Annotated in this window: 53 protein-coding genes (2 of these 53 cut by a window edge); 39 read left to right on the forward strand and 14 right to left on the reverse strand. The window is 59.9% G+C overall.

The features are described 5' to 3' along the window. From WM42_RS11045 to WM42_RS11120, 16 genes are all read left to right on the forward strand, one after another. Positions 1-905, forward strand: the 3' end of a protein-coding gene (locus WM42_RS11045) for a peptidoglycan D,D-transpeptidase FtsI family protein (RefSeq protein WP_062039437.1). The gene continues 928 nt to the left of window position 1, outside the view; only the last 905 of its 1833 coding nucleotides appear in the window; the start codon falls outside the window, past its left edge; its stop codon occupies positions 903-905. 63 nt (positions 906-968) lie between these two features. After that, complete coding sequence (locus WM42_RS11050) at positions 969-2549, forward strand: UDP-N-acetylmuramoyl-L-alanyl-D-glutamate--2,6-diaminopimelate ligase (protein WP_062038216.1); 1581 nt, start codon at positions 969-971, stop codon at positions 2547-2549. Then, positions 2546-4075 (forward strand): UDP-N-acetylmuramoyl-tripeptide--D-alanyl-D-alanine ligase, encoded by a 1530-nt coding sequence (locus WM42_RS11055; RefSeq protein ID WP_062038219.1) that lies wholly within the window; start codon positions 2546-2548, stop codon positions 4073-4075. The genes WM42_RS11050 and WM42_RS11055 overlap by 4 nt, the downstream gene beginning before the upstream one ends. Positions 4076-4104: 29 nt before the next feature. Further along, positions 4105-5217 carry a phospho-N-acetylmuramoyl-pentapeptide-transferase gene (mraY, locus tag WM42_RS11060; RefSeq protein WP_062038222.1) on the forward strand — a complete coding sequence of 371 codons (1113 nt, stop codon included), beginning with the start codon at positions 4105-4107 and terminating at the stop codon, positions 5215-5217. A gap of 2 nt (positions 5218-5219) precedes the next feature. Further along, positions 5220-6674: a UDP-N-acetylmuramoyl-L-alanine--D-glutamate ligase gene (gene murD / locus WM42_RS11065; RefSeq protein WP_062038225.1), complete on the forward strand. Its 1455-nt coding sequence runs from the start codon at positions 5220-5222 to the stop codon at positions 6672-6674. A 21-nt stretch (positions 6675-6695) separates the two neighbouring features. Beyond that, positions 6696-8117, forward strand: coding sequence for an FtsW/RodA/SpoVE family cell cycle protein (locus WM42_RS11070; protein WP_062038228.1), 1422 nt, complete (start codon positions 6696-6698; stop codon positions 8115-8117). 29 nt (positions 8118-8146) lie between these two features. Then, complete coding sequence (murG, locus tag WM42_RS11075; RefSeq protein ID WP_062038230.1) at positions 8147-9229, forward strand: undecaprenyldiphospho-muramoylpentapeptide beta-N-acetylglucosaminyltransferase; 1083 nt, start codon at positions 8147-8149, stop codon at positions 9227-9229. A gap of 42 nt (positions 9230-9271) precedes the next feature. Next, complete coding sequence (murC, locus tag WM42_RS11080; protein WP_062038234.1) at positions 9272-10726, forward strand: UDP-N-acetylmuramate--L-alanine ligase; 1455 nt, start codon at positions 9272-9274, stop codon at positions 10724-10726. Further along, the gene (locus tag WM42_RS11085; protein ID WP_062038236.1) at positions 10719-11369 is read left to right on the forward strand and encodes a cell division protein FtsQ/DivIB; all 651 of its coding nucleotides are present in this window, start codon (positions 10719-10721) and stop codon (positions 11367-11369) included. Before murC ends, WM42_RS11085 begins: the two co-directional genes overlap by 8 nt. 250 nt (positions 11370-11619) lie before the next feature. Continuing rightward, complete coding sequence (gene ftsZ, locus WM42_RS11090) at positions 11620-12987, forward strand: cell division protein FtsZ (protein WP_062038238.1); 1368 nt, start codon at positions 11620-11622, stop codon at positions 12985-12987. Positions 12988-13018: 31 nt separating this feature from the next. Then, the gene (gene pgeF / locus WM42_RS11095; protein WP_062038240.1) at positions 13019-13747 is read left to right on the forward strand and encodes a peptidoglycan editing factor PgeF; all 729 of its coding nucleotides are present in this window, start codon (positions 13019-13021) and stop codon (positions 13745-13747) included. Next, a complete protein-coding gene (locus tag WM42_RS11100; protein WP_062038241.1) occupies positions 13748-14443 on the forward strand; it encodes a YggS family pyridoxal phosphate-dependent enzyme in 696 nt (231 codons plus the stop codon). It abuts the gene before it with no gap. 106 nt (positions 14444-14549) lie between these two features. Further along, positions 14550-14987, forward strand: coding sequence for a cell division protein SepF (locus tag WM42_RS11105; RefSeq protein WP_062038244.1), 438 nt, complete (start codon positions 14550-14552; stop codon positions 14985-14987). 126 nt (positions 14988-15113) lie between these two features. Then, the gene (locus WM42_RS11110) at positions 15114-15404 is read left to right on the forward strand and encodes a YggT family protein (protein ID WP_062038246.1); all 291 of its coding nucleotides are present in this window, start codon (positions 15114-15116) and stop codon (positions 15402-15404) included. 235 nt (positions 15405-15639) lie between these two features. Next, positions 15640-16797, forward strand: a complete 1158-nt coding sequence (locus WM42_RS11115; protein ID WP_062038247.1) for a DivIVA domain-containing protein — start codon at positions 15640-15642, stop codon at positions 16795-16797. A 59-nt stretch (positions 16798-16856) separates the two neighbouring features. After that, positions 16857-17072: a hypothetical protein gene (locus WM42_RS11120; protein WP_062038249.1), complete on the forward strand. Its 216-nt coding sequence runs from the start codon at positions 16857-16859 to the stop codon at positions 17070-17072. Here WM42_RS11120 and WM42_RS11125 read toward each other — a convergent pair. Then, entirely contained in the window at positions 16995-18155 is a 1161-nt protein-coding gene (locus tag WM42_RS11125; protein ID WP_145915066.1) for an HNH endonuclease signature motif containing protein, read from the reverse strand. The two genes, WM42_RS11120 and WM42_RS11125, sit on opposite strands and share 78 nt — an antisense overlap. 345 nt (positions 18156-18500) lie before the next feature. On the opposite strand from WM42_RS11125, the gene ileS reads away from it, so the two are divergent. Next, the gene (ileS, locus tag WM42_RS11130; protein WP_062038251.1) at positions 18501-21677 is read left to right on the forward strand and encodes an isoleucine--tRNA ligase; all 3177 of its coding nucleotides are present in this window, start codon (positions 18501-18503) and stop codon (positions 21675-21677) included. Between the two features lie 356 nt (positions 21678-22033). Here ileS and WM42_RS11135 read toward each other — a convergent pair whose 3' ends face one another. After that, positions 22034-23218 (reverse strand): MFS transporter, encoded by a 1185-nt coding sequence (locus WM42_RS11135; protein WP_062038253.1) that lies wholly within the window; start codon positions 23216-23218, stop codon positions 22034-22036. A 131-nt stretch (positions 23219-23349) separates the two neighbouring features. Next, positions 23350-23991, reverse strand: coding sequence for a GntR family transcriptional regulator (locus tag WM42_RS11140; protein WP_062038255.1), 642 nt, complete (start codon positions 23989-23991; stop codon positions 23350-23352). A 168-nt stretch (positions 23992-24159) separates the two neighbouring features. Between WM42_RS11140 and WM42_RS11145 the strand changes: the two genes are divergently transcribed. Continuing rightward, positions 24160-25587, forward strand: coding sequence for a DNA polymerase IV (locus WM42_RS11145; RefSeq protein WP_062039441.1), 1428 nt, complete (start codon positions 24160-24162; stop codon positions 25585-25587). A gap of 2 nt (positions 25588-25589) precedes the next feature. Here WM42_RS11145 and WM42_RS11150 read toward each other — a convergent pair whose 3' ends face one another. Beyond that, positions 25590-26507 (reverse strand): asparaginase, encoded by a 918-nt coding sequence (locus WM42_RS11150; protein WP_062038257.1) that lies wholly within the window; start codon positions 26505-26507, stop codon positions 25590-25592. 168 nt (positions 26508-26675) lie between these two features. Here WM42_RS11150 and WM42_RS11155 point away from each other — a divergent pair, with 168 nt between their 5' ends. Continuing rightward, positions 26676-27320 (forward strand): WKL family lipoprotein, encoded by a 645-nt coding sequence (locus tag WM42_RS11155; RefSeq protein ID WP_062038259.1) that lies wholly within the window; start codon positions 26676-26678, stop codon positions 27318-27320. A 48-nt stretch (positions 27321-27368) separates the two neighbouring features. Here WM42_RS11155 and WM42_RS11160 read toward each other — a convergent pair whose 3' ends face one another. After that, positions 27369-28328, reverse strand: coding sequence for a hypothetical protein (locus WM42_RS11160; protein WP_062038261.1), 960 nt, complete (start codon positions 28326-28328; stop codon positions 27369-27371). Between the two features lie 33 nt (positions 28329-28361). Between WM42_RS11160 and lspA the strand changes: the two genes are divergently transcribed. The 4 genes from lspA to WM42_RS11180 all read left to right on the forward strand — a co-directional run bounded on the left by lspA (position 28362) and on the right by WM42_RS11180 (position 30706). Further along, complete coding sequence (gene lspA, locus WM42_RS11165; RefSeq protein ID WP_061923430.1) at positions 28362-28889, forward strand: signal peptidase II; 528 nt, start codon at positions 28362-28364, stop codon at positions 28887-28889. Next, entirely contained in the window at positions 28873-29796 is a 924-nt protein-coding gene (locus WM42_RS11170; RefSeq protein ID WP_062038263.1) for an RluA family pseudouridine synthase, read from the forward strand. The genes lspA and WM42_RS11170 overlap by 17 nt, the downstream gene beginning before the upstream one ends. A 56-nt stretch (positions 29797-29852) precedes the next feature. Continuing rightward, on the forward strand, positions 29853-30368 hold the full coding sequence (locus tag WM42_RS11175) for a hypothetical protein (protein ID WP_235591264.1): 516 nt from the start codon (positions 29853-29855) through the stop codon (positions 30366-30368). Positions 30369-30442: 74 nt separating this feature from the next. Beyond that, complete coding sequence (locus tag WM42_RS11180) at positions 30443-30706, forward strand: hypothetical protein (RefSeq protein WP_062038268.1); 264 nt, start codon at positions 30443-30445, stop codon at positions 30704-30706. On the opposite strand, the gene rarD is transcribed toward WM42_RS11180, so the two are convergent. Then, on the reverse strand, positions 30703-31569 hold the full coding sequence (gene rarD, locus WM42_RS11185) for an EamA family transporter RarD (RefSeq protein ID WP_062038271.1): 867 nt from the start codon (positions 31567-31569) through the stop codon (positions 30703-30705). The genes WM42_RS11180 and rarD overlap by 4 nt on opposite strands. Before the next feature lie 100 nt (positions 31570-31669). On the opposite strand from rarD, the gene dnaE reads away from it, so the two are divergent. Together dnaE and WM42_RS11195 are read left to right on the forward strand one after the other, a co-directional pair. Next, positions 31670-35242, forward strand: coding sequence for a DNA polymerase III subunit alpha (gene dnaE, locus WM42_RS11190; protein WP_062038274.1), 3573 nt, complete (start codon positions 31670-31672; stop codon positions 35240-35242). 130 nt (positions 35243-35372) lie between these two features. Beyond that, complete coding sequence (locus WM42_RS11195; protein ID WP_062038277.1) at positions 35373-36587, forward strand: cobalamin-independent methionine synthase II family protein; 1215 nt, start codon at positions 35373-35375, stop codon at positions 36585-36587. Between the two features lie 74 nt (positions 36588-36661). On the opposite strand, the gene WM42_RS11200 is transcribed toward WM42_RS11195, so the two are convergent. Together WM42_RS11200 and WM42_RS11205 are read right to left on the reverse strand one after the other, a co-directional pair. Beyond that, positions 36662-37162 carry a hypothetical protein gene (locus WM42_RS11200; RefSeq protein WP_062038280.1) on the reverse strand — a complete coding sequence of 167 codons (501 nt, stop codon included), beginning with the start codon at positions 37160-37162 and terminating at the stop codon, positions 36662-36664. Between the two features lie 101 nt (positions 37163-37263). After that, a complete protein-coding gene (locus WM42_RS11205) occupies positions 37264-39183 on the reverse strand; it encodes a choice-of-anchor I family protein (protein WP_062038283.1) in 1920 nt (639 codons plus the stop codon). A 219-nt stretch (positions 39184-39402) separates the two neighbouring features. Here WM42_RS11205 and ilvA point away from each other — a divergent pair, with 219 nt between their 5' ends. From ilvA to WM42_RS11225, 4 genes are read left to right on the forward strand one after another with little or no spacing between them, the layout of a single operon-like run. Next, positions 39403-40686: a threonine ammonia-lyase IlvA gene (gene ilvA / locus WM42_RS11210; protein ID WP_062038286.1), complete on the forward strand. Its 1284-nt coding sequence runs from the start codon at positions 39403-39405 to the stop codon at positions 40684-40686. A gap of 15 nt (positions 40687-40701) precedes the next feature. After that, on the forward strand, positions 40702-41343 hold the full coding sequence (locus tag WM42_RS11215; RefSeq protein WP_062038289.1) for a YigZ family protein: 642 nt from the start codon (positions 40702-40704) through the stop codon (positions 41341-41343). 38 nt (positions 41344-41381) lie between these two features. Then, positions 41382-41618 (forward strand): hypothetical protein, encoded by a 237-nt coding sequence (locus tag WM42_RS11220; protein ID WP_061923691.1) that lies wholly within the window; start codon positions 41382-41384, stop codon positions 41616-41618. A gap of 14 nt (positions 41619-41632) precedes the next feature. Beyond that, positions 41633-42019, forward strand: a complete 387-nt coding sequence (locus tag WM42_RS11225; protein WP_061923398.1) for an RNA-binding S4 domain-containing protein — start codon at positions 41633-41635, stop codon at positions 42017-42019. Here the strand turns inward: WM42_RS11225 and WM42_RS11230 are convergent. The 5 genes from WM42_RS11230 to WM42_RS11250 all read right to left on the reverse strand — a co-directional run bounded on the left by WM42_RS11230 (position 42016) and on the right by WM42_RS11250 (position 48008). After that, positions 42016-43041 (reverse strand): GTP pyrophosphokinase, encoded by a 1026-nt coding sequence (locus WM42_RS11230; protein WP_061923395.1) that lies wholly within the window; start codon positions 43039-43041, stop codon positions 42016-42018. The genes WM42_RS11225 and WM42_RS11230 overlap by 4 nt on opposite strands. A 46-nt stretch (positions 43042-43087) precedes the next feature. Next, positions 43088-43753 (reverse strand): hypothetical protein, encoded by a 666-nt coding sequence (locus WM42_RS11235; protein WP_061923393.1) that lies wholly within the window; start codon positions 43751-43753, stop codon positions 43088-43090. A gap of 93 nt (positions 43754-43846) precedes the next feature. Further along, positions 43847-45208 (reverse strand): 3'-5' exonuclease, encoded by a 1362-nt coding sequence (locus tag WM42_RS11240; protein ID WP_062038292.1) that lies wholly within the window; start codon positions 45206-45208, stop codon positions 43847-43849. Positions 45209-45243: 35 nt separating this feature from the next. Next, on the reverse strand, positions 45244-47415 hold the full coding sequence (gene glgX / locus WM42_RS11245) for a glycogen debranching protein GlgX (RefSeq protein WP_062038295.1): 2172 nt from the start codon (positions 47413-47415) through the stop codon (positions 45244-45246). A 14-nt stretch (positions 47416-47429) separates the two neighbouring features. Next, positions 47430-48008, reverse strand: coding sequence for a TetR family transcriptional regulator (locus tag WM42_RS11250; protein WP_061923383.1), 579 nt, complete (start codon positions 48006-48008; stop codon positions 47430-47432). A gap of 308 nt (positions 48009-48316) precedes the next feature. Between WM42_RS11250 and WM42_RS11255 the strand changes: the two genes are divergently transcribed. The 4 genes from WM42_RS11255 (at position 48317) to WM42_RS11270 (ending at position 51731) form a co-directional block, all read left to right on the forward strand. Next, positions 48317-49075 carry a hypothetical protein gene (locus WM42_RS11255; RefSeq protein ID WP_061923380.1) on the forward strand — a complete coding sequence of 253 codons (759 nt, stop codon included), beginning with the start codon at positions 48317-48319 and terminating at the stop codon, positions 49073-49075. Positions 49076-49187: 112 nt separating this feature from the next. Then, complete coding sequence (locus tag WM42_RS11260) at positions 49188-49679, forward strand: hypothetical protein (protein ID WP_061923377.1); 492 nt, start codon at positions 49188-49190, stop codon at positions 49677-49679. 228 nt (positions 49680-49907) lie between these two features. Then, complete coding sequence (locus WM42_RS11265; protein ID WP_061923374.1) at positions 49908-51449, forward strand: molybdopterin-dependent oxidoreductase; 1542 nt, start codon at positions 49908-49910, stop codon at positions 51447-51449. Between the two features lie 39 nt (positions 51450-51488). Continuing rightward, positions 51489-51731, forward strand: a complete 243-nt coding sequence (locus tag WM42_RS11270; protein WP_061923371.1) for a hypothetical protein — start codon at positions 51489-51491, stop codon at positions 51729-51731. Positions 51732-51750: 19 nt separating this feature from the next. Here the strand turns inward: WM42_RS11270 and WM42_RS11275 are convergent, their stop codons facing one another. Next, positions 51751-52686 carry a YbjN domain-containing protein gene (locus tag WM42_RS11275; protein WP_062038298.1) on the reverse strand — a complete coding sequence of 312 codons (936 nt, stop codon included), beginning with the start codon at positions 52684-52686 and terminating at the stop codon, positions 51751-51753. A 146-nt stretch (positions 52687-52832) separates the two neighbouring features. On the opposite strand from WM42_RS11275, the gene hisD reads away from it, so the two are divergent. The 6 genes in view from hisD to hisH are tightly spaced (at most 20 nt apart) and all read left to right on the forward strand, a layout consistent with a single transcriptional unit that may run on beyond the window. Continuing rightward, positions 52833-54158 carry a histidinol dehydrogenase gene (gene hisD, locus WM42_RS11280; protein ID WP_062038301.1) on the forward strand — a complete coding sequence of 442 codons (1326 nt, stop codon included), beginning with the start codon at positions 52833-52835 and terminating at the stop codon, positions 54156-54158. Between the two features lie 2 nt (positions 54159-54160). Further along, positions 54161-55270 carry a histidinol-phosphate transaminase gene (locus WM42_RS11285; RefSeq protein ID WP_062038304.1) on the forward strand — a complete coding sequence of 370 codons (1110 nt, stop codon included), beginning with the start codon at positions 54161-54163 and terminating at the stop codon, positions 55268-55270. Continuing rightward, positions 55270-55872: an imidazoleglycerol-phosphate dehydratase HisB gene (gene hisB / locus WM42_RS11290; protein WP_062038307.1), complete on the forward strand. Its 603-nt coding sequence runs from the start codon at positions 55270-55272 to the stop codon at positions 55870-55872. Before WM42_RS11285 ends, hisB begins: the two co-directional genes overlap by 1 nt. 20 nt (positions 55873-55892) lie before the next feature. Then, a complete protein-coding gene (locus WM42_RS13485; RefSeq protein WP_168161740.1) occupies positions 55893-56045 on the forward strand; it encodes a hypothetical protein in 153 nt (50 codons plus the stop codon). Then, the gene (locus WM42_RS11295) at positions 56042-57286 is read left to right on the forward strand and encodes an MFS transporter (RefSeq protein ID WP_062038310.1); all 1245 of its coding nucleotides are present in this window, start codon (positions 56042-56044) and stop codon (positions 57284-57286) included. The genes WM42_RS13485 and WM42_RS11295 overlap by 4 nt, the downstream gene beginning before the upstream one ends. Before the next feature lie 3 nt (positions 57287-57289). Further along, positions 57290-57671 carry the 5' portion of an imidazole glycerol phosphate synthase subunit HisH gene (hisH, locus tag WM42_RS11300; protein WP_062038313.1) on the forward strand. 254 nt of this gene lie beyond the right edge of the window, so the window shows 382 of its 636 coding nt (coding positions 1-382); it begins with the start codon at positions 57290-57292; the stop codon falls past the right edge of the window.

A 57671-nucleotide genomic window follows, 5' to 3' on the forward strand; every position in this document is an offset into this window, starting at 1 on the left:
ACCCTTATGAGCCAGGTTCCGTTGCCAAGGTGATCACCGCCGCTGCCGCATTGCAGGAAGGCGTCACCACTCCGGACGAGGTCCACCAAGTCCCGGGCTCCATCGACATGTCCGGTGTGACCGTCAACGACGCGTGGCAGCACGGCGTCGAGCCGTACACCACCACGGGTATCTTCGGTAAGTCTTCCAACGTCGGTACCCTGATGCTCGCCCAGAAGCTGGGCCAGGAGCGCTACGCCAAGTATCTCGAGACCTTCGGCCTTGGCGAGACCACCGGCATTGAACTGCCAAATGAATCCGCAGGCCTCGTACCGGCTCAGGAACAGTGGTCCGGCGGCACCTTCGCCAACCTGCCCATCGGCCAGGGCCAGTCCTGGACCACCCTGCAAATGGCCAGCGTCTACCAGGCGCTTGCCAACGGCGGCGAGCGCATCGAACCGCGCATTATTTCCTCCATCACCGGTCCAGGCGGCGAAAAGGAAAAACTCGACGAGCCGCGCAAGACCCGCGTGGTCAGCGAGGAAACCGCGAAGACCACCGTCGATATGTTCCGCGCCGTGTTCCAGAAGGATCCAAATGGCGTCCAGAACGGCACTGCGGGCGACAATAACATCGAGGGCTATCAGCTTTCCGGTAAGACGGGCACCGCCCAGAAGGTCGATGAGAAGACCGGCGCCTACTCCAACTCCGCGTACTGGATCACTTTCGCGGGCATCGCGCCTGCCGACGACCCTCGTTTCGTCGTCGCCATCATGCTCGACGAACCGCAGTCGGGCGTCAACGACAACGGTTCCGGCGGCCAGTCTGCCGCGCCGGTGTTCAAGGACATCGCCAGCTGGCTGCTCAACCGCGACAACATTCCACCGTCCAAGCCCGCGCCGGAGCTGACCCTGCGCGCTCAATAAAACTTCAACGAATACCACACCTTCGCACCACAAACCTTCGCACTACAAATAAGGGAGAAAGCAATGAGCGTAGACCTAGAAAGCCTCGCTACTATCGGCGGCGGGCGCGTTATCGGTGACGAGACCGTCACTGTTTCCTCCTGCAGTCTCGACTCCAAGGCGATTGCTGCGGGCGGCCTCTTTGCAGCGTTGCCCGGAACCCGCGTGCATGGCGCCCAGTTCGCCGGCGGCACCGAAGCAGCGGCGATCCTCACCGACGAAACCGGCCTGCAGCACTTGCAGGAAGCAGGGGAGCGCCGCCCCACCATCGTGGTCGAAGACATCCGCGCCGTGCTGGGGCTCATCGCCGCAGAAATCTATGAGCACCCGACGAAGTCGCTGACCGTCATTGCGGTCACCGGCACCTCCGGCAAGACGACCACCAGCTACCTGCTTGAGGCGGGCTTGCTCCACGCTGGCTACAAGGTCGGTCTCATCGGCACCACCGGCACTCGTATCAACCGCAAGCCGGTTCCCACCAAGTTGACTACCCCGGAAGCACCGACGCTGCAGGAGCTGTTCGCACGCATGCTCGCGGAGGGGGTTACCCACGTGGTCATGGAGGTTTCCTCCCACGCTCTCGAGCTGGGCCGCGTGCGGGGCACACACTTCAAGGTCGGCGGTTTCAGCAACCTCAGCCAAGATCACCTTGACTTCCACCCGACGATGGAGGATTACTTCGAGGCCAAGGCCGCGCTTTTCGACGGCCCGCAATCGGCCGCCTCCGCCGTTATCTGCGTCGACGATGAGTGGGGCAAGCGCATGCTGGAGCGCGCCGCCGGTAAGCCGCGCACCGTGGTTGCCACCACCGCAGCAGAGCAGGCACAGCAACTGGCCGACGCCGTTGATGCAACTCTGGTCACCGCGACCCAGACCGGCACCGAGGTCACTGGCGAGCAGCATGTGGATATGAACTTCGCTGGCCAGCAGCATTCCTTCGAGCTGCCGATGCCAGGAAAATTTAATATTGCCAACGCTGCGCTGGCCACGGGCATGGCGGCCGCCGTTGGCGTTGACGTCGAGCAGTTCCTGGCCGGCATCGAGCGCGTGGCCGTTCCAGGCCGCATGGAGCGTATCGACCGCGGCCAGGAATTCGTCGCCGTGGTTGACTATGCCCATAAGCCGGCCGCAGTCGCCGCCGTTCTCGATACTCTGCGTGGCCAGCTCGAGGGAACCGATGGGCGCCTCGCGGTGGTTGTCGGCGCCGGAGGCGACCGCGACTCCTCCAAGCGCCCACTGATGGGTGCTGCCGCCGCAGAGCGCGCGGACCTCGTCGTGGTCACTGACGATAATCCGCGCAGCGAGGACCCAGCCACCATCCGCGCATCCGTCATCGAGGGCGCACGCAAGGCTTCAGCTTCCACTGATATCCGCGAGGTCGGCTCGCGCGCCGCCGCCATCGACGAAGCAGTCCGCTGGGCCATGCCTGGCGACGCCGTCATCGTCGTAGGCAAGGGGCACGAAGTCGGCCAAATCATCGGCGATGAGACTGTTCACTTCGACGACCGTGAGGAGCTCGCACGCGCTCTCGACGAAAAGCTAGCCGGCAACGCGCCACAGGAAAATGCGCGGTACGGTGACACTGTGGAAAAGGAACAAGCATGATTGCATTGACCCTTCAAGAAATCGCTGACATCACTGGCGGTCGCCTCGATTGCGTGGAAGATCCTTCCGCGCAGGTGACAGGATTCGTCGAATTCGATTCCCGCAAAGTCACCCCGGGCGGGCTTTTTCTCGCACTGCCGGGTGCCCGTGTAGACGGCCACGATTTTGCAGAAAAAGCAGTCGCATCCGGGGCAGTTGCTGTGCTGGCGGCACGTCCTGTTGGCGTGTCGGCTATCGTCGTTGAGCCGAAGGGCAAGGTCGAAGGCGACGGCGCTAACGCTGACATTTATGCCAACGATGAAGACGGCTCAGCCGCCGCAGTCATCGAGGCTTTGTCCGCACTGGCACGCGCGGTCACGCAGCGCCTAGCTACCAATTCCGCCCTCAACATCGTGGGCGTGACCGGCTCAGCCGGCAAGACCTCCACCAAGGATCTCATCGCCACTATCTTCCGCGCAGCGGGGGAGACCGTCGCGCCTCCGGGCTCTTTTAACAACGAGGTCGGCCTGCCCTATACCGCTCTGCGTTGCGACGAACACACCGAATACTTGGTGGCTGAGATGTCCGCCCGCGGTATCGGCCACATTCGCCACCTCACTAACATCACCGCACCGAAGGTCGGTGTGGTCTTGAACGTCGGCTCCGCCCACTTGGGCGAGTTCGGCTCCCGCGAGAACATTGCCCAAGCCAAAGGCGAACTCGTCGAGGCCCTGCCGAGCGCAAAAGACGGCGGTGTCGCTGTGCTCAACGCGGACGATCCTTTCGTCGCCGGCATGGCGCCGCGCACGGATGCGAAGGTGGTCTACTACTCGGCCGTGGATAAGCAAGGCTCCAATGCACAGTACTACGCTACGCAGGTCCAGCTTGACGACGTCGCTCGTGCCTCGTTCATGATGCATACCCCAGACGCGCAGCCGCTGCCGGTGAAACTGCAGGTCTTCGGCGTGCATCAGGTCTCCAACGCCTTGGCCGCCGCTGCAGCTGCCATCGAGCTGGGGCTTAGCGCCGAGCTGGTAGCCAATGCCCTGTCTGGCCACCGCATCGCGTCGGAGCACCGCATGGACGTGCGCAACCGTCGTGATGGTGTCACGCTCATCGATGACTCCTACAATGCAAACCCAGACTCGATGCGTGCGGCCATCGCCGCGCTGGCTTATACCGCGGCGGCGCGTCCCGACGCCCGTTCCATCGCCGTGCTCGGCGAGATGGGAGAGCTCGGCGAGGACGCACTGGACTCGCACCGCCAGTTGGGCAGTGAGCTGGCGAAGTACCACGTTGACCATCTGGTGGCCGTGGGCACTAGCGTCAACACGCGGGCGATGGCGGAAGCGGCACAAGCAAAGGGTATAAATACTAGTATCTGTGCCGATGTTGATGACGCCGCAAAAATTGTTGACGGCCTTCTGCGTACCGCGCCAGTAGGCGTGGACGATTGGCCAAATAGGGACGCCAAAGATGTCGTCCTTGTCAAAGCTTCGAATGCCCAACGCCTGTGGCTCGTTGCAGAAAAGCTCAACCAGAGCTAGCTCACGAATATTAGAAGGAACCCAAGCAAGTGACACAGATCATCATCGCTGGTGTGGTCAGCTTTCTCGTAGCGATTTTCATCACCCCACTGCTCATCCGCTATTTCTCGGATGCTGGCAAGGGGCAGGAGATCCGTGAGGACGGCCCAAAGTCGCACCTGCGCAAGCGCGGCACCCCGACCATGGGCGGCCTGGCCATTCTGGCAGGAATCACGGTGGGCTACCTGACGGTGGGAATCTACGGGCAGGTGACCGGCCACGGTGGCTTTACCTTCTCCGGAATCTTGGTCCTGTGCTTGACTCTGGGCCTCGGCGGCTTGGGTTTTGCCGATGACTTCATCAAGCTTTTCAAGCAGCGCAACCTGGGCCTGAACAAGACCGCCAAATTGGTGGGGCAGCTCGCCCTCGCATTGGCTTTTGGCCTGCTGTGCTTGCAGCGCCCGGATGACACTGGCCTGACGCCTGGTACCACGAAGCTGTCCTTCGTTCGCGATATTGAGACTTTCGACTTCGCGGTTGGCCCGACCATCGTGGGAATCGTCGTGTTCCTGATCTTCATGTACATCTTGATCGCGGCGTGGTCGAACGCCGTGAATCTGACCGATGGTCTGGACGGTCTCGCAGCCGGCACCACCGCGATTGTCATGGGTGCGTACACCATTATGACCTTCTGGCAGTTCCGCAACTCTTGCGCCACCGAGTTCACCGCTGGCTGCTACCAGGTCCGCGACCCGCTGGATCTCGCGGTTCTCACCGCCGCTGGCCTGGGCGGCTGCCTGGGCTTCTTGTGGTGGAACGCGGCACCAGCGAAGATCTTCATGGGCGATACCGGCTCCCTCGCACTTGGTGGCCTAGTCGCTGGCATTTCCGTGACCAGCCGCACCGAACTGCTGATGATCATCATCGGCGCGCTCTTTGTCATTGAGACTGTCTCCGTCGTCATCCAGATCGTGGTCTTCCGCACCACCGGCAAGCGTTTCTTCCGTATGGCCCCAATTCACCACCACTTCGAAAACGGTGGCTGGGCAGAGACCGCAGTGGTTGTGCGTTTCTGGTTGATTGCCGCCATGGCTGCAATGGCCGGCGTTGCTATCTTCTACGGCGACTGGCTTGCTGATTCCGGTATCGGGTTGGTGGGCTAGCCATGTCCGCTGCCTTCGATTCCGCTGCTTTCGATTCCGCGGCCTCGCCCGAGGCTCTGCCTGATTCCTTGCGCGGGAGCATCTTGGTCGCCGGCGCGGGCGTGTCCGGCCGCGGCTGCGCGAGCGTACTTCTGCGTCTCGGCGCCGACGTCGTGGTGGCCGATGGCAACGCGGATTCCCGCGCACGCCTAGAGGCCGATCTTTCTGTCACCACAATCGACGCCGCCACCGCCAACCCCACCGATTACTCCCTCGTGGTTACCTCTCCGGGCTGGGCACCGACCTCGCCGCTTTTGCTCGCAGCAGCCGCGGCCGGGGTAGAGGTCATTGGCGATGTCGAGCTGGCCTATCGTCTTGATGCCGCCGGCGTCTTCGGCGCACCGCGCACCTGGCTTGCCGTCACGGGCACCAATGGCAAGACCACAACCACCGGCATGCTGGCCGCAATCATGGCCGCCGATGAGCAGCGCTCCGGAAAGCGCTCCCAAGCTGTCGGAAACATCGGCACCTCGCCATTCGACGCCCTAGCCGCCAGCCCACGCGTGGATGTCCTCGTCGCTGAGCTTTCCTCCTTCCAGCTGCATTGGTCCTCCCAGTTGCGCGCGGAGGTTGGTGTTCTTCTCAACCTCGCCGACGACCACCTCGATTGGCACGGTTCCTTCCACGCCTACGCTGAGGCCAAGGCAAAGGTGCTTGCCGGCGCCCACGCGGTCATCGGCCGCGATGACTTCCAGGTCCGCGAATACGCCGATGCCGCCGCAGAACGCGGCGCGCTTTCTCCAGACACCCACGCTTTTACCCACACCATTCCGAATGATGGGGAAGTAGGCGTCATCGACGGCCAGCTCGTTATTAACAACGTGGCAGGCGTTAGCGCCACCGTCATCGACGATGTCACCGCCCTTCAGCCCTCTGGTATGGCGGGCATTCTCGACGCCGCAGCCGCCGCCTGCGCCGCTTTGCTCGCCGGTGCCGAGCCGTCCTCAATCACCGAGGGCCTCGAAAGCTACACCGTCGCCGGTCACCGCGGCGAGCTAGTGCACCGCCATAACGGCATCGCTTTCATCGACAACTCCAAAGCCACCAACCCCCACGCAGCCGAGGCCGCGATGCGCGGGTTGAACAATGTGGTGTGGGTCGCTGGCGGTCAGCTCAAAGGCGCCGACGTCAGCGATCTTCTCGACGCCCACGCGGAAAGGCTAAAAGCAGCGGTTGTAATGGGCGTCGACAAGCAAGTGCTCTACGACGCCCTCCAGCAGCGTGGAGTTGCCACCACCGTCATCGAATCCACCGATCCCCTAAAAGCAATGGAGGAGGCGGTCACCGTCGCCGTGCAACACGCCGAACCCGGCGATACCGTCCTTTTGGCGCCGGCTGGGGCATCGTTGGATATGTACCAAGGCATGGCACAGCGCGGTGACTTCTTCGCCGCAGCCGCCCAGCGCATCGCACGTTAACCACGCAATTCAGGAGACTCCATGACCGCAACTAGGCCGCAACAACCAGCGTCGAAGACGCTCGGCCAACGCGTGGGCGAAATCCGCCAGTACTACCGCGCGCAACCGGGGCTGGACTACCAGCTGCTGCGGATTATCATCTTTTCGCTGATTGGCATTGGCGTGCTCATGGCATTCTCCGCATCCATGGCTACTTCCTTCACGGAAAACTCCAACGTGTGGACTGATGCCATCCGCCAGTGCCTGCTCGTGACAGGCGGCCTGATTTTGTTCTGGATTGCGCTGCGGGTTTCTCCTTATACGCTGCGTAAGTTCGTGCCGTGGCTGCTGCTGTTGTCCATCATCTTGCTCATCGCGGTGTTGATTCCTGGCGTGGGTACCGGTCGTGAGACGGTGGGCTCGCAGTCCTGGATTCCGCTGGGCCCTGTGGCTTTCCAACCTTCTGAGTTCGCACGTGTCACCGTAGCGATGTACGGCGCTTCGGCGCTGGCGGGCAAGCCACACCGTTCGATGCGTCTTTCTGACCCATTCATGATGTACTCGCTCATCGCGTCTGTGATGTTCGTGCTCATCGTGTTGCAGGGCGATATCGGCATGGCGGCGTCGTTTGCCTTGGTGGTTATCTTCACCTTGCTTTTTGCGGGCGTGAACTGGCGCGTCGCCGCCACCATCATTGGCCTCGGCGTGTTGGGCTTAACCGCAGTCTTTCTGGGCGGCGGCTTCCGTACGCACCGTTTCCACACCTACTTTGATGCTTTCCGCGGCAACATCGAGGACACGCAGGGCACCGGTTTCCAGGCCTACCAGGGCTTCCTTTCGCTTGCCGACGGCGGGTTCTGGGGGGTTGGCCTCGGCCAATCCCGTGCGAAGTGGTTCTACCTGCCAGAGGCGAAGAATGACTTCGTCTTTGCCATCATCGGCGAGGAACTCGGGCTGTGGGGCGGCTTGCTGGTTATCGGCTTGTTTGCCGCACTGGGTTATATCGGTCTGCGTACGGCAAAGAATGCGCAGGATTCTTTCCAGGCGCTGCTGGCCGCCACATTGACGGTCGGCGTTGTTATCCAGGCCTTCATTAACATCGGCTATGTGGTGGGGCTTCTTCCTGTGACGGGCATTCAGCTGCCGATGATTTCCGCCGGCGGCTCCGCAGCGCTTATCACCATCGGTTCGATGGGCGTGCTGTGTAACGTCGCTCGCCATGAGCCGCTGCAGATTTCTGCGATGCAGAACTTTGGCCGCCCGCTGTTCGACCGTCTGTTTTTCATCCCCGAGCCGCAGCTTTCCGATGCCGCTCCGAAGCGTAAGGGAGGCCGCCATGCCTCGCTGCCGCAGAAGAATCGGGGCGGGCGTCGGCCAGGGGAGCGCGAGGAGCGCTTTGGCCGAGCGGTGACGAGCCGTGGGCCTAGTGATTACCGCCTGCCGCGGCGCGGCGAGAAGCGGTAGGCCCGGGTGGCGCTGGTAGCCTGTAGGTCATGAATTCCACCCCCATTTCTGTCGTCCTTGCAGGTGGCGGCACCGCAGGCCATATCGAACCAGCGCTCGCAGTGGGTGAAGCGCTCCGGCAGCGTCACGGCGCGAAGTTAACCGCGTTGGGCACCGAGAAGGGACTGGAGCGCGATATCGTTCCTGCCCGCGGGGTGGATCTGCGCATGGTGACCCCCGTTCCGGTTCCGCGCAAGGTGAACGCCGATCTGTTTAAGCTTCCGTTGAACGTTGTAAAGTCGGTCATGCAAACCCGCAAGGTTTTAAAAGACGTTGAGGCTGACGTGGTCTTTGGCACGGGCGGATACGTTTCCGCTTCGGCCTACCTTGCTGCAAAGACTTTAGGCATGCCGTTTTATGTGCTAGAAACCAACGCGCTTTCGGGCATTGCAAATAAGCTTGGCGTGCGTTTGGGCGGAATCGGCTTCAACGCGCACCCGAACTCCGGCATGCCGGGCGAGGTCGTGGGTATCCCAGTGCGCCCAGGAATGGGTCAAGACCCCGACGGTTCCGTGGCTGCGGAGGCCCGCAAGCGTTGGGGGCTGCGCGAGGATATGCCCACCATCGTCATTACCGGTGGCTCGCAGGGCGCAGCCAGCATCAACAAGGCAGTGGCGGGCGCGTTGCCGGAGCTGACCGAGAAACACCAGGTCCTGCATGCCTACGGCAAGAAGAACGAGGCGCCAGCACCGGCCCCGAATTACACTCCGCTGCCGTACATCGACGATATGGCCGGCGCGCTTGCCGTTGCGGATCTTATGATTTGCCGCTCCGGCGCGATGACGGTCGCTGAGGTAGCCGCCGCTGGCGTTCCTGCCATTTACGTGCCACTGCCAATCGGCAATGGTGAGCAGGCACTGAACTCCCGCGAGCTCGTTGAAGCCGGCGCTGCCGTGCAGATTGCCGACGCCGAACTCAACCCCCAGCGCTTGGTCTCCGAGGTCCGCGGCATTATGGAAGATGATGCTCGCTTAAAGGTAATGCGCACGGCCGCTGCGACGAACTCTGCTGGCGATGTTGCTAACACCATTGCGGACCGTATCGCCACCACCATCGAGCAAGCGCGCGCTTAAACCCTCGCGCAAGATCTTTGAAGCTGAAGGAATTTAAAGAAGATGACTGACTCTTATGACCTCACTCGCGTCCACATGGTGGGCATCGGCGGTTCTGGCATGTCTGGCCTGGCGCGCATCCTCGCCTCGCGCGGTGGCGTCGTTACCGGCTCCGACGTTAAGGAGTCCACGCCGGTGGAAATCCTGCGCACGATGGGCGTAAAGATTGCGGTAGGCCACGCGGCAGAAAATCTCGAGCTGGCGGGGGAGAAGCCGACTGTCGTAGTCACTTCTTTCGCAGCCATCCCGCAAGATAACCCGGAGCTGGTAGGTGCGCGGGAGGCCGGTATTCCGGTGATTCGCCGCTCCGACCTTCTCGCCGAGCTGATGGAGGGCCACCAGCAGGTGCTCCTCGCCGGTACGCATGGCAAGACTTCCACCACCTCGATGACCGTCTCCGCGATGCAGCAGGCAGGCTTGGACCCTTCCTTTGCCATTGGCGGCCAACTCAACCGCGCGGGCACCAACGCCCATGGCGGAACTGGCAACGCCTTTGTTGCCGAGGCCGATGAATCCGATGCTTCCTTGCTGCGCTATAGCCCTGAAGTCGCGGTGATTACCAACATCGAGCCGGACCACCTGGATTTCTTCCACAATGCTGAGGCCTATTACCGGGTCTTCGACGATTTCGCCGATCGCATCGTGCCGGGCGGTCACCTCGTCGTGTGCTTGGAGGATGAGCATGCGGCGCAGGCCGGTAAACGCGCCCTTGACCGCGGAATCAACGTTCTTGGCTACGGCAGCGCTCAAGCAGCCGCGCAGTATCCGGAGATTCCCTTGGCCGCTGAGGTAGTAGAAGAGCAGGTTTCTGTCATTGGCATGCAAGTCCGTGCACGCGTCACGCTGCCCGGTGGAAAGGCGGAAGAGCTCGCTTATGAGCTGCAGATTCCGGGGCATCACATGGTGCTTAACTCTTTAGCCTCGCTTATTGCGGGCGGCTTGGCCGGCGGCGATCTGGACGATCTCGCGGTGGGCCTTAGTGATTTCACCGGTGTGCGCCGTCGCTTCGAGTACCGCGGTACCGAGCACGAGGTGCGCGTCTTCGATGACTATGCCCACCACCCAACCGAGGTCACCGCAGTCCTCGGTGCTGCCCGCCAAAAGGTAGAGGCAGAAGGCAAGGGGGCGCGCGTTATCGCATGCTTCCAGCCGCACCTGTACTCCCGCACGACGGAATTCGACAAGGAGTTCGCTGCAGCACTCGCGCTTGCTGACGCCGCCGTTGTCCTCGACATCTACGGCGCTCGGGAGCAACCGGTGGAAGGCATTACCTCCCGCATCATCACCGACAAAATGCCGGAAGAGATGAAGGTCATTTTTGAACCGAGCTTCTCGGAGGCGGCTCAAGATGTTGTGTCCCTGGTGCGCCCTGGCGATGTCGTACTCACCATCGGCGCGGGTTCAGTCACGATGCTGGCCGCGGAGATCCTCGATGAGCTGAAGGCGCTTAATGACTAAGAAGACAATTGCGGTTTCTCTCACGGGGCTCGTCGCGGTCGTTGTGCTGGCGGCAGTTGCCGTGTGGATGTTCCCCGTGTTCAAGGTTTCTTCCTTCGAGGTACATGGCATAAGCCACGTCGATGCAGCGCAGGTGGAAGAAGCCAGTGGTGTCGCTAAAGGCGAGAACCTAGTGCGGGTGGATGCCCGTGGAGCGGCGTCGGGAGTCGCGCGTTTGCCGTGGGTGAAGTCCGCGACCGTATCGCGCGCATTTCCGTCCACTTTGAGCGTGGAAATTACAGAACACGAGGTGGTGGCTTTCCGTGATAAGAACAAGCTTATCGACGCCGAGGGTGAAGAATTCGCCGAGGACACCCCGCCGGAGGGCGCAGTGGAAATTACCGGCAGCGCCGAGCCTGGCTCGGAGGAGATGAGTGATGCCGTGGAGGTAGTCGCCGCTTTGCCGCAGCCGGTGCGCGCACAGGTGAAGTCTCTCGAGGTTAAAAACGCGTATTCGATGACCTTCCACCTGAAGGATGACCGCAGCGTCTTCTGGGGTGCCTCGGAGGATAACGCCAATAAGGCTTTGGCCTTCGAGACGGTTTTGAAGATGGAAGGCGGGCAGTGGAATATTTCAAACCCCGAATTGGTAACCACGAAATAGCCGTCTGAATTTAACGCCCTGCGCAGAGCCCATCTTGGTCATACAGGTGGGGTGCGTGGGGCGTTTGTGATTTGAAAACCCGCACGTCAGCAACCCTAAACTACAACTTGAGGGTACCGACACGCGGCAAAATGTACGTGAAAAACTACGGCACTTCCATAAAGATGGAAATAACCGCGCGTGAGAAAAAAGTCGCGTGCAATAAAAATCCTCGTTTACGCACCAACAGTGAAAGGTGAGCACCCCTCACATGATCTCAACTAGCAATAACCTCGCGGAAATCAAGGTCGTCGGTGTCGGCGGCGGCGGCGTTAACGCCGTGAACCGCATGATCGAAGAAGGTCTGAAGGGCGTTCAGTTCGTCGCGATTAACACCGACTCCCAGGCGCTGATTTTCTCGGATGCTGACACCAAGCTCGATATCGGCCGCGAAGCCACTCGCGGTCTCGGCGCGGGCGCTAACCCGGAGGTCGGCAAGACCTCGGCAGAAGACCACAAGACTGAGATTGAGGATGCCCTGGAAGGCTCCGACATGGTCTTCGTTACCGCCGGCGAGGGTGGCGGCACTGGTACCGGCGCCGCTCCGGTCGTTGCTTCCATCGCGAAGAAGATGGGTGCGCTGACCGTCGGCGTTGTTACCCGTCCATTCAAGTTTGAGGGCGCACGCCGTACCCGCCAGGCAATGTCTGGCATCGAGGAGCTGCGCGACGTCTGTGACACGCTCATCGTTATCCCGAACGACCGCCTGATGCAGCTCGGTGGCGAAGAGCTGTCCATCGTCGAGGCATTCCGCGCAGCCGATGAGGTCCTCCACAACGGTGTCCAGGGTATTACGAACCTGATTACCATCCCGGGCATGATTAACGTCGACTTTGCCGACGTCCGCTCCGTCATGGCCGATGCCGGCTCCGCCCTCATGGGCATCGGCTCTGCACGCGGTGACAACCGTGCGCTCAATGCCGCTGAGCAGGCAATCAACTCCCCGCTGCTCGAGTCCACCATGGAAGGCGCAAAGGGTGTTCTGCTCTCCATCGCCGGCGGCTCTGATCTTGGTCTGCATGAGGTTAACGCCGCTGCATCCATGGTCGAGGAGCGCGCTGACGAAGACGCCAACATCATCTTCGGTACCATCATCGATGACAACCTGGGCGACGAAGTCCGCGTCACCATCATCGCCACCGGCTTTGATGCACAGGCCAACATGACCACCGCAGCTCAGCCGGCACAGTCCCAGCCACAGCAGCAGCGTCCGGGCTCCCTGTTCGATAACCGCCAGGAAACTTCGGCGCAGCAGTCGGCGCAACAGTCGGCACAACAGCAACCAATGCACCAGCAGCAACCGGTACAGCAGCAACCGCTGCAGCAGGAGCCAGTACAGCAGCAGCCGGTACAACAGCAACCGCGCTACGAGGAACCTGCGCAGCCGCGTTACGAGGAGCAGCCGGCTGAGACCTACCGTCCACGCCATTCCTCCAACGGTCTGTTCACCAGCTCCGATCGTTTTGCTCGTGAAGATCGCCGTGACGACTACCGCCTGTCCCGCCCTGCAGATCGTCGTGACGATCGTCGCCACGATGACGGCGATGACGATCTCGACGTGCCGTCCTTCATGCGTTAAAGCAGCGAAATAGTGCGCTAACCTGGAGTGCATGCCAGTAAACGAGGAAGCACCTAAACGCCCCGTTCGCATGGTCTTTACGACTCGTGCGGGCGGGGTTTCGTCATCGCCTTACGACTCTTTCAACCTAGGCGACCACGTCGGCGATGACCCGGCAAACGTCGCCCAAAACCGCGTCCGTCTCGCCAGAGTTCTCGGGCTCAATGAGATTGTGTGGATGGAACAACTCCACACCAACACTGTCACTCGCGTCGATCGTAGCCATGTTGGCACCCCAGTGGCGGCGACCGACGCAATCGTCACTACCGAAAAACGCTTAGGACTCGGAGTTCTGGTTGCTGATTGCACCCCCGTGTTGCTCAGCGACATCTCCGCCGGCGTTATCGCCGCTGCCCATGCCGGTCGGCTCGGCGCCCGCAACGGGATCATTCGCAACACGGTTACTACGATGTTCGAGCTGGGCGCGAGCCCCTCCAATATTCAAGTTCTTCTCGGCCCCGCCGCATCGGGACTGAACTATGAGGTGCCTGAGGCTATGGCAAACGACGTCGAGAAGCACTTGCCCGGGGCGAAGGCCCGCACAAAGAAGGGCACCTGGGGCGTCGACGTGCGCAAGGGCCTTGTCCGTCAGCTGATGGGGATGGGAATTACCAACATTGAAGCTGACCCTCGCTGCACCATCGAAGACAGCGACTTCTTTTCTTACCGCCGTGAAGGCACTACCGGACGCCAAGCCGGTGTTATTTGGTTGGAGGCATAAATGACACGCAAGCAGCAATTACAGGAAAACCTCGAGCGCACCCGCGCTGATATCGCAGAAATCGCCAAGAATGCCGGCCGTCCTGCACCCGAACTGCTGCCGGTGACCAAATTTCACCCGGCTGCTGACGTCGCGCTACTCGCCGAGCTTGGTATCACCGACGTCGCCGAGAACCGCGAACAAGAAGCCCGTGCCAAGGCGGCGGAGTTGCCGCAGATGCGTTTCCATATGATTGGCCAGATTCAGACGAAGAAGGCCAATCACGTCGCGCGGTGGGCACAAAGCGTGCATTCGTTGGATACGGAAAAGCTTGCGCGTGCGTTGAACCGGGGCGTCGGCAATGCTCTGCAAGCGGGCGAGCGCGAAGGAAAACTGCCGGTGTTCATCCAGCTCTCCCACGACGGAGATACTGCGCGCGGGGGAGTAGTCTATGCGGATGTCGATGTGCTTGTGGGCGTCGTGGAGGAGCTCGACAACCTCGAACTGCGCGGTTTCATGGTCGTTCCGCCCCTAGATGCGGAACCGGTCGAAGTTTTTGCCCGTGTTCGCAAGCTTTGTGACGAGGTGGGCAGCCGCCTTGGACGGAAGCTTTTGATGTCGGCGGGAATGAGCGCAGATATGGCTGCGGCGATTGCCGCGGGAAGCGATATCGTGCGTGTCGGAACCGGCATCATGGGACCCCGCCCAGTAGGTTAAGTGGCAACGCAAAAGCGCATTTCACGGGTGCAATTCACTGCTTTCACATGAGTAACATTTGCACCAAATAACATGCTCAACAATTAGGGTCAGAGGGAGACCAGAAATGTCATTGATTGATAGGACGAAAGAGTTCTTCGGACTGGGTCCGGTGGACATCGAAGCGGACGACGCATACTACGCAGACGAGCGCAGCTATGAGTCCAACGGCTCTGCTGCTTACGCGCCGCGCTCTTTCGAGCCGGCAGTGCAGGAGGAGTTCGTTCCGACTATCGTCGCGCTGTCCCTCGTTTCCTTCAACGATGCAGCCAAGGTTGGCGCACCGTTCCGTGATGGCGACGCCGTTGTCTTTGAGCTGACCGATGCGGACAAGGCGTCGGCAAAGCGCTTCATTGACTTCGCTGCTGGCCTGTGCTTCGGACTCGAAGGTCGCATGCTCAACCTGACCAAGGGTATGGACACCGACCGTCGCGTCTTCGCCATTGTGCCGAAGGATGCAGGAATCTCCACCCTGGAGCTCGAGCGCGCAGCGCACCTGCGTTAAACAGAAGCTTTTAAAGTAGCGCCGTCTTATCTTTCCTCTAAGTGTTGGTGGAGGAAGGGTAGGGCGGCGTTCGCCATTAGCGAGCCGAGTGCCGAACGCGGGGGTAGTTCATATAGGCTCGAGCAGGTGAGCATTATCGGATATAGTTTGTTGCTGCTTCTACGCATCTTCTCGTGGATTTTGGCCCTGCGAATCATCATCGAGATGATTCAGTCTTTCTCGCGCCAATTTAACCCACCGCGGTGGTTCATGGTGGTGGCAGAGCCGCTGTTTGTAGTTACTGACCCGCCAGTAAAGGCACTCCGCCGCGTGGTCCCGCCGCTGCGTCTGGGCGGTGTGGCACTGGACATGTCCATCCTTGTTTTGTTCCTGATTTTGATGCTCTTGCAACTGGTTGTTGTTGGAGTGTTCTTGTAGTGCGGGTGTATTAAAACCTCCCGTTAACGTTGAGACTGCGTGCAACGTTAGATAATGTGGGCTTTTGGATATAGTCTTTACTGATATTCCGTAAAATTAAACGCACAAGTTCTTTGTTAGCGCATCCTGTGTAGACACCTGAGTTCAGAATTTAGGTACTCTCGGGATACGTTTACATCTCCCAAAAACTCCGGACCCACCGGAGTTGCACCGACTCGAAGGGGAAGAGAAGTCAATGCCACTGTCACCAGCTGATGTTCACAACGTCGCTTTTAGCAAGCCGCCAATTGGCAAGCGTGGCTACAACGAGGATGAGGTCGACCAGTTCCTGGACCTCGTCGAGGACACCCTTGCCCAGCTGCAGGACGAGAATGATGACCTGCAGTCTCAGGTAGAGCAGCTGCAGTCCAAGGGCGGCGCTGGTGCTGTAGCGGGTGCCGCTGCAGGGTCCGCAGCTACTACGGGTGCAGACGAAGCTACCCTCCGTAAGGAGATCGAGTCCAAGCTGCGCGCTGAGTACGAGACCAAGCTTGCTGATTCCAAGAATGAAGTTGCCAAGGCTAAGGAAGAAGCAAAGCGCGCGCAGGAACAGGCAAAGAATGCTGAGTCCGCTAAGGCTCCGGCTGCTGCTTTCTCGAACAACGATGCTGAGCTGAAGGCTGCACGCGAGGACGCCGCAAAGGCAAAGCGCGAGCTCGAGGCAGCTCGTGCAGAGGCTACTCAGGCCAAGAAGGACCTCGAGGCTTCCAAGAAGGAGAACGAGGACCTGAAGAAGAACGCTGGCTCTGCAAAGACCGCAGCGGCTTCTGGTCTGGCTGGTGCAGGTGTTGGCGCTGCCGCAACCAAGGCTGCCGACGGCCTGGCTACCCCAGAGACCCACATGCAGGCAGCTCGCGTTCTGGGCTTGGCGCAGGAGATGGCAGACCGCCTGACCTCCGAGGCAAAGGCAGAGTCCGAGTCCATGCTCTCCGAGGCACGCACTGCCGCCGAGAAGCAGCTGACCGATGCTGATTCCCGCTCCAAGGCACAGCTCGCAGACGCTCAGCAGAAGTTTGACGCACAGCTCGCAGACGCTGATACTCGCTCCAAGAAGCTGGTTTCCGAGGCTGAGGCTAAGGCAAAGCAGACCGAGTCCGAGGCTAACTCCCGCGCTGAGGCACAGATTCGCCAGGCAGAGGAGAAGGCTGCTGCCCTGCAGGCTGACGCTGAGAAGAAGCACACCGAGGTCATGAACACCGTCAAGCAGCAGCAGACGGCTCTTGAGGCTCGTATCGCTGAGCTGCGCACCTTCGAGCGCGAGTACCGCACCCGTCTGAAGACCCTGCTGGAGTCCCAGCTGGAGGAGCTTGAGACTCGCGGCACCGCTGCTCCTAACGGCGAGGCTGGCAAGTAAAAGCTATTTATAAAGCGCCCTTCCGAGTAACCGGGAGGGCGCTTTTTCTGGAGGTTTAAATGCTTGTTGCAGCACTCGTCTTGGCGTTCGTGGCTTTTCTAGCTCTCGTCAACTTCATTCTGACTGCAGCTGATTGGTCGCTGTATCTTCTCTTCGCTTCTGCCGGCCTAGGCATGGTGCTGTTCGTGATAGACGGTCTACGCAAGCGCAAACCTGATCTTGCGCAGGACGAGGAGGCAGGGGAGTACGAGGCAGGGGAGTACCCTGCCTCCTAGGTTGTGGCGCATGGCCCTGACATTGCATTGCGTATAGTCGTGGTTGTTGCCTTTTCTGCTAGCCGCGCTGCCAGCGTACCTTTCCATCGACCTGGCTAACCTACCGCGTAACGGCGGGGCGTTAGGGTCGTCTTCATTCACACCGTTGTGGTAGTGACACAAAGTCGCCAGATTTGCCATGTTCGTTGGACCTCCCTGCGACCAAGCGTTTAAGTGATGCACCTGACTAGTATCTGCCGGGTGATTACAACCTGGCCAAGCACAGGTGGGATTTTCCGCTCCCGCCATCAGCCTTTGCTTGTGGTTGGCAAAGCGCTTCGTCCGATAGAGATTCACTGGCCCCTCATGTGGATGCACGAGTGTGGCGAAATCAAGGCACGAGTCCAGTGCTCTTCTCACGAACTCCGCGCCGGACATGACGGCGCCGTTTGTCATCTGCAGGCTTATCTCCTCGCCGTCGCCCTGCAAGATCTTCGCCAGCGCCGGCAGTTGGACGATAACGTTGGTATGCACTCGCGGCCTATCCCTGGCTGCGCTAGGCACTACACTTGAATTGTCTGCAGCGGGGAAGAAGAGCTTTTCCAAAGATTCCAGCGGGGAGGCAGAGTCGATAGCTGCATACATATCCGCGATGAGAGTCGATGGGCCGGTAATTGCTAAAGTCCACGGCTTATCCTTGCGGCGATAAAGCTTTACTCCTTGCTCTGGCTCGCGCTCGCTATTGAGCGCCTTCAGCTTTTTCTTCGCTAGCTGCTCCATCGCGAGGGTATCGGCCTTGGTATTGCACAGTTCCTCGCGCATCTGCCACGCTGCACGTTGGGTCTTCGCGCGCATTGCGTAGCGTTCGATAACTTCGATTGTGGGCAGGGAATGACCAAGCCTTTGCGCCGCGGCCACGGAATCGCGTTGCCGGCGGGTGAAAGCGGTGTGGCCAAAGTAGACGTCGTAAAGCGCGAGCAATTGCTGTGCCGTTTTATCCGGCGCGCCAGCCGAAATCAAAGCCTTTTCAGACAGCCCTGCGCACCCAGCCACGATGTCCATGCCTGGGCGTATTGCCGCTAAGAATGCCTGAAGTGAAGTCATAAACCCCACCCTAAAAAGCCCTATCGACAAGGCTCAAGGGGCATTTTTCAACCTGTGGATAACTTTGTCTCAACCGACTCATTGATATCCATTTGCACCACTCGGGAACCTCGGCCTGTGAAAAGTTGACGCCGTGGGTATAATTTCCTCACGTATGCAATGATCCGGCCATCACCGGGGAGCATCTCGGAAGAACCTAAGCCACAGAGCTTAAAAGTAGAACCGAGCGGGTAGGACCGAAATCTCCTTCACCGAAACGAAGCGGGCGTGTTTTCGCGCCAAGCAGGGTGGTACCGCGAGCCGCAAGGCGCGTCCCTGCACCAGCACTCGAGTGAAGGAAGATTAATGAGCGAAAACGTAGGCGGTGTCTACCCCAAGGTAGACATGACCGGTGGTTCCACCCGTTTCCCCGACATGGAGGAAATCGTCCAGAAGTTCTGGAAGGAAGACGATACCTTCAAAGCCAGCTTGGACCAGACCAAGGATTGTCCTGAGTACATCTTCTATGATGGCCCTCCCTTTGCGAACGGCCTGCCACACTACGGTCACCTCCTGACCGGCTACGTTAAGGACATCGTCCCTCGTTACCGCACGATGGCGGGCAATTATGTGCCACGTATCTTCGGTTGGGATACCCACGGCCTGCCGGCTGAGTTGGAGGCGGAAAAGCAGCTGGGCATCACGGACAAGGCTCAGATTCAGGACATGGGTCTAGCCAAGTTCAATGAGTACTGCGAGAAGTCCGTTATGCAGTATGCAGATGAGTGGGAAGACTATGTCAACCGCCAGGCACGCTGGGTTGATTTCGAGAACGGCTACAAGACGCTCGACATCAACTACATGGAATCTGTTATGTGGGCTTTCAAGGAGCTCTACGATAAGGGCCTTATCTACCAGGGCTTCCGTGTGCTTCCTTATTCCTGGGCGGAGCATACTTCGCTGTCTAACCAGGAAACTCGCCTGGATGATTCTTATAAGATGCGCCAAGATCCGACGCTGACGGTGACTTTCCCGGTTACTGGTGCGAAGGCTGATTCGGCGGCCGCGGAGACGCTTTCCGCACATCCTGCGCTTGCCGACGCCTCCTTCCTCGCTTGGACCACGACACCTTGGACTTTGCCGTCGAATGCTGCATTGGCGGTCCACCCTGAGGTTAACTATGTCCTGTTCAAAGCCACGGATGGCGACTTCGCGGGCCACACGTTCATCATGGCCGAGGCTTTGACGGCGACGTTGGCCAAGGAACTCGGCGAGGCAGAAGTCCTCGAAACTTTCCAGGGCAATGAGTTGGAAGGCTTTACCTACCAGCCGATCTTCGGTTTCTTCCCAGAGCTGGAGAACGCCTACCAGGTCATTCTTGCAGACTACGTCACCACTGAAGACGGCACCGGCGTGGTTCACCAGGCTCCAGCCTTTGGTGAGGACGATATGTTGACCTGCCAGAAGTACGGCATCGAACTTGCCATCCCAGTGGATGAGGACGGCGAGTTTACCTCGCAGGTTCCGCCGTATGAGGGCCAGTTGGTCTTCGATGCGAACAAGGACATCATCAAGGATCTTAAAGCTGCTGGCCGCGTGGTTCGCCACGTGACGATTGAGCACTCCTACCCGCACTCTTGGCGTTCGGGCGAGCCTTTAATTTACAAGGCAATGCCGGCGTGGTTTGTGAAGGTGACCGAGTTCCGTGACCGCATGGTGGAGCTAAACCACAACGAAATCGAGTGGTTGCCGGAGCATATCCGCGATGGCCAGTTCGGTAAGTGGCTGGAAGGCGCACGAGACTGGAACATCTCTCGTACTCGCTACTGGGGTGCACCGATTCCGGCGTGGGTTTCCGATAACCCAGACTACCCGCGCGTTGATGTCTACGGTTCTTTGGATGAGCTGGAGGCAGACTTCGGCGTGCGTCCTACCTCCTTGCACCGCCCATACATCGATGAGTTGACCCGCCCGAACCCGGATGACCCGACGGGCAAGTCCATGATGGTTCGTGTACCGGACGTGCTGGATTGCTGGTTTGAGTCTGGTTCGATGCCGTTTGCGCAAAAGCACTACCCGTTTGAGAACAAAGAGTGGTTCGAGACGCATTCGCCGTCTGACTTCATCGTGGAGTACTCGGGCCAGACGCGTGGTTGGTTCTACGTGATGCACGTACTGTCTACGGCGCTGTTTGACCGTCCGGCGTATAAGAAGGTCGTCGCTCACGGCATCGTCTTGGGCAATGATGGTCTGAAGATGTCGAAGTCTAAGGGCAACTACCCGAACGTCAACGAGGTCTTTGACCGCGATGGCTCGGATGCGATGCGCTGGTTCTTGATGTCCAGCCCGATTCTGCGCGGCGGCAATCTGATCGTCACGGAGCAAGGCATCCGCGAGGGCGTGCGCCAGGCTATCTTGCCGATCTGGAATGCGTATACCTTCCTGCAGCTCTACGCGAGCCGCGAGGCGAAGTTCGATGTCACTTCAGGCAATGTTCTTGACCGCTACATCCTGGCTAAGACCCATGACTTGGTGGAGCATACCGATGCGGCGCTGGCGAATACTGACATCGCTGCGGCGACGGAGGAGGTGCGTCACTTCGCGGACGTGCTGACCAACTGGTACGTGCGTCGCTCGCGTGACCGCTTCTGGTCGGGCGAGGAAGAGCACGCATCGGCCTTTAACACCCTCTACACCGTGCTGGAGACTGTCACCCGCGTGGTGGCTCCGCTGCTACCGCACGTGGCTGAGGTCATCTACCGTGGCTTGACCGGCGAGCGCTCCGTGCACCTGGCTAGCTACCCGAAGGCTGAGGATTACCCGGCTGATGCGGAGTTGGTTTCCGCGATGGACGCGGTGCGTGCGGTAGCTTCCGCGGCATCGAGTGTGCGTAAGTCCAACAAGCTTCGTAACCGCCTGCCGCTGCCGAAGCTGACCGTGGCCATGGCTGATTCCGCGCAGCTCGCTGACTTTGCGGACATCATCCGCGATGAGGTCAATGTGAAGGATGTCGTTTTGACCGACGACGTCGATTCCGTGGGCACCTTCGAAGTTGTCTGTAATGCAAAGGTCGCGGGTCCGCGCTTGGGCAAGGACGTCCAGCGCGCAATCAAGAACCTGAAGGTGGGTAATTACGAGCGCCGTGGTGACGAGGTTGTCGTTGACGGCGATATCGTTCTGGGCGCTGATGAGTACACCGAGCGTCTGCAGGCGGCGAACCCGGCATCGACGGCGCGTATCGACGGCGTCGATGGCCTCGTGGTCTTGGACACCGAGGTGACCGAGGAGCTCGAGGCAGAAGGCTGGGCCGCCGACGTCATCCGCGGCCTGCAGGATGCCCGCAAAGCCGAGGATTTCGAGGTCTATGACCGTATCAGCGTGGTCCTGTCCGTTCCGGCCGAGAAGGAAGAATGGGCACAGCGTCACGCGGAGCACATTGCGTCCGAGGTTCTGGCCACCGAGTTCAATGTGGTTACCGAGCCTCTCGAAGGTCACAAGGTGGTCAAGGACGTTACCGCGACCGTCGCGCGCACGAACGTATAGACACCTGGATGTCAGAGCGTAAGTGAATAATGCCCGGAAGGAGATAGTGTCTCCTTCCGGGCACGCTTATGGCCAGTTACCTGGGTATTTTTCTGTGTAGATTTGCAGGTATGCGAATCGAACACATGGCCATGTACGTACAGGGCTAAAGACCTATTTTCTGAGTTTCGAAGACGGTGCCCGTTTCGAAATCATGGCGCGACCAGGCCATGAAAAGCGGCTAGCTTTGGCTGGGTGGAATCATTTGGCATTGTCTGTGGGTAGCCGCGAGAAGGTAAATCGTCTCGCGGCGTATGGATACTATGAATTCGCCTTTCTTGATGCGGAGGTGACTGTTTAGGCCACAGTGCGCAAAGTCAGCGCTGTGCGCCGGGCAGGTGCGCGCGCCAGGCAATAGTGACGTTGATTAGACACAAAATGGCCAAAATGCTGCCGATGATGAAAAGCTTCGTAAATCCGATGTAGGCCGATAGTGCGCTAAACGCCATAGGGATGAAGAAGCCGGTATAGGAGATGGAGTAGTACACGGCGGTGAGGCCTGCCAGCTCCTCTTCACCGGCGATCCGCTGGACCTCGGAGAGTCCGGCGACAAGGGCGAGGCCGTAGCCAGCGCCCATCGTGGCGGCAGCGGCGATGCCCAAAGGCAGCGACAACGTCTGCGCTGCGAAGGCCGCGACGAAAGCCCCGAGCGTAATAACCGCCATGGCGATGGCGGATGCTCGGGCGGACTTATGGGTATCGATGAGGCGTCCGAGCATTTGCACGCCAACGCCGCAGCCTAAAGTAATGACGGTCATGAGGCCGGAGAACGCAATGGGCGTTTGCCCCGCAGACGTGGCGAGCAACTGCGGGAGCAAGGCATAGGCGGCACCGGCACATCCGAATACCCACGGGGCAACGGGAACGACCACGCGCAGGAAGCGCTTGTGAGCGGCGGCCGGGATATGCAGCATTTCGAGCATCTCGCGAACCTTCAGCTCCAAGATGGTGGTCTTTACCGTGCCGCGGCGTGGCTCACGAGTTTCCGGAGTATACGTCAGCCAAACCGCAGTCGCGAGAGTCAGCAGAATGTGCAGGATATAAGCTAAGTGCGTGGGCCAAGGGCCCCATTGCGCCAGTACCGAGGCAATTCCGGCGCCCACCAAGAATCCGACGGTAAGGCACAGTGAAGCTTTTCTTGCACCGGCCGCGGGGTCCCCTCCAGCCCGGGAGACAAGCTCGGTAATCCACGTGGAACCCACCGCCATAACAAGGCCCAGCGCCATGCCACACAGCACGCGACCTAGCGCGATGATAAGCGGTTCATGCGGAGCGATGGACAGCAGGAAAGACCCCAGCAGCGATAAAGGCGCGGCCGGCAGGAGAGTGGGCTTGCGGCCGATGAGGTCGGATAGCGGGCCTCCCACAAGCAACGCGGGGACGATTCCCAAGACATATGCCGCGAGCAAACCATTTACGGTCACCTGTGAAAAGTGCGAAGTCTCGCGGTACATCACCAACAATGGGGTGAACTCGTTGCCGCCCCACGCGACCGCCACCATTGAACCGGCGACGGGAAACCACGAATGAGGCCTAAACGAAGGCAACACCTCCGGCGCCGGCGATACGCTAGGCACGGACTCAGTCGCGGGCACATGGGAAAGCGACGATGCGGATGTTGAGGTTTGAGCGGTCACAGTTGATTCCTAGAAGTAGTCAGGTGGTCTTCGAGTTCAGTGAGGTAGGTGGAGTAGTTGCCGTGGCGGAGGGCTTCGGCAAGCAGGCGGTGCTGGGCGACGAAGCCACGCGCTCGCTCCACATTGCGGCCAATTGCCGTGGCTGTGAAGCGCTGCTGACGCTCGCGCAGCGTGTGACCGAGATGGGCAAGCAGGCTATTGCCGCCGTTGTCCATGATGGTCTGGTGGAAACGCGCATCGAGGTGGGCGTATGTGCGCAGGTCACCGGCGTTGAGCGCGGCGTCTTGTTCCGCGATGGTCGCATCGAGGCAATCAGCAATGACGGCGCGCTCTGCGGCGGGGAGGGCGCAGATATGGCGGGCGGAGTGGGCGTCGACAAGCAGGCGCGCCTCGTAGACCTCGCGAATCTCGCGCGGGCTGATCGGGACCACCAGCGCGCCGCGTTTGGGATAGAGCTTCAAAAAGCCCTCAACTTCCAAGCGGAGGAAGGCCTCGCGCATGGGAGTCCTGCTCATCCCGAGCTCTGAAGCGATGACTGCCTCGGAGAGCATCTCGGATTCGGCAATGTCACCTTCGATGATTGCACGCTTGACCCATTCATAGGCGCGCTCGGCGGCTGGCGTACTTGCATTCGACATGCATTCATCTTGCATACAAGCCACGGGCGTTGTCTAAAAAATCGTGCTATTAGTGAGGCGGTGATCACCTTCGTGCTTTATGAGATCTGCAAGACTTTTCGCGTGTTTTCCATGCTAGAAAGCTGGGCAGTGCATGACATTTAGGACGCATGTTCTAAAATGGGGCGCATGCAGCGTTGGGTTTTACACATCGACATGGACGCTTTCTTCGCGTCCGTCGAGCAGCTGACCCGGCCGACGTTGCGTGGGCGCCCGGTGTTGGTCGCGGGCGTCGGCGGGCGCGGCGTCGTGGCGGGCGCATCCTATGAGGCCCGCGTTTTTGGCGCCCACTCAGCCATGCCCACTTTCCGCGCCCAGCAGTTGGTTGGCCTGCGCGGAGTGGTGGTGCAGCCGCGGCACGTGGTGTACTCAGCGGCGTCGAAAAGAGTGTTTAAGATTCTCGCGGAACACGTGGGAGTTATAGAGCAGCTTTCCGTTGATGAGGCCTTTATGGAGCCTGAAGCTTTGATCGGCGCGAGCCCAGAAGAAGTAAAAGAATGGGCAGATAACCTGCGGGAGCTGATTCGTGCGGAGACTGGCCTGCCGAGTTCGATTGGGGCGGGTTCGGGTAAGCAATTTGCCAAGATTGGTTCTGGGGAGGCGAAGCCGGACGGCACGTTTGTGATTCCAGCAGAAAAACAGTTGGAGATTCTCCACCCCATGCCGGTGGGAAAGCTGTGGGGCGTAGGGCCTGTAACGAGGACGAAGCTCGCGGCTATCGGTGTGGAGACCATCGGGCAGCTGGCGGCGATGTCGCAAAAAGAAGTGGAGATTTCTTTAGGCGCGACGATTGGTGTGGGTTTGTGGAAGCTCGCTCAAGGCATCGACGACAGGGCGGTGGCCCCGCGCGCAGTGGCCAAGCAGATTTCCACGGAGCATACCTACCCTAAGGATTTGCTTACGGTAGCGGAGGTAGACGCTGCGATTGTGAGGGCGGCGGAGGGCGCGCATCGGCGCTTGCTTCGCGACGGCCGCGGTGCCCGCACCGTCTCCGTCAAACTGCGGATGGCAGATTTCCACATCGAATCGCGCTCGGCCACGCTTCCTTATGCCACGGATGATGTGGAAACCTTAAAAGCAACGGCATTCAAGCTCGCGCGCTATCCCGATGAGCTTGGCCCGATTCGTTTGGTGGGCGTGAGCTATTCGGGCTTGGAGGCCGCGCGCCAAGACGTACTCTTTCCTGAGCTGGACCGCGTGGTGGTGCGCCCGCCGAGTAAAGCGGACGATGACTACGAGGCCGGAGTTTCGGACAACGCACTTGATGAGGGGCGCGTGGAAGTAAGCATCGAGGACGAACCCGATAGCACGTGGCGGGCAACGCAAGACGTTTATCATCCCGATTATGGCCACGGCTGGATTCAGGGCGCCGGTCACGGTGTGGTCAGCGTGCGGTTTGAAACGCGTGCGACAGGCCCCGGCCGCACCAAATCCTTTGCTGCTGATGATCCGGATCTAATTCCCGGGGACCCACTTGATTCTTTGGCATGGCCGGAGTGGTTTGTGCAGGACGCTGATCCGGATGCTGAACCAGGCACTGAGTCAGGCGCTGTGTAAAGCTAGCGCGAGTATTGTTTCGGCGCTGCTTTGGCGGCGAAAACTTCGGAGACGGAGGTGCCGGTGGCGAGGGCGGCGGCGAGAAGGATTCGCGCTTGACCGGGGCGGAAAGCGCCAGCACTAACCGCGCCTTTATCGGCAAGCGTTGCACCACCACCGGAGCCGCCGTAGGCGAGGGAAGTAGTGCCGTAGGGCACGCGGGTGCTGATGGCAACGGGAAGGCCTGCTTCGAGTGCGCGCGCTACGCCTTCGCCCATACCTTCGCCCATGTTTCCGGAACCGAGCGCCTCGATGACGAGGCCCGAAAAGTGGGGAATGGCGGCGTCGACAAGCGTGGCGTCAGCGCCGGGGTACGCGGCAAGGATGGCAACCGGGTGTGGTGCGAGTGGGGCAAGCGGTAGGGGAAAGAGATTGGATTCGCCAACGGGCATCGATTCAAAGCCGTTGAGATGAAAGGTGTGGTTCTTGCGTGCCCCGCGCGCCGGGATGGTCATGCCTCCGAACTGGATATAAACACCGGGGGTTCCTTGCTCGATGAGGTGCAGGCTGTCGTGGAGGTTGCGCGGACCGTCGCCTCCGGGATGATCGAAAGACCGCTGCGCGCCTGTGAGAACAACGGGCTTTGTGCCCGGATCAAAAATGGAAAGCGCCATGGCGGTTTCTTCCATGGAATCCGTGCCATGGGTGATGAGGATGCCGTCGATGTCGGTGCGGGTGAGTTGCACGTGGACGGTGCCGAGCAGCTCATCGAGATCCGCCAAGGTGATGGAGCTGGAGTCGAGTTGGCGGAATTCGATGACTTCAATGTCTGCCGAAAGGCTACGGGCCAGTTCCTGGCCGGTGACTGTTGGAATGAGCGAGCCGTCCGCGGCCGCGGTGCAGGCGATGGTGCCGCCGGTGGCGATAAGCGCGATAGTCATGGACTCCACCCTAGCGATTAGCGACGGGGCATTAGTAGCGAAAAAGATGGTGTTGGTGGGCGCGGGGCGCACGGAAATGGAAGTGGCGTGGGTAATGTGGTGTGAAGAAAAGCGACAACTATCGCGCGCTAAGATGCGAAGTCGCGCCACCCAACGTGAGGAGAAAAAGTGAAGTTCACCAAGCTCGGGGCCGCTCTCATGGCCGTTAGTGCTGCTACCGCTTTGGCTGCCTGCTCTTCTTCCGATGAAGCTGACAAGGCTAAACCATCATCTACTGAGAAGTCCTCGAGTGCAGAGGAGACCTCAATTGCCTCCACTGAGATTCCGGATGCAGCTGCCCTCAACGCCATCCTGACCAAGGCCACCGACCCGAACGTGCCGGTCGAGGAAAAGACCAAGACCGTGCAAGGCTCCGAGGAGGCGTCAGAGCTTTTCGACGTCATGGCAGCCTCCCAGGCAGAGTCCGGCGCAGTTTTTGAGGTCGTCGACCCAGTGCTGCCGGGCTACAGCCCAGAATCCGCGCTGGCTACCGTTAACTTCTCTACCCCGGATGGCCAGGGCCAGACCGCAGACCAGGTTGAGTTTGTCTTCGAAAACGGCGACTGGAAGCTGTCGAAGAACTGGGCCTGCATCTTGGTTTCCAACATCGTGCCGCCAGAGCAAGTCCCGCCGATGTGCGCGGATACCGCAGGCGGCGCTGCAGGTGCGCCGGCAGAAAACGCTCCGGCCGAGCAGCCAACAGAGGGCGCTCCGGCAGAACAACCCGCCGAGCAGCCGGCAGAAGGTGCGCCAGCCGAGCAGCCGGCGCAGTAACAAGCGAACAAGCGCTAGAAAAGAAGAGCTAAAACTCGAAGCCGGGAACTACTTAGCTGGGGAGAACTTCAGATCTGTGGTGGTGGACTGCACCACGCGCAGGTCGGAGGAGTCGGCGCCGTAGGTGATTTTGGTGTCGATGGCCACCTCGCCGTCGGTTGGCAGCGGCTGCGATAGGTCCACGGTCAGCTGGCCAGAGGAATCGGTTGTGGAGTCCATGACCTTGAGCTCTTTATCAGCCAGCTCCGTGCCCGCGGCTTGCCCCTCGAAAGACAGCGCGCCCAGGGATGGGCGCTGCTTTACAGAAACACTGAGCTTGACGACGTCGCCGTCCTGCTCATCCAGCGTATAAGTTGCGGTTTGCAGCAAAGTGGACTCGCCGGCCACGCGGGATTCCACTGACCACTTTGCGCCCTTGCCGATTTCCTCGTCCGGGAAGACTACAGGTAGGGAAGTCAGCTTCATGATGGCCTGTTCAGTAATGCCACGGGCCTCGTCGGTGCCGTCTTGTGGCGCGGCCAAGCGCAGCGAAGACATCTGGCCCGAGTCCTCGGCACGCCAGCCAAACTGGAATCCCTCGCCGGAGGAAGCATCAGCATCCCCGGAGTATTCCGGCGTGCCGCTGGTGGCAAAAACGTTGCGGGTAGCAGGCAGCTGGCCCTCGACGTTCTCGGTAGCCTCATCGACGCTGGCCTCTAGCGGCAGCGTCGTGGTGGCCGCCTTAATCTTGGAGGCATTGAAGTCCTTGGCCGCAGAAGACTTCATCAGGTCCTGGCTAAAGCCCTCGGTTACGGAATAGGTGACTTTCTGCTCGGCATCGATGTCGTGGTAGGAAAGCACCCGCTTTTCTCCGCTGCCTGCGGATTCGACGGTGATGCGCGGGGCGTCGATTGGCAGGCCCACCGGCTGCTCAACGGTTGGCGCAGGCTTTTCATAGGAGCAGGCGCTAAGCGGTGAGGCGGCGAGCGCGAGGACAGAAACGGTGGCTAAAGCTTTAACACGGAACACAGCATTCCAAATTACCGGAAGCGGGTGTTTAGAATGACTTGGGTGAGTCAAAAAAGAAGGAGTTTCGTTGGGCTGATGGCCGCGGTAGTTACCGCGGTGGCCGTCATTGACCAAGCAGTAAAGCAAATAATGCTGTCCATCCTCACTGAGGGGGAGCCGATGAATATTATCGGCGGATGGTTCCGCTTCTACCTTCTGTTTAACCCCGGCGCGGCCTTTTCTATGGGCGGCGAGGGCAGTACTTGGCTGTTTACCACCATTCAGCTGGCATTCGTCGTGGGCGTGGCTATCGCGGCGCCGCGGATGAAGGACAAATGGCAGGCCGTGAGCTTAGCCATGATCGCCGGCGGCGCGCTGGGTAACCTCATCGACCGACTCTTCCGCGAGCCGGGCTTTTGGTTTGGTCATGTAGTGGATTACATCTCCGTGGGACGGTTCGCAGTATTTAATCTGGCGGATGCCTCGATTACCTGCGGCGTAGTGGTATTCATTGTGGCGATGTTGCTGGAAGATACAAAGAAGCAAGCAGAAAAGGCAGGTGGCGATGCGCGAGAGTCGTAGACTTCCGATTCCAGAAGGCCTCGAGGGCATGCGTGCCGACGCCGCCTTGGCCAAGCTCATCGGTATCTCCCGGGCAAAGGCTGCGGATTTGTGCATGGCTGGCGACGTCGAGATGGACGGTGCTGCGGTAGCCAAGTCCGACCGCTTGGAGGCAGGCGGCTGGATTGACGTCATGATGCCCGCGCCGGAGGAGCCGCTGATTCCGAAGGAAGAACTCGTCGAGGGCATGGATGTGCTCTATGCCGATGACGATGTCATCTGCGTGCACAAGCCGGTGGGCGTGGCAGCGCATCCGACGCTGGGCTGGGAAGGCCCCACGGTCATCGGCGGTTTGCGCGCGGCGGGCTACCAGCTTGCCGACGCGGGGCCTACCGAACGCAAGGGCATCGTCCACCGCCTTGACGTCGGCACCTCGGGCGTGATGGTGGTGGCCGCAAGTGAGCGCGCCTATTCGCAGCTGAAGGCAGCGTTTAAAGAACGCACCGTGACCAAGACCTATCACGCGGTGGTCCAGGGCCTCCCGGACCCGATTGTGGGAACCATCGATGCGCCGATTGGCCGCCATCCCTCCTCCGGCTGGAAGTTTGCGGTGGTAGACGATGGCAAGCACGCCGTGACCCACTACAAGCTACTTGAAGCCTTTCGCGAGGCCAGCCTGCTCGAGGTACACCTAGAAACTGGGCGCACCCACCAGATTCGCGTGCACATGGCGGCAACGGGGCATCCCTGCGTGGGCGATCCCATGTATGGCTGCGATCCGAACCTGGCCAAGCGCCTGCGGCTGGTTAGGCAGTGGCTGCATGCGGTGACATTGGGCTTTGCCCACCCGGGAACGGGCAAGTACTTCGAGGTGTCGGCGCCGTATCCGGATGATCTGCGCTTTGCGCTGGAGGAACTACGCGGATGAGGCATCCACCGGAGATTTATCGGCGGCGTCGGATAGCAGCGGGCGTTATGGCAGTAATGTTTGTTCTATTCATCCTGCTGTGCTTTGGGCTTTTCGGTACCAAGTCCACGGTGGCTCTGCAGGGGGATCAGCTAGGCCCCGATAATGAGTCACGGGAGGAATACATAGCGCGGGCGGCAGATGCGCTTGCTGCTGCCGATGAACCGGCATATGCGTTGGTCAGCTTTGACGAGTCATTGAACTCGCAGCAGGTCGCCGCTCTGGCGCAGCCGGCCCCGCGCATGAGCGCCATCATCTTAGGGATGGCGGCACCTTTGGCAGTGCCGGAGCCTACTGCAGGAGCAGACCGCGCTGGCGTTATCGATACGGAGATAAAGCGCCTGCGCGATTCCTATGCGGGAGTAGGCCAAGCGAATGTGCCGTCGAAGGTGGATGCGGTCATCGTCTGGGCTGATGGCGATAGCCTGCGCGAGATTGCCGGCAACGAGTTGGTTGCTGCAGTAGAACCCGCGCCTGCCGACGCCGCCTGGGGCAGCTTTGGCGTCCGGCCCCTAAATTCCTTGCAGTACTAGTGCATGCTCAAGCACGGGCTCTCGCGAAAGGGCTCGCAAAAGAACCGGAAGAAGGAACACAGAAGAGGATAAAGATGCGCATTTTTGCCGATACCAGCGCCTGGATGCCGAACTACCGCTTTGCCTACATTGCCGTGTGGGCGGGGCTGGTGTTCTGTCTTATTGGGCTGGTGTTTCTGTTTTTTACTTCCGGTGAGCCGCTTTCGATTGGCATCTGTGCCTTCGTGGCCGTCTATTGCTTGTTTATGATTTTTCAGATGCCGCGCTGGGCGCTTGATGCGCGGGAAGAAAAAGAAAGGCGCCGCCGAGCAAAGGCAGCGCGGAAAGAGATGCGTTAGCGGGCGCGGCGTCGGGAAGCGCGGCGCGTGCGGACCAGATCCGCGAGGTAGATGATAACCGCCACCCAGATGATGCCAAAGCCAATCCAGCGGGCGGTGGACATGTGCTCGTGATTGACAAACAGTGCCCAGAGCATCTGCATGATAGGGGTCATGTACTGCAGCATACCCACTGTGGCCAGCGGTAGCTGTTTGGCGCCCTTGGCAAAACACAGCAGCGGCAAAGCGGTGATCAGGCCGGAGGCAATCAGAAGCACAATGTGGCTGGGGCCTTCGCTGGCAAATGTGGATTGGCCTTGGAAGGTTAGCCAGACCAGATAGCCGATTGCCACCGGCAGCATCGCGATGGTCTCCGCCGCCACCGAACCAGTAGAGGAGACGTGGATGCGCTTTTTCATAAGGCCGTAGATGCCAAAGCTAAACGCCAAAGCCAGGGAGATATACGGTGCCTGGCCGGTCATAAACGTCAGCCAGATAACGGCGATGAAGGCCACTCCAACCGATGCCGCCTGCGCCTTGTTGAGCGTTTCCTTCAAGAAGATGATGCCGAGCGCCACCGAAACAAGCGGGTTGATGAAGTAGCCCAGCGCGGCGTCGGCAACATGCCCGGAGTTAATCGCAATGACGTAAGTGCCCCAGTTGACCGTAATGGCCACACCACACGCGAGCATCCATCCCCACGTGCGTGCGCTAAACGCCCGTAACTCGCGCCAACCGCCGGTGAGGAAAAGGAAACCGGTAACCAGCACGGCAGTCCACACGATGCGGTGCGCCAGAATCTCCAGCGGGCTCGCTGGCAGCAAAAGCGGGAAGAAAGCGGGGAAGAAGCCCCACATGAGATAGGCAGCAATGGTGTAAATCATCGGGAAATAATGTACTCGTTGGCAGCCGAAACTGCGAAGAATTCTTGTCAGTATTTTCGGCGCGGCGTCGGGGTTTGACGCGCCCGCTAAACTAACCCGCATGGCGAAAAACTCCTCCTTTGTTCACCTTCACAATCACACCGAGTTCTCGATGTTGGACGGCATGGCCAAGGTGGACATGCTCGCCGATGAGGTGGTGCGCCAGGAGATGCCGGCCGTGGGCATGACCGACCACGGCAATATGTATGGCTCTAACGCTTTCTATAAGAGGATGACCAGCGCGGGTGTGAAACCCATCATCGGCATTGAGGCCTACATGGCGCCGGAGTCCCGCTTTAACAAAAAGCGCGTGCTGTGGGGCACTCCTGATCAAAAGCGCGACGACGTCTCCGCATCGGGTGCTTACCTGCACCAAACCATGCTGGCGGAAAACGCGACGGGCCTGAAAAACCTGTTCAAGCTTTCCTCGCTGGCTTCTTATGAGGGCCAATTGGGTAAGTGGCCGCGTATGGATGCCGAGCTCATCGCAGAGCATGCAGAAGGCATCATCGCCACCACCGGCTGCCCGTCTGGCGACGTCCAGACTCGCCTGCGCTTAGGGCAGTTCGACGAGGCGCTGGAGGCTGCGGCGATGTGGCAGGACATCTATGGCAAGGACAACTTCTTCTTGGAGCTCATGGACCACGGGCTCGACATCGAGAAGCGCACGCGTGACGGCCTGTTGGAAATCGGCCGCAAACTGGACTTGCCGCCGCTTGTTACCAATGACTGCCACTACGTGCTGGAAAGCCAGGCGCCCTCGCATGAGGCAATGCTGTGTGTGCAGACCGGCAAGACCTTCATGGACCCGGATCGCTTCAAGTTTGACGGCACCGGTTACTACATCAAATCCGCAGCGCAGATGCGTGAGATCTGGGATGACATGATTCCAGACGGCTGCGATAACACCCTGTGGATCGCCGAACGCGTACAGGACTACGGCGAGATTTGGGAGGAGCATACCCACGACCGCATGCCGATTGCGGACGTGCCGGAAGGTCACACGCCAACTTCCTGGCTGACCCACGAGGTGATGGAGGGCCTGCAGGATCGCTTCCCGGGCAAGGAGGTGCCGGAGGAGTACGTGAAGCGCGCTGAGTATGAAATCAGCGTTATCGATATGAAGGGTTATCCTTCCTACTTCCTCATCGTGGCCGAGCTCATCAAGCATGCGCGATCCGTGGGCATTCGAGTGGGGCCGGGGCGTGGTTCCGCGGCAGGTGCGCTGGTGGCTTACGCGCTTACCATCACGAATATTGACCCAATTGAGCACGACCTCCTCTTCGAGCGATTCCTCAACCCGGAGCGTCCATCCGCACCGGATATTGATATCGACTTCGACGACCGCCGCCGTGGCGAGATGATTCAGTACGCCGCCGATCGTTGGGGCGAGGACAAGGTCGCGCAGGTGATTACCTTCGGCACCGTGAAGACCAAGCAGGCCATCAAGGACTCCGCGAAAGTGCACTTTGGCCAGCCAGGCTTCCAGATGGCTGACCGCATCAACGGCGCGCTGCCGCCTGCCATCATGGCGAAGGACATTCCGCTATCGGGCATCATGGACCCGGAGCACGAGCGCTACTCAGAGGCCACCGAGGTCCGGCAGATGATTGAGACGGACCCGGACGTCAAGAAGATTTATGAGACCGCGCGTGGTCTCGAGGGCGTCGTCCGCCAGGCCGGTGTGCACGCTTGTGCGGTGATTATGGCGTCCGTGCGCCTGATGGACCACATTCCGATGTGGCAAAGGCCTGCCGACGGCGCGTATATTACCGGCTGGGATTACCCGGCATGCGAGGCCATTGGCCTGCTGAAGATGGACTTCCTGGGACTGCGAAACCTCACAGTCATCGGCGATTGCCTAGAAAACATCAAGAAAAACCGCGGCGAGGAAATCCAACTGGAGGAAATCCACGCCGACGACCCTAACGTGTCAAAGGTATACGAGCTGCTTTCCCGCGGCGAGACCCTGGGCGTGTTCCAGCTGGACTCCGGCGGCATGCAGGAGCTGCTTAAGCGCATGAAACCGACGGGCTTTAAAGACATCGTCGCGTCGCTGGCGCTATACCGCCCGGGCCCGATGGGCGTTAACGCACACTGGGACTATGCGGACCGCAAGAACGGCCGCAAGGAAATCACGCCGATTCACCCCGAGCTGGAGGAGCCGCTGCGTGAGATCCTCGATGAGACCTACGGTCTTATCGTCTACCAGGAGCAGATCATGCGTATCTCCCAGAAGGTGGCTAATTACACCGCTGGTGAGGCAGATGGCTTCCGCAAGGCCATGGGTAAGAAGAAGCCGGAAGTCCTGGCCCAGCAGTACGACAAGTTCTGGGGCGGCATGCAGGCAAACGGCTACTCCAAGGACGCCATGGACGCGCTGTGGGGCACGATTGAGCCTTTCGCTTCCTACGCGTTTAACAAGTCCCACGCCGCAGGCTACGGCCTGGTTTCCTTCTGGACCGCTTATCTCAAGGCCTACTACGCGCCGGAGTACATGGCAGCGCTGCTGACCTCGGTGGGCGATAAGAAAGATAAGTCCGCTATCTATCTATCCGATTGCCGGCACCTTGGCATCAAGGTGCTTTCGCCCGACGTCAACGAGTCCGTGGAGAACTTCCAGGCGGTCGGTGAGGATATTCGCTTCGGCATGGGCGCTATCCGTAACGTCGGCTCGGAAGTGGTGGAGTCCATCGTCAAGACCCGCAAGGAAAAGGGCGCATATACCTCTTTTTCGGATTACCTCGACAAGATTGAGCTGACCGCTTGCACCAAGCGCGTGACGGAATCGCTCATCAAGGCCGGCGCCTTCGATTCCATGGAACACCCACGCAAGGGCTTGATGCTCATCCACGAGGATGCAGTCGATGCCGTGCAGACCACGAAGAAGGCAGCGGACAAGGGGCAGTTCGACCTTTTTGCTGGCTTCGGCGGCGATGAGCAATCCGAAGTGGCTTCTGCCTTCGCCATCGATATCCCGGACGACAACTGGGAGCGCAAGCATGAGCTTGCCTTGGAGCGCGAGATGCTGGGTCTTTACGTCTCCGGCCATCCGCTGGACGGTTTCGAGGAAGCACTTGAGTCGCAGACGGATACGCCACTGCCGAAGATTCTCTCCGGCGAGGTTCACAACGGCCAGGAGCTGGTTATCGGCGGCATCATCTCGGGCGTTGACAGGCGCTTTTCCAAGCGTGATGGCTCTCCGTGGGCGATCGTGAATATGGAAGACCACAACGGCGCGCAGGTGGATATTCTGGTCTTCAACCAGGTCTATTCGCTGGTGGCACCGCAGATTGCGGAAGACAACATCATTTTGGCCAAAGTACAGGTCAAGATTCGTGACGAGCGTATGTCCCTGTTCTGCTCCGATATCCGGGTGCCGGATTTGGGGCCAGGTGGGGGAGCGGGCCTGCCGCTGCGCCTTACCATGCGCACGGATCAGTGCACGATGGAAAACATCGCCAAGCTCAAGCAGGTGCTGGTCAACAACAAGGGCGAGTCGGATGTGTACTTAACGCTTGTCGACGGCGCGGAGTCCACCATGATGGTCCTTGGCGAACACCTGCGCGTGGAGCGTTCGGGCAACCTGATGGGTGACTTGAAGGCCACGATGGGTGCCGGAATTCTGGGCTAGACGGCCGCGTGATTTTAATGGGTGAACTTAGCAGGTGAATCTAAAGCGCCAAAAGCCTTAACGCGCGTGGAGCCTTCGGTTAATCTAGACAGCACAGTCTAGAAGTGAAAAATCGGAGGTACACGCACTTATGGTCAACAAGATTCGCACTACCCACGTGGGTTCGCTGCCGCGTACGGAGGAACTGCTGGAGGCTAACCTTCAGCGTTCTGCCGGAGAAATTAGCGACGAAGCCTTTCACGAGATCCTGGAGCGCTCGGTAGACGACGTCGTAAAGCGCCAGGTGGATATGGGCATCGACATCCTCAACGAAGGAGAATACGGCCATATCACCTCAGGTGCCGTGGACTATGGCGCGTGGTGGAATTACTCTTTTACCCGTTTGGGCGGGCTCACGATGACCGATAAGGATCGCTGGGAAATCGGCGATAAGATCCGCTCGGAGCCAGGTAAAATTCGCCTTTCTTCGATGAAGGATCGCCGAGACAGAGCGCTTTTCGCGGAGGCCTATAACGACCCTGACTCGGGCATTTTCACCGGCCGTAAGAAGGTGGCGAACCCAGAGTTCACCGGTCCCGTGACCTACATTGGCCAAGACCAGGTGGATGCGGATGTTTCTTTGCTGAAGCAGGCGATGAGCAAGGCAGGGGCCAGCAACGGCTTCGTGGCGGCATTGTCGCCGGGCTCGGCGGCGCGCCTTCCCAACAAGTTCTATGAGGAAGACATCGACCTGGTTCGTGCTTGCGGTGAGGCCCTGAAGGCGGAGTATAAGGCCATCACCGATGCCGGTCTGACCGTTCAGTTCGATGCCCCTGACCTGGCAGAGGCCTGGGATAGCGTGGTGCCGGAGCCGTCAGTGGCTGACTTCCAGGCTTTCCTGCATGAGCGCATCGCGGTGCTCAACGAGTCTATCAAGGACATCCCGCGCGAGCAGACCCGCTTGCACATCTGCTGGGGATCGTGGCATGGACCGCATGTCACCGACATCCCGTTCGGTGACATCATCGAAGAGATTCTGCAGGCCAAGGTCGGTGGTTTCTCCTTCGAGGGCGCTTCGCCGCGCCATGCCCACGAGTGGCGCGTGTGGCAGGACCACAAGCTGCCGGAGGGAACCGTCATCTACCCGGGCGTGGTTTCGCATTCCACCAATGCGGTGGAACACCCACAGCTCGTGGCTGATCGCATCATCAAGTTCGCGGAGCTCGTTGGCCCGGAAAACGTCGTGGCCTCGACTGACTGCGGCCTTGGCGGGCGTCTGCACTATCAGATTGCGTGGGCAAAGCTACAAGCGCTTGTCGATGGCGCCGAGCTCGCCACGCGCGAACTTTTTAGTCCTTCTGAATAGGTCTTCCGCATACGAAAAGCGGCACGCGCCCTACACCGCGAAAGTGAGGAGCGCGTGCCGCTTCTTTAAGGATTTTAGAACTTGACGCCTGCGTTGCGCAGCATCTGCTTGACCGGCTCGAGGATGGCCGGGTTAGCCTTAGCAACCATTGCGAGAACCTGGACAACCGCAGCGACGCCAGTCAGAGCGATGGAGACCCAAGCGAAGACTTCCTTGGTCTCCTCAGATGGGCGAGCGGACTGTGCCCACTCCGGCATCTTCGACCAAGTTTCCTCGTCCTTGGCCTTAGCGGCGGCGTCCTTTTCTGCAGCAACGCATGGCGGGGTTGCCGGCATGCCGGAGGAACCGTAGCCGTTGACGATACCCAGAGCCAGTTCCTTCGGGCCCATGAAAGAAGAACCCGCGGTGCCGGCCTCAACAGCATCCTTGTGGTCCTGAACAGCCTTATCTACCTGGGCCTGGCATTCAGCGGACAGTTCTGGCGTGGGAGCAGCTGGAGCGGCGTTTGCGGCGACAGGGGTGATGAGAGCGAGACCGGTGGTGCAAGCTGCGACCATGGTGGTGGAAAGACGCATGAGAATTAGTTCTCCTTGGAGTGTGGCGCGGGAGCCAGTGAAGGCAATTAATAACTCATCTACCGTAGCAAGCTCGCGCGAATCAAGAGCCTAAAATTTTACTAGAAGAATTTTTCCAGTTCAGAGCGCAGATGTCCAGGCAGGAAGCCGAGAATCTGGTCACGTAGGCCCGGTGTGAAGGCCACACCGACCACCGCTGCGATCAAAGCGAAGATGCTCAGCGCCGCGCCCACGGAGGAGCCATGCGCGGAGCTTCCGGTCGAGCTCAGGGAAGAACCTTGCGATGAAGCCCCGGAAGAGGCGCGCGCGGGTTCGTCTGCGGAGGCGAGGTCTTCGATGTCGTAGGTAGTGGTCGTGCCGGAGACCTCATTGCCGACGATAAGCATGTAACGCCCGGTTGGCGAGTCCTCCTTGTCTACGAACGCAAAGCCCTCAGGGCCTAGGTCGCCGGCCTGGGAGAATTCATCGGTGCTGAAGTCACGGTTGTTGACGTAGGTGGTGAATTTAGCATTTGCGGGGTCGGTGACGTCGTAGACAAAGATGCCGCCGAGACGCTCAGCGCCGATGAATGCGTAGGTCTTATCGCCCACCTTGCCAACAGCAAGTGCCTCTGGTTCGGGGCCCTTATTGTCAGAGCGATCATCAAACTCCGCAGACTTATTGTCGGCGTTGTGGTTTAAGACGCCTTTGGCATGTAGCTTGGCGCTGATTTCCTCGAACTCGGAGCCAGAATCGAATACAACATTGCCGGTGGCGTCGTAGATAGAAAAGGAACGGCTGCCAAAGCTATAGACCGTATCGAAGCATTCTTTGTCCGCATTCCAGCCGGAAGCCGTGGTGACCTTCAGGTTGCCGGCGACTTTCTTGCTGGCAAGCTCGTCGAGGTTGGCGTCGCCAAGCGCGCCCTCACATACCTTTCCTGCCTTAATGAGGTCCTTCAGCTCGGCCTCCTCGGAGTAGACACCCGTACCGCCATCTTTCTCATCGATGCCCCATTCGCGGGCGTCGCCCTCGTTTGCGGTGGCGAAATAGGTTTGACCGTTGGTTTGGAAAGCGCCGATGGAATCCGGCATCGACAAGCCCTTAACCCCTAGGGTGCGAAGCTCGGCGGCGTCATCTTTGTTGGAGGTATCGAGGGCTACTTGGGAGTGGTCAGTGATGTGGGCAGGCAGAATCTTTTCCACGCTTGCTGATTCGATATCAACGACCGCAATGGCATTTGCTTCCTGCAGGCTCACATAGGCCTTGCCCTCGGCGGAGGTGATGTACTCCGGCTCGAAGTCGATGGAAGGCCTAGCATCGTGTGCCTCCGGGCCAAACACGCGCACGCCTGCGGGAAGCGGGGTGTTATCAAAAGAACGGAAATCAGCGATGCGAGCATCTGCCTGCGTCGGCGCTGCGACATCCTGCGGCAGCGCGATGACGGAGATGGAACCCTCCGGATCGCTTAGGTAGTCATCGCCAGCTGCGTTGAGCTCGTTAGAAGGCTCGCCCTCATTGGCAAGCAGAGCGTAAGCGCCATCGGTAGTGATGTGTACGTTATCCGGCAGTGCTCCGACGGTAATACGCCCCAACTCCTCGCCCGAGTTGACGTCAAAGAAGAGAGCCTCGCCCTGCTCGGTCTTGTCTTGTTGCTGAACGGCTGCGACGGCAAGGCCATCAGGGCGGACGGCGACGGAGTTGATTTCCTTGTCGCCGCCAGCGGAGACGGTAGAAACCTTGCGCGGGTGCGCGGCGTCGGAAGCATCCAGGATATCGACCTCGCCCGATACCGCGTTGACGGTCAGGATGCGCTGGGAAGCGGCGTGGAAGGCCACGATTTCCGCGGCCGATTCGCCATACACCCCGGACTCGTAGGTGCCCAGCGGGGAGAGCTTGATTCCGGCGTCGGCGGCAGATTCTTCTACCGGTTTCGCCACGATGGCGCCATGCGCGGGGCTAACCAGCGAAAAACTGGTCACGAGGGCCGCACAAATTGCGGTAGCGCGCCGGCGGAGAGAAAAACGGGGAGCTTGAGACATAAGTTGTGAATTCCTTGAAGAAAGTAGGAAGAGAGTAGGAAGGAGAGATAATTCGTGCGAGAAAACGCAGCGAAAACCATCGAATACCTTCGCTGGAGAAAGTTATCCGCATGCTAACTTCACCTAACGCTCCAGAAAGTTCTGAGTGAACTTCCTGTAAACCGGTCGATTATTAGATAATTGCATCCCTCGAGGTAGCGGACACGCTAGACTTGGCGCATGACTGAAACTTCCGCTGCTTATTGCCCCATCCATGCCTCCGATATTCAGATGGCACAGGCGAGAATTAGCTCGGAAATTTCTCCCACACCCCTGCACTATTGCCCGCGCCTTTCCCAAGAAATAGGCGCTGAAGTTTATCTCAAGCGCGAAGACCTGCAAGACGTGCGCTCTTATAAAATCCGCGGCGCGCTGTATGGCATCTCAAACCTTTCGGCGGAGCAGCGCCGCCTCGGCATCGTGACAGCTTCGGCCGGAAACCATGCGCAAGGCGTGGCCTATGCTTGCCGTTCGATGGGCATTCGAGGAAAAATCTTCGTCCCAGAACCTACTCCGAAGCAAAAACGCGACCGCATTAAGGTACATGGGGCAGACATGGTGGAGCTGGTGGTCACCGGTTCCACCTTCGATGAGGCCGCCGCAGCCGCGCACGCCGACGCCGCCGAGCACGGCGCCATTTTCATCGAGCCCTTCGACGCGCGTGACACCGTTACGGGGCAAGGCACCGTCGCTGCCGAGGTGCTTGCGCAACTGTCAGCACAGGGAAAGTCCCTGGATACCATGGTGGTTCCCGTCGGCGGCGGAGGGCTGATCTCCGGAATGACCTCTTATCTTGCAGACATGTCCCCGCGCACCCAGGTGGTGGGAATTGAGCCGCAGGGCGCGGCGTCGCTTAGCGCGGCATTCGCGGCAGGCGAGCCGGTGACCTTGGAAAGCGTTGATCCCTTCGTCGACGGCGCTGCAGTTAAACGAGTAGGGGCTTTGCCTTTCCAGATCCTGCAGGCAAATAGGCAACGCGTGCGCTGGGACAGCGTTTCTGAAGGCGCTGTGTGCACCGAGCAGCTGGGGTTGTATCAGAACGAGGGCATCATTGCCGAGCCCGCCGGCGCGCTTTCGGTGGCAGGTCTGCGCGAGCTGGAGTTAGCGCCAGGCAGCGTGGTGGTGTGCGTGATATCCGGCGGTAACAATGACGTCTTGCGCTATGCCGAAATCATGGAGCGCTCGCTGGTGCATCGCGGCTTGAAGCACTACTTCTTGGTTAATTTCCCGCAGGAACCAGGCCAGCTGCGCCATTTCCTACAGGATATTTTGGGCCCGGATGATGACATCACGCTGTTTGAGTACTTGAAGCGAAACAATCGTGAGACTGGGGCTGCCTTGGTGGGACTTGAGCTGGGGCGTGCAGAGGACCTGAACGGACTGCTTGAGCGCATGGAAAGTTCCAAAATTCACGTCCAACAGCTGCATCCGGGCACCGCCGAATATGACTTCCTAGTGGCATAGGTAGACTGACACGCAGTGTTGACCAGCTATGAACGGCCCGTTCCGGGCGAGATTGAAAATGAGTTCGAGATTAAGCGCTCGCGCTTTATCACGCTCGTGGATCGAGTGACCTGTGAGAGTGAGGCGCGTGGGTTTATCGACGCCGCGCGCGAACGCTTCCCTGATGCCCGCCACCATTGCTCGGCGTATATCTACCACGTTGATGAAGCCAACCCAGTGGAGCGCTCCTCAGACGACGGCGAGCCTTCCGGCACAGCCGGAAAACCCATGCTTGACGTGCTGAAAGGCTCGGGAATGCTGGATATCTGTGCCGTCGTCGTGCGCTACTTCGGTGGCGTGAAGTTGGGCGCGGGCGGGCTCGTTCATGCTTATGGCGGTTCGGTCAGCGAGGCGCTCGAATTGGTCGAGCGCAGCACGCGGGCGCTGCGGGAGCTATATACCGCCGAATTCAGCCATGCCCAGGCCGGCCGCGTGGAAGCGGAGCTGCGCAATCGTGGTTATGAGATTACTGATACCGCATATGGTGCGGCGGTGACCTTTACTCTGGCTATCGAGCCCGGCGGCAGGGAAGACTTGGATGCCACGCTCGCCGCACTTTCCCAGGGCGAGGTGGAATCTAGCGAAGCCGGCACCGCCTGGGTGGAGCTTGGCGCCTAGGGGCGAGGGAAAGTCGGCGCTGCGCTAGAATGGCCGCCATGACTATGCAACGACGCCCCAACAATCCGATCGAGCTGAAGAAGCAGCAGGTTCGTAAGTACTCCCGGAACGGAGTAGTTAGCGTGGTCGGCGGCGTTGCTGGTGGCGTGCTGCTTGGGTGGGCCTTGTCTGGTTTCTGGGTCTTTATGACCTTGGGCCTTATCGTCGCCGTGGTTGGCGGTGCCTATAACTGGCGCAAGGTGCAAAAGATCGTCAACGAAAACCACAATTACTAGACCCGAAGGCTTAGATGCCGATCCAACCTGACTCAAAACCCGTCCGTATCGACGCCTGGGTGTGGTCTGTGCGCATGGCAAAGACGCGCTCGGAGGCTGCTGAGGCGGTGAAGGCGGGGCACGTAAAGCTCAACGGCAATGCGGTAAAGCCTGCCCAGCAGGTGGTTCCGGGAGATCGCGTACGTATCTGGCGCAATCACCACGAGCATGACTTGGAAGTCCTAGCCACCGTGGCAAAGCGCGTCGGAGCGCCGGTGGCTCGTGCGTGTTACATCGACCATGCGCCGCCGCCACCGCCGAAGGAGTTCATGCCTTCGGTTCCAGTCCGCGAGCGCGGCGCGGGCAGGCCTACCAAGAAGGAACGCCGCCAGATGGAAAAGTTCCGCGGCGGCTTCCGCTAGTTATTGGCCTCTTTTTTCTCCGTCTTTGAGGAGTGCGCGCGGTAATTCTGCAGCGCTTTGTAGCGGCCATTGAGGCGGCGCTTGCGGTCTTTGCGGTCTCCTGCAAGGGCAGTGGCCTCCACGTGCTGCTTGCCAAATTTATTAAGCAGCAGGTCGTCGATGAGGCGCACCTGGCCGGGGCGGAAGCGGTAGTTGATGGCGTCGTGTACGAAGGCGATGTCACCTGCATTCAGCAGCGACTTCAATTGGCTCATTGTGGTCACACCGTTGAGCTCCAAAATCTCTGCTAGGAAGCGGTAGTGCTCCGAACGCGAGCGCGGGAAGCGCCCGCCCATCAACACAGCCAAGACACCGGGCAGGGTCTCGGCGGAAAGCTCTACGTCTTCGCTGGTATCCGTGGAAGGATCTTTCAGCGCAGCAATCTGATCGAATTGCTGGTCCGCCAGCTCGATAAGCCCGGCGGCCAAGGTAAAGAGGCGGTCAACCTGCGCGGAAGGAGCCGCAGTGCCTTGCTTATAGCGGATATCGTGCTCGAACTCTGCCCACGCATGCTGCAGCGCGGTGCGTATTTGTACCTCAAAGGTCCAGCCTTCGTACTCTGCGAGCTCTTCAATCGCGTTGGTCACGCGCAGCACTAAATGGTGGGAGCCGTAGCCAAAACCGCCGGAAATGCGGGTCTCTGCGGCCTTATCCACCGAGCGCACCACCGCAAAGGAATCGCCCAAGACCTCGAGCGCCTGGGGGATAGCGGTGGAGTGGAAGACCGTAATGCGCACGCCGAGAACGTCGTGGATGTCTTCCCAGGGTCTGGGGTAATAAAGCTCGCCGTTTGCGTGGCGCTTTTTGGCCTTGGCTTTTAGCGATGGCCAGCGCTTGACGCGGGCGGAGGCGCGGTCGAAGATAACGCCGGCGTCGTTAAGCAGGTCCTCGATGGCCTCGTTGAAGTCTGCTTCTGCTCGTGGATGCCGGCGAACCCACTCGTGATACTGGTTGCTCAACCGAGAGATGGCGGACTCCTTCACCCCGCACCGACCTCCTGACTTTTTGCTTAAGCATGCGTTTATTCCCCTAAGCTTCTAGAGGAAATCCGTTAGCCCATAATAGTGGTTCGGGCGCAAGAACCGCACCGCGCAGGCGCCTTTGCTCGTTTAAGCGCCGTGACCAGTGCCGGACGCGCTTTAGCGGCGAGTCATGCAAGGCCACCACCGTGGCGGGATCCGGAACCAGGTAGTACAACGTCTGCCGAGCTGTTGCATGGGTTAAGCGGCGCAGGTGCGAGTCCATGATGCTGAAAGTCTGCGGATGCGCCAACCACGCACTAGCCTCGGCGCCGCGGGCCTGGATTTGAATGCCTTCCTCGCAGCCCGGCAGAATCTCCGCCGCGCAACGGGTGCGAAAGCGCAGTCCTTGGGCAGTAAGAGCGCGCCTTTGCAGGTTCGCTGCCGCCAAGTCCCACGCTTGGCGGGTGCTCAAGCCGAAACCGCTGATAGTGCGATGCGAAACAAAAGCCCGCGGAGCGTGTGCGGAGGTGTCTGCGAACTCGTCGCGCTGAAGGAATAGCACCGAAAGCTGGCGGGAGAGCTGCACTCCAGCGGGAGTATCGCCAAAGCCCTGGTCCGTCAAGGTAGCGCCCGAAAAGTCCTTCCGGCGCGCTAGGGCCGGCAGCAACCCCGCTAGGGCGATGGCCTCGAAATCTAGCGACTCAAACTTTTCCGGCGCAATGGCAGTGGTCATGGCGTGTGTCCTCCCCGCAGAACGAATATTTCACTTTCTGCACTAATTGGACTGCCATTTCCCGCCATCGGTTCCCAACGGAGTAGGAGAGTTTTAAAAAGGCGGCTGCTCGTTGAGCTGGAGTTCTTCCAGCAGCTTCGACGCCGGCCACAATGCGATGTCCTGGCCTTTTTCGATGAGCTCTTCGGCGCGCTTTTCCTTCGAGGTCTTCGTCGCCCACTCGCCGAGGACCAGAATGGTGGTCTTTTTGGTGACGTTCTTGCCAATCTTGCCGCCGCGCTCAGCGATGCCCTTCCAGAGCAGACCTTTATCGAAAGGCTCAAAGTCACCGGTCAGAGTTACGTTTTGGCCAAAGAGCGCGCCTTCCGGATCCGCATCGAGGTTCGGGTCCGGAATGGTATCCGGTGTGGCTACCGACTGCCACGGAGCGGGTCCGCGGCCGGACTTCTTTTCCTTTCCGCCGGCCTTTGCGTCGGTCTTAGTACCCGACTTACGGGTCTTGTCGCGGAAGTCCGTGCCAGCGCCAAGGTCGGCCGCAGAGGTAGGCGCGGTATGCGCGCGCAGTACCGGCAGAATTGCCTCTTTATCCAACTTGCCGAGGCTAAATTCGCGGGAACGGAAGAGCTCACCCACCGAGCCCACGTGTCCAAAGCGCCGCGCAAGGTCCGCGACGATGACGCCGGCTGCGCGGGCGTCGGCAGTTGCCTCGTGGTGTTGGAAGTCATCGGCGCCACAGAATGCAGCCACCGTGGGCAGCTTGTGGTTGACCACATCGATAACGCCGGCAGAAGAGGCATCGCGAGCCAGTGCTAGCGAACATGCCAAGGTGATCTCCGGAATCGAACCGCCAGCCTTCAGCAGGCCCTGGCGCAAAGCGGTGGAATCAAACTGCGCATTGTGCGCGACCAAAACATCGCCGTCCATGAACTCAAAAAGTTCCGCCGCGGCCTCTGCAAAAGGCTGGGCACCCTCGACGTCGGCAGGCTTAATGCCGTGAATCGAGATGTTGATATCGGCGAACTTCTCAAGGCCCGGCGGGGGAGTACACAGCCAAGTGCGGGATTCTGTTTCCTGCCCATCGCGGAAACGCACCGCACCAATCTGGCACACCGAACCCCAATCGTCGTTGGCGGTTTCCACATCAACGGCGGTGAAGTTCAGCCCGCTGACCGAGGTCTCCTCCGCCGGCGCCTCACCGCGCAGTGCAGCCTCGACCGCACGCGCGAAAGCCGCCGCGTCCTGATTGGGGGCAAAGGCAATGCGCTTGCCGACGCCGCCTAATTCCACGTATCCAAAGCCCGCCGCGGTGGGGGCGCAGACGGTGACATCGGTGACGTCGCTTAGCGCAACCTGCTCCTGTTTAGCCTTGCCCAGGCAAGCAGAAAGCAAAGAAGCTTGGAAAATAAGCTCCTTATTCGTGACATCGATGCGGGTGGCGTGGGCGTGAAAAGACACGAACTACCTTTCCGGGAAAATCGGAGGAAAATTTCTTAAGCGTCGAAGACTGGCGGCTCTTCCTGGCGCAAAATCAGCGTCGAGCGCGGTTGAACAGTCATCGTACCCTCTGCATCAATGTAGGTTTCCTCCGCGGGGTAGCCGCCGGAATCTGCCGTATCGACCATAAGCCGCCAGCGCGCGCCCAAGTCCTTGGTAGGCAGGGTGAACTCAATCTCGCCGTGGTGGGCGTTGAAGATCATGATGAAGGAATCATCGGTGATGCGCTCGCCGCGGGCAGTGGTCTCGGTGATTGCGTTGCCGTTGAGGTAGACCATCAACGCGCGGCCAAAGTCATGGTCCCAGTCGTCCTGCGTCATCAGCTTGCCAGAGGGCACCAGCCAGGCGATGTCGCGGTCCTGCACGTCGGAGCCCAGCGGGCCACCGGCCAAGAAACGCTGCCTGCGGAAGACCGGATGCGCGCGGCGGATGGCGAGCACACGCTTGGTAAAGCCCAGCATCGCCTCGGACTTTTCTTCTTCCAGCAGCGACCAATCCATCCAGGAAATCTCGTTGTCCTGGCAATAGACGTTGTTATTTCCGCCCTGCGTGCGCCCGAACTCGTCGCCGTGGCAAAGCATCGGCGTGCCCTGGGAAAGCAACAAGGTGGTCAGGAAGTTGCGCACCTGCCGGCGGCGCAGCTTCTTTATCTCTTCGTCCTCGGTGGGCCCTTCCACGCCGTGGTTCCAGGAGCGGTTGAAGGACTCGCCGTCGCGGGAGTCCTCGCCGTTTTCCTCATTGTGCTTGTCGTTGTAGGTGACGAGGTCCCGCAGCGTGAATCCATCGTGGGCGGTGATGAAGTTGATGGAAGCGGTAGGGCGGCGGCCATTGTTGCCATAAAGATCGGAAGAGCCGGTAAGCCGCGAGGCAAACTCTCCCAAGGTGGCGGGCTCGCCGCGCCAGAAATCGCGCACGGTGTCGCGGTACTTGCCGTTCCACTCGCTCCAAATCGGTGGAAAGTTTCCCACTTGGTAGCCATCATGGCCCACGTCCCAGGGCTCCGCGATGAGCTTTACTTGGCTGACCACGGGGTCTTGTTGCACGAGGTCGAAGAAGGTGGCGAGCTTGTCGACGTCGTCAAGCTCCCGCGCCAGCGTCGCCGCCAGGTCGAAGCGGAAGCCGTCCACATGCATCTCCGTGACCCAGTAGCGCAGCGAATCCATAATCAGCTGCAGCGAGTGCGGATGTCGAACGTTAAGGGAATTACCGGTGCCAGTGTAGTCCATGTAGAGGCTCTTGTCCTCATCAACCAGGCGATAGTAGGCGTGGTTATCGATGCCGCGGAAGGCGATGGTGGGGCCTAGATGGTTGCCCTCCGCGGTGTGGTTATAGACCACGTCGAGGATGACCTCGATGCCTTCCTCATGGAAGGCACGCACCATGGCCTTGAACTCCGCGACGGCCTCGCCGGGCTTTTTGGCATAGGCATAGTCCAGGTGAGGAGCGAAGAAGCCGAAGGTGTTGTAGCCCCAGTAGTTGCGGAGGCCGAGGTTGCGTAGGCGATCATCCTGCAGGAACTGGTGCACCGGCATCAGCTCGACGGCGGTGACGCCGAGCTCCTTGAAATAGTTGATGATCGCTGGATGCGCCATGCCCGCGTACGTGCCTCGCAGCTCCTCAGGCACGTCGGGATGGCGCATAGTCATGCCCTTGACGTGGGCTTCGTAGATGACCGTCTCATTATCAGGGGTGCGGGGGCGGCGGTCGCCGGCCCAATCGAAGAAGGGGTTGATGACCACCGAAAGCATGGTGTGGCCGAGGGAATCTTCAGTGTTGCGGCCGGTGCCTTCCTCTTCGGCGTGGATGTCATAGGAGTAGAGGGAGGCGTCGCCATCGAAATCGCCGTCGAAGGCCCTAGCATACGGATCTACCAGCAGCTTTGAGGGATCGCAGCGCAGGCCATTGGCGGGGTCATAGGGGCCATAGATGCGATAGCCATAGCGCTGGCCCGGGCCAACGTTGGGCAGGTAGGCATGCCAGACGTGGGCTGTTATTTCATTCAGCTCGACGCGCTCTTCTTTTCCTTCGCGGTCGATGAGGCAGAGCTCGATTTTTTCGGCGATTTCAGAAAAGATGGCGAAGTTTGTACCGGAGCCATCGAACGTGGATCCTAGTGGCGCGGGTTTTCCTGGCCAGGCTTGGGTAGGGCAGACAGCGGTTTCAGTCATGCCCTAGAGCATAATTAATTTTCCGTGCCCGCGAGCGGGTTGCGCAGGCCGTTTACGATGATCTCGACGCCGCGGTGGATATCTGGGCGGTGGTCTACGGGGGATTTATCCGCGGCGTCTGCAGAGGCTGTGGCCTTAGCTGACTCTGCCAACTGCTGGCGCGATTGTTCCATCTGGGTAGCGCCCAAGACTAGGTGCGCGATGGCTAGCGACGCCGCCTGAACCTCGGCTTCCAAGGCGCAGTGGCCTTCGACTGACTTAAATGAGGCGGCGATCTTTTCGGTGAGTACTTCCCAAGTCCCGGAATCAGGGTAGGCGAGGCCCGCGCTGGCAACCTCTGCGCCATCGCGCCAGCTGAGTAGGGCAGAGTGCAGGCTCTTTGCGACGTTTAGCGGGCTCGTGCCGGAAACAGGCGCCAGGATTTTCTCGGCCATGGCGGCGATGAGCGCTTGCTTGTTGGCGACGTGCCAGTACAGCGCGCCGGGCGCTACGCCGAGTGCGGTGGAGACTCTGCGCATCGTAACGTCCGCGAGCCCGTAGGAATTTAAGAGCTCGAGGGCAGTCGAAAGAATACGGTCTCGGTCTAATTGCACGCTGTTATCTTACCCGTCCGGCTGTCGGTGCATCCGTGCGGCACGGCAGGTGTATAAGGCCTGTGCGCCGAATAGTGGTGACTGGCTTAACATTTGCCAGTAAATGTGTAAGAAAAGGCCTAAGTTCACAGGCTTCTTTGAGGGATCCGACATGTATTCCGCACCTTCGACTTGTTAGGATGAGGCGGAAAGAAAACTGGCTCAGGCTGTTTCGCTCGCGCTGAATCGGCGACCATTCGGAACCGATTTACAGCGACCTACATTTAGCCTTGACGCCAGCCATCGTAAATATTTCAGGAGCCTAACCCTTGTCTTTTCTAACCCCTGCGAAGAAGTCCCTCGTTGCTGTAGCCATGGTTCTGCCGATGACCCTCGTTGCCTGCGGTAACGACGAAGAAGCCAACAACGCTCAGGGTGGCGACAAGACCACCGCCACGAAGACCACGCAGGCTTCCAAGGATGCGGACAAGTCTGCTGCTCCGAGCAAGGAAAAGAAGTCCGAGGACAAGGACGCAAACAAGGATAAGAAGGACGGCAAGGACGCAGAGAAGAAGGGAGGCGCAGACAAGGACTCCAACGCAGCCGCTGCGGAGGAGACCCTGGCTAACCCATTCGAGGGTGGCGCCAACCCGCTTGAGAACGCCGCGCCGGTCGCTCCGGTTGAGGGCGCTCCGGCAGAGCAGGGAGATGTCGACGGCATCAATCAGCTGGTCCGTGGCCTCTACGAGACCAAGACCATGCGCCAGTTCTTCAAGTACATGCCGGATCACACCTGCTCCGCAGTGCTGAACGCGCAGGGCTCTGAGGTTGCCAACATGGACTACAACCAGATCCCGGATGTTCCGATGAACGAGCTGAAGAACATGCTCGCAGCTTCCGGCCAGGACACCTCCCAGCTGGATGGCTTCGACTGGAACGCAATTGGCGTTGAGTCCATCAACGACGTTGTTGTCAACGGTGACGATGCTTCCGCAACCGTCAACGTCAACACCAACGAAGGTCTGGATAGCTCCACCATGCGTTTCCGCCGCGAGAACGGCAACTGGACCTTCTGTGGCGAGGTCTAAACTCTCCGCGGAGAAAATAGCGTCAAACAAGGCGCTGTAATTTATAAGGAGGGAGTGCTTTGGCACTTCCTCCTTTTCGTTTTAGTTCTTTCGAGTCAGGCCTTATAAAGAAATGGTGTCCAAGTCCAAGTTTCGTATTCCTCGCTCCATCGGGTTCGGTGCGGGGCTGCTTGCCCTAGTCCTTGTTGTCTATTCGGTAGTGGGGGCGGTGTGGGGGATGTGGCGCCCGACTCTTACCGGCCGTGAAGTAGAAGACGGCGGCTATGCCATCGAAAATGTTGCTGACGTGCAATTTTCTTCCTTCATTGTATTCGCTGTCCTGGTGGGTTTCTTGGGGCTTTGCTTCGGGCTGTTTTCTTATATGCGCGGCGCGGCGTTCCGCGGCGTCGGGCAATTGCTGTGGTGTGGGGTGGCCTGCCTGGCAGGTGCGGCGGCTTTCTATGTGGTTGGCGGGGTAACGGCGCATTCCGCGCCGGCGGATCCGGGGCAGGTGGTCCAGTTTGTGCCAAAGTTTGCCCCGGGGATCGCGTGGGTGGTTTCGCCGTTTATGGCGATGTTTGCTTATTGGTCGGCGGCCTTCGTGGATGTGCCGGGCGTAGATTAGAGGCCGAGGATGCGGGGCTCGGGGGTATACATTATGTGTAATTTGCTGGACGTGTGGCGGGAATCATGCTGTGGAGTAAACCAGCATTGTTCCAGCTATGCGGGTCGATTTTGTCCAAAAGCTAAATAAGCACGGAAAAACCATTGGTATTTCGGGGTGGGTGCGACACAATGAAAAATAAGTCACACTAGTGAAAAGTTGTATCTCTCACCACCGAGGAATTTTCCCATGGACTATGTATTGGCTCTGGGTGAAAACCCAGACTTTCCTATCTGGTTGCGGGCCTCGCACCTCATCAACTTCGTACTCATCGGTATGCTGCTGCGCTCCGGCATCGAAATGCTCTCTTCCTTGCCGCGTCTGTGGTGGCGCAGTGATTGCGCGCCTGGCACCGAGTGGATCAAATTTACAAAGCGTGAGCTGCCCAAAGAGGAGGGCGTTTACACCTCCCTTATGGATGAGCTTTCGGTCTCGCCGATGCTTTCCCTGCCCGGCCGCGAGAACATCGGATTGGGCCGCCACTGGCACGGCGCCGCGGTGATGCTGTGGGTGCTCAATGGCTTTGTCTACGTTACCCTGCTCTTTGCCACCGGCCTGTGGCGCCGGCTGATTCCGACCTCCTGGGATATAGTCCCTGAGGCCTGGGAATCGGCCAAGGTCTACTTGAGCCTGCAGGCACCCTCGCTGGAGCACTTCACGCCATACGACGCCCTCCAGCAGCTCGCGTACTCCTTCGTCATTTTCATCCTGGCGCCGTTTATGATGCTCACCGGCGTAGCCATGGCCCCGGCCGTGCGAGTGAAGTTCCCTCGCTACGTGAAGTTCTGGGGTGGCCACCAAGGTGCTCGCTCCCTGCACTTCATTGGAATGGTGCTGATGAGCGCGTTTATTGTTGTGCACGTCTTCCTCGTGTTCTTCGTTCACCGCGAGCACAACATGGTCCACATGGTCTTCGGCGACGTGAGCGTGGAGCGCTACGCGCAGGCCTTTACCACCGTGGTCTTTACCATCGTGGTGGTCATTTTGTTCTGGATCTTCTTGTCCTACTGGTCCCTGGCGGATCGCGCCCGTGCCCAGCGCATCGTGGTGAAGTTTACCGAGCTCGGCCGCAAGCTCTTCCTGAACTGGTTGAAGGTTTCGCCTTCTACCCAGCAGGCTTATACCGATAAGGACATTTCCAAGTTTCACTGGACTAACGGCCTGCCGCCGACGCCCGATGAGTCGCCGGAGTGGACCAAGTTCCGCGAGAATGACTGGAAGGGCTACGAAATCACGCTGGCTGATGACATTAATGGCGTAGAGAAGGTCGTCACCATCGAGCAGCTACGTGAGTTGCCGCAGCAGTCCTACGTGGCAACGCATACTTGCATGCAGGGTTGGTCGGCGACCTCCCGCTGGGCTGGGCCTTCCATCGAGGACGTGCTAAGCCTGTTGGGACCACGCCCAGAAGGCGCCAACTACGTCATGGTCGAGTCCTATGGCCTAGCGCAGAAGATGTACGACAACCGCCCGCGCGAGCCCTTCTATGCCTGCTTTAGCATTGACGACGCCCTGGATGCACAGTCTGTCATCGCCCTGTCCCGCAACGGCCATGAAGTCGACATCCATCTCGGTGCCCCGGCGCGCTGCCGCGTGGAATCCAACCACGGCTACAAGGCCGTGAAGTGGGTTTCCAAGGTTAGCTGGATCGCTGATTACGCAGGCTACGGCGACGGCCGCGGCGGTACCCGCGAGGATTCTGCGCTGCAGGCGTTCAACGGCCGTATCTAAGTTCGGGAATCTAACGGCAAAAGTCGTACAATTTGACTCATGTCGATTATTGTTTCCACTCACTACCACGTCAGCGGCGTAAAGAATGACAACGATGTCCGCAAAGCGCTGCAGGCACTCTATGACATCTTCGCTTCCGGTGGCCTGGGCCAGGCCACCTTCGAAATTACGGACCATGAGTATGCCCGCCTTGTGGTCAAGCACAAGGACGATGTGATCCCCTCCGTCCCGGCGATGAACGAGGCCCTGGCTAAGGCTGGCAACTACGAAATCGTCCAGTAGTTTGAGCCTTTAAGGCCTGTTAAGGCCACTGGACCGGTGAGGCGCCAACCGCCTCTCGGGCAATATCGTCGATGCCGTGCAGGATGTGCTTCATGCCGCGGCCCAGGCTGGTCAATAGCTGGGCGTCGGTAAGCCCGCCGCCTGCCATGACCGCGTAATCCAAGCGCACCTGCAGGCCGTCGACGTTCGAGTGACAAAACGCCGCCGCCGAATGATGCGTGCGGTTCCAGTCGTTGCACGTTAAAAATATGCGGGTGAAATCCTCGCCCCTTAAGTTCGGGTCCCAGTGGCCCTTGATGATTAGGCTCGGGCCCACATCGAGCACGAATGCAAATAAAACATCGTTTATCCAGGCATAAACGGATTGCTCGGCGTCCGTCTGGAAGCGATTGATGCCTAGCCTGCGCAGGATATCCTCCACCCGTGCGATGTCCACGGGCAGCACCTCCGCGGCTGAGCCTTCCGACGCCGGCGAATCCTCCGCTGGGGATGGCTGGCTGCGGAGGGAAGGGAAGGCGTCGGCAAGCGCGTTCAAAAACAACCTCGCATTGCGCAAAGCCGGCACCAGCGCTGCCTCCAACTGGGAATCCTGCGGCTCGTCCTGAACCACCAAGAATGTATGCCCCCACAGCGTGACCGCAGTGGGGTCGGCATAATCCACCACCACGCGCGGCGAGATGCAGTCGTGGTTCCAGTCGTTGGCGAATTCGCCGAGCGCTGCTATATCTTCGAAGCCCAAGTGGCCTTGGTGGGTGGTATAAAAATGCAACACCGGCTCGCCCGCAGCGTCGAGGCTCACGCGGGTTTCACCCGCTGTGGAATGTGGAAAAATCACTAGCTCATCAGTGGCTTTAATGGAATGAATGCCCAAGCGGGAAGCGATCTCGCACATGCGAGCCAAGAGCTTCGTGCTCGTGGCGGACTCACAGCTGGCATCTGAATCGAATTCATCCATGCGCTGGGCCCTGCCTTCCATGATTTGCTTAAGCGATAGTGCAATAAGGGGAGAGAAGCTGTGGCCCAATTCTATTACCAAAACTCGCCCTACCGCTGGGGAATCGGCGTTAGTATATTGGTCTAGCTATAGAAAGGGCTCGGACTATGTTGCACACCATCGATCTGCGCGGAAAGATTTTAAGCCCCGCCCGCCTGCGCCGAGTCATGCCACGCGGCGGCGCTGACGTTGCGGCTTATCTGGACAAGGTAGCACCCATGGTGCATGCGGTGCGGGAAAAGGGCGCGGCTGCGGCATTGGACTATGGCGAGCAATTCGATCGTGTACGCCCGGCCGCCGTGCGCGTTTCCCAAGCCGCGCTCGCTGCAGCCGCCGCCGGGCTGGAGCCTCAGGTCCGTGCCGCTATCGAGGAATCCATCAAGCGCGTGCGCAAGGTGCACGCGGAGCAGAAGCCAGCCGCGCACACCACGACGCTTGGCCCGGGAGCCACGGTGACGGAAGTCTTCCAGCCGATAGAGCGCGTGGGCCTTTATGTTCCAGGCGGCAAGGCGGTCTATCCTTCCTCGGTCATCATGAATGCCGTTCCCGCGCAGGAGGCGGGTGCTTCCAGCCTGGTGGTGGCCTCGCCGCCGCAGGAGCAGTTCGCTGGTATGCCGCATCCGACAGTGCTGGCGACCTGCCACATGCTGGGCGTCGACGAGGTATGGGCCGTCGGCGGGGGACAGGCCGTAGCTTTGCTGGCCTACGGCGACGAGGAACCGGTGACGGGCGAGGCCTCCCTCGAGCCGGTGGATATTATTACTGGCCCTGGCAATATCTTCGTCACCGCAGCCAAGCGCCTGGTACGCGGCGTGGTGGGCACCGATGCGGAGGCAGGGCCCACAGAGATTGCCATCCTCGCGGATTCCACGGCAAACCCGGTTTATATTGCCTACGATCTAATCTCCCAGGCAGAACACGATCCGCTGGCGGCGAGCGTGCTCATCACTGACTCGCCGGAGCTTGCCGCGCTAGTCGACGCCGAGGTTTCCGCGCGCTACCTCGTCACCCGCAACGCCGAGCGGGTGCGCGAGGCGCTGGAAGGCCAACAGTCGGGAATCATCCTGGTCGATGACCTAGAGGCCGGAATCGCGGTTGCCAACGCCTATGCCGCCGAGCACCTGGAAATCCACACCAATGATGCCCGCGCTGTGGCCGAACGCATTAAGCATGCTGGCGCGATTTTCGTCGGGGAGTACGCACCGGTGCCGCTGGGGGATTATTCCGCAGGCTCCAACCACGTCCTGCCAACTTCTGGAACCGCCCGCTTTAGTGCCGGGTTATCCACCCATACTTTCCTGCGCCCAGTCAACCTCATCGAGTATGACCGAGCGGCGCTGGCAGAGATCTCTGACAACGTCATCGCCTTCGCCGCCGCCGAACAGTTGCCAGCCCATGGCGAATCCATCGCCGCCCGTTTTCAAGGAATATAGCCATGACCCAACTTTCTGATCTGCCCCTGCGTAAAGAGCTGCGCGGCAAGTCTGCCTACGGTGCGCCGCAGCTGCGTGTGGCCAACCAGCTCAATACCAACGAAAACCCCTATTCGCCTTCTGCCGCCCTCGTAGCGGATCTCGTGCGCAGCATCGAGGAGCAGGCAAGCACGCTCAATCGCTATCCAGATCGCGACGCCACCGAGCTACGCCGCGCGCTGGCCGAGTACTTAAGCGCCCAAACCGGCACCAACCTGAAAGCGGAAAACCTCTGGGCGGCAAATGGCTCCAACGAGGTTCTGCAGCAACTCCTGCAGGCCTTCGGCGGCCCAGGGCGTAAAGCCCTGGGCTTTAGCCCTAGCTACTCCATGCACCCCATCCTGTGCGCGGGCACCCACACCGAGTTCATCGATTGCCCACGCGGTGCGGATTTCCGCATCGACGTGCCCCGAGCGCTGGAAGCTATAGCGCAGCACCGCCCCGACATCGTATTTATCACCACGCCGAATAATCCCACTGGCGATGTCACGCGCCTTGCAGACATCGAAAAACTGGTCCAGGCCGCGCCGGGAATCATCATCGTGGACGAGGCCTACATGGAGTTTTCTACCTCGCCCTCGGCTGCCCACTTGATTGCGAAATATCCCACCAAGGTGGTGGTCTCGCGCACCATGTCCAAGGCCTTCGACTTCGCCGGCGGGCGCCTGGGATACTTCGTGGCTGACCCAGCCTTCATCGAGGCCGTTATGCTCGTGCGCCTTCCTTATCACCTTTCCACGCTTTCCCAGGCCGCGGCCATCGTCGCGCTGCGGCATAGCGCCGAGACACTGGAAACGGTGCACAAGCTGGCCACGGAGCGCGAACGCGTCGTCGCCAAGCTGCAGGAGCTGGGATATTTTGTGGTAGAAAGCGAGGCCAACTTCGTGTTCTTTGGCCGCTTTGCAGATCAGCACGCGGTCTGGGAGCGGTTTTTGAGTAGCGAGATGCTGATTCGCGACGTCGGCCAGCGCGGATTTCTGCGCGCCACCATCGGGCTGCCGGCAGAAAACGATGCCTTCCTCGCGGTGGCAGCGAAACTTAGCGGTACAGTAACTGCGGAAGGAGAAGACTAATGGCAAACCGCATCGGCAAAGCGGAAAGGGTGACCAACGAGTCCCAAATCCGCGTCGAAATAAACCTCGACGGCAGCGGGGACGCAGACATTAGCACCGGCCTGCCATTCTTCGACCACATGCTGGGCGCGATGTGCACCCACGGCAGCTTCGACCTCAAGGTCCACGCCCAAGGCGATACCCACATCGATGCCCACCACACGGTGGAAGACACCGCGATTGTGTTGGGCCGCGCGTTTGCCGACGCCGCCGGTGACAAAGCTGGCATCCGCCGCTTCGGCTCGCAGCTTTTGCCCATGGATGAGACATTGGTAGAAGCAGTGGTGGATCTTTCCGGCCGCGCCTACTTCGTGATGAACGGCGAGCCGGAGCATCTACAATGGCAGATTATTGGCGGCCACTATGCCACAGTCATCAACCGCCACTTCTTCGAAACATTGGCCACACACGCGGCAATGACCTTGCACCTCAACGTGCGCTACGGGCGCGACCCGCACCACATCACCGAGGCAGAATTCAAGGCGGTAGCCCGTGCGCTGCGGCAGGCCGTCGAACCGGATCCCCGAGTAAAGGGGATTCCTTCCACGAAGGGAGCTTTATAATTTCTGGGAACTTTTTGATTTTGGTCCTGTTCTTGGTGGCAGGACTTCTTTTTGGTGGTGCCTGGTCTGCTTATCAGCAAGGCTCTAAGTTCTTTACCATCGTGGCTGCTGTGCTCGGCGCGGTATCCATCGCAGCGGCGCTGGCGTGGATGTTTGGTGTGATGGGCCAGTGAGCAACGCGAAGCAGTCCATCTGGAAGGTCCCGGGCTATACCGCCACGATGGTCGCCGTTGCGGCGGCCTTTGGCGCGTGGTCCATTCTGCTGCCGGTGGTCCCGCTGGCGGTTCTAGACTCGGGCGGCTCGGCAACCCTGGCAGGCGCCTCGACCGGCGCTTTCATGGCTGCCACGGTTATCACCCAGACTTTGACCCCGCGCATGTTGCGTACCTTTGGCTACCGTCCCGTCATGGCGGCGGCCGCGCTGCTGCTCGGTGTTCCGGCCTTCGGCCACTTGCTTGGTAACGCCGCCGTTGTCGTGCTTGTCTTTTCCGCCCTGCGCGGAATTGGCTTCGGCGCGTTGACAGTTTCGGAAAGCGCGCTGATCGCAGAAATCGCCCCCTCGCGGCTGCTGGGAAAGGCCACCGGCATGATCGGCGTCTTTGTCGGATTCGCCCAGATGGTCTTTTTGCCGGCTGGCATTGCGATGGGGCAGGCTTGGGGCTTTGAAACCGCGTACATCACCGCTGGCATCATCGGCATCATTGGCTTCGTGATGTGTTTGCGTGTGCCATCGCTGAAGGCGGCGTCGTCAAGCGTGGCGAACCGTGAGACCGGAGCCGTCGCTCCGATGTGGAAACTCTTCGCCGTGCCGGCACTAGCTCTTACCACCTTCTCCATGAGCTACGGCGTGGTATCCACGTTCATCGCCCCCGCGGCGCGAGAACTGGACCCAGTCACCGGCGCGGCCGTCGGCGGCCTGCTGCTTTCCTTGGTGGGTGCTGCGACGATGGTGATGCGTTACTTCGCAGGCGCGGTGGCAGACCGCCTTGGCAAACCCGGCACTTTGTATATCCCGGCCCAGTTCGTGGCCGCCGGTGGCGTGGCGTTGATTGCCTTCACGCTCGCGCAAGGGTGGTCGCTGTGGCTGCTGGTTTGTGGCGCCGTAATTTTCGGCGGTGCCTTTGGCATCGCGCAGAACGAGGCTCTGCTGGCGATGTTCGACCGCGCGCCTCGCGAAAAGATTTCTGAGGCCTCCGCGGTGTGGAATATTTTCTACGACGCGGGCACCGGCCTGGGCTCCACGGTGCTGGGCGCGTTGGTCGCCAGCACCGGCTATAGCGGTGCGTTTGGTGCGGGCGCTGCGATTATCGCGGGCGGGCTGTTGCTGACCGTCAGCGATACGCTGCTGGGACGTACCCGCGTTAGCGAGACGCACGATATCAAGACCCGTTTGCGAAGGTTGCGTAAGGTATAGCCCATGACAGGCAAGAATGTTGTTGTGCTGGACTACGGTGCCGGCAATCTGCGCTCGGCGCAGCGCGCGCTTGAACACGCAGGCGCGCAGGTCACCGTCACTGCGGATCCCCAGGTGGCCGTTTCTGCCGACGGCCTCGTGGTTCCCGGAGTCGGCGCCTTTGCCGCGTGCATGGAGGGGCTGAAAAGGGCCCAGGGCCCGCGGATCATTGGCCAGCGCTTGGCCGGTGGCAGGCCGGTGTTGGGGATCTGCGTAGGCATGCAAGTGCTTTTCGACGCCGGCTTCGAGCACGGCATTGCCACCTATGGCTGCGGGGAGTGGCCCGGCCGGGTGGAAAAACTGCAGTCTGACGTGCTTCCGCATATGGGCTGGAATACCGTGGAAT

The organism is Corynebacterium simulans (assembly GCF_001586215.1).
Lineage (GTDB): Bacteria > Actinomycetota > Actinomycetes > Mycobacteriales > Mycobacteriaceae > Corynebacterium > Corynebacterium simulans.

Excerpts from the sequence above, each read along its gene's own strand:
- WM42_RS11050 (WP_062038216.1), top strand. The coding sequence starts at position 969 with ATGAGCGTAGACCTAGAAAGCCTCGCTACTATCGGCGGCGGGCGCGTT.
- WM42_RS11055 (WP_062038219.1), top strand. The coding sequence starts at position 2,546 with ATGATTGCATTGACCCTTCAAGAAATCGCTGACATCACTGGCGGTCGC.
- murD (WP_062038225.1), top strand. The coding sequence starts at position 5,220 with ATGTCCGCTGCCTTCGATTCCGCTGCTTTCGATTCCGCGGCCTCGCCC.
- WM42_RS11070 (WP_062038228.1), top strand. The coding sequence starts at position 6,696 with ATGACCGCAACTAGGCCGCAACAACCAGCGTCGAAGACGCTCGGCCAA.
- murG (WP_062038230.1), top strand. The coding sequence starts at position 8,147 with ATGAATTCCACCCCCATTTCTGTCGTCCTTGCAGGTGGCGGCACCGCA.
- murC (WP_062038234.1), top strand. The coding sequence starts at position 9,272 with ATGACTGACTCTTATGACCTCACTCGCGTCCACATGGTGGGCATCGGC.
- WM42_RS11085 (WP_062038236.1), top strand. The coding sequence starts at position 10,719 with ATGACTAAGAAGACAATTGCGGTTTCTCTCACGGGGCTCGTCGCGGTC.
- ftsZ (WP_062038238.1), top strand. The coding sequence starts at position 11,620 with ATGATCTCAACTAGCAATAACCTCGCGGAAATCAAGGTCGTCGGTGTC.
- pgeF (WP_062038240.1), top strand. The coding sequence starts at position 13,019 with ATGCCAGTAAACGAGGAAGCACCTAAACGCCCCGTTCGCATGGTCTTT.
- WM42_RS11100 (WP_062038241.1), top strand. The coding sequence starts at position 13,748 with ATGACACGCAAGCAGCAATTACAGGAAAACCTCGAGCGCACCCGCGCT.
- WM42_RS11105 (WP_062038244.1), top strand. The coding sequence starts at position 14,550 with ATGTCATTGATTGATAGGACGAAAGAGTTCTTCGGACTGGGTCCGGTG.
- WM42_RS11115 (WP_062038247.1), top strand. The coding sequence starts at position 15,640 with ATGCCACTGTCACCAGCTGATGTTCACAACGTCGCTTTTAGCAAGCCG.
- WM42_RS11120 (WP_062038249.1), top strand. The coding sequence starts at position 16,857 with ATGCTTGTTGCAGCACTCGTCTTGGCGTTCGTGGCTTTTCTAGCTCTC.
- WM42_RS11125 (WP_145915066.1), bottom strand. The coding sequence starts at position 18,155 with ATGACTTCACTTCAGGCATTCTTAGCGGCAATACGCCCAGGCATGGAC.
- ileS (WP_062038251.1), top strand. The coding sequence starts at position 18,501 with ATGAGCGAAAACGTAGGCGGTGTCTACCCCAAGGTAGACATGACCGGT.
- WM42_RS11135 (WP_062038253.1), bottom strand. The coding sequence starts at position 23,218 with ATGGTGGCGGTCGCGTGGGGCGGCAACGAGTTCACCCCATTGTTGGTG.
- WM42_RS11140 (WP_062038255.1), bottom strand. The coding sequence starts at position 23,991 with ATGTCGAATGCAAGTACGCCAGCCGCCGAGCGCGCCTATGAATGGGTC.
- WM42_RS11145 (WP_062039441.1), top strand. The coding sequence starts at position 24,160 with ATGCAGCGTTGGGTTTTACACATCGACATGGACGCTTTCTTCGCGTCC.
- WM42_RS11150 (WP_062038257.1), bottom strand. The coding sequence starts at position 26,507 with ATGACTATCGCGCTTATCGCCACCGGCGGCACCATCGCCTGCACCGCG.
- lspA (WP_061923430.1), top strand. The coding sequence starts at position 28,362 with ATGACTTGGGTGAGTCAAAAAAGAAGGAGTTTCGTTGGGCTGATGGCC.
- WM42_RS11170 (WP_062038263.1), top strand. The coding sequence starts at position 28,873 with ATGCGCGAGAGTCGTAGACTTCCGATTCCAGAAGGCCTCGAGGGCATG.
- WM42_RS11175 (WP_235591264.1), top strand. The coding sequence starts at position 29,853 with ATGTTTGTTCTATTCATCCTGCTGTGCTTTGGGCTTTTCGGTACCAAG.
- WM42_RS11180 (WP_062038268.1), top strand. The coding sequence starts at position 30,443 with ATGCGCATTTTTGCCGATACCAGCGCCTGGATGCCGAACTACCGCTTT.
- rarD (WP_062038271.1), bottom strand. The coding sequence starts at position 31,569 with ATGATTTACACCATTGCTGCCTATCTCATGTGGGGCTTCTTCCCCGCT.
- dnaE (WP_062038274.1), top strand. The coding sequence starts at position 31,670 with ATGGCGAAAAACTCCTCCTTTGTTCACCTTCACAATCACACCGAGTTC.
- WM42_RS11195 (WP_062038277.1), top strand. The coding sequence starts at position 35,373 with ATGGTCAACAAGATTCGCACTACCCACGTGGGTTCGCTGCCGCGTACG.
- WM42_RS11200 (WP_062038280.1), bottom strand. The coding sequence starts at position 37,162 with ATGCGTCTTTCCACCACCATGGTCGCAGCTTGCACCACCGGTCTCGCT.
- WM42_RS11205 (WP_062038283.1), bottom strand. The coding sequence starts at position 39,183 with ATGTCTCAAGCTCCCCGTTTTTCTCTCCGCCGGCGCGCTACCGCAATT.
- ilvA (WP_062038286.1), top strand. The coding sequence starts at position 39,403 with ATGACTGAAACTTCCGCTGCTTATTGCCCCATCCATGCCTCCGATATT.
- WM42_RS11220 (WP_061923691.1), top strand. The coding sequence starts at position 41,382 with ATGACTATGCAACGACGCCCCAACAATCCGATCGAGCTGAAGAAGCAG.
- WM42_RS11225 (WP_061923398.1), top strand. The coding sequence starts at position 41,633 with ATGCCGATCCAACCTGACTCAAAACCCGTCCGTATCGACGCCTGGGTG.
- WM42_RS11235 (WP_061923393.1), bottom strand. The coding sequence starts at position 43,753 with ATGACCACTGCCATTGCGCCGGAAAAGTTTGAGTCGCTAGATTTCGAG.
- glgX (WP_062038295.1), bottom strand. The coding sequence starts at position 47,415 with ATGACTGAAACCGCTGTCTGCCCTACCCAAGCCTGGCCAGGAAAACCC.
- WM42_RS11260 (WP_061923377.1), top strand. The coding sequence starts at position 49,188 with ATGGTGTCCAAGTCCAAGTTTCGTATTCCTCGCTCCATCGGGTTCGGT.
- WM42_RS11265 (WP_061923374.1), top strand. The coding sequence starts at position 49,908 with ATGGACTATGTATTGGCTCTGGGTGAAAACCCAGACTTTCCTATCTGG.
- WM42_RS11270 (WP_061923371.1), top strand. The coding sequence starts at position 51,489 with ATGTCGATTATTGTTTCCACTCACTACCACGTCAGCGGCGTAAAGAAT.
- WM42_RS11275 (WP_062038298.1), bottom strand. The coding sequence starts at position 52,686 with ATGGATGAATTCGATTCAGATGCCAGCTGTGAGTCCGCCACGAGCACG.
- hisD (WP_062038301.1), top strand. The coding sequence starts at position 52,833 with ATGTTGCACACCATCGATCTGCGCGGAAAGATTTTAAGCCCCGCCCGC.
- WM42_RS11285 (WP_062038304.1), top strand. The coding sequence starts at position 54,161 with ATGACCCAACTTTCTGATCTGCCCCTGCGTAAAGAGCTGCGCGGCAAG.
- hisB (WP_062038307.1), top strand. The coding sequence starts at position 55,270 with ATGGCAAACCGCATCGGCAAAGCGGAAAGGGTGACCAACGAGTCCCAA.